Genomic DNA, 56,468 nt, shown 5'->3' on the forward strand with positions numbered 1-56,468 from the left:
CGCTTCGCTGAGCATCACTTTCGAAATGGAAAAGGCCGCGCCCTTGCAGACGCGGCCTCGCTGTAGGGTGCGTGCTGTGCACGCACCGTCGCGTATCGGTCTTAACCGAAGGCGTCGGGTTCGCTCGCCTTGCGCTGATCGACGAAGGCCTGCAGCGCCTCGACGATGGCCGGATCGATGGCCGGGGCCTGATAATCGCGCAGAAGTTTCTTCACGCGCACATCGGCCAGCTGTGCCGAATCGCGGGCGCCCTCTTCTTCCCACGTCTCGTAGGGTTTGTAATCCAGCACATCGGTGCGCCAGAACGCCGTCTTGAAGTTGTTCTGCGTGTGCTGGCAGCCAAGGAAGTGACCGCCCGGCCCCACTTCGCGCAGAGCGTCCATCGCCTGCCCGTTATCGTCCATGTAGATGCCCTTGGCGAGGTGGTGCAGCGTCCCCAGCTGGTCGGCATCCAGCACGAATTTCTCGTAAGACGATACCAGCCCGCCTTCCAGCCAGCCGCAGGAATGGAGCATGAAGTTCACGCCCGCCAGCAGTGCCATGTTGAGCGAGTTCGCGGTCTCGTAGGCGGCCTGCGCATCGGGCAGCTTCGAGCCACAGAACGACCCGCCCGAACGGTAGGGCAGCCCCAGACGCCGGGCCAGCTGCCCCGCGCCATAGGTGATATGCGCGGCTTCGGGCGTCCCGAAGGTCGGCGCGCCCGAGTTCATGTCGATCGAGGTCACGAAGGCGCCCATGATCACCGGCGCGCCCTTGCGGATGAGCTGGCTATAGGCCACGCCCGCCAGCACCTCGGCCAGCACCTGCGTCAGGGTGCCCGCGACCGTCACCGGCGCCATCGCGCCGCCGACGATGAAGGGCGAGATGATCGCGGCCTGGTTATGCTTGGCGTAGACTTCCAGCGCTCCCATCATCACCGAATCGAAGGTCAGCGGCGAGTTGATGTTGATGAGCGAGGTCATCACCGTGTTCTGTTCGACGAAATCGTCGCCGAACAGGATCTTCGACATCTTGACCGAATCCTCGGCCCGGACGGGTTCGGTGACCGAGCCCATATAGGGTTTGTCCGACAGCGTCATATGCGCCAGCAGCATGTCGAGATGGCGCTTGTTCACCGCGATATCGGTCGGTTCGCAAACCGTGCCGCCCGAATGGTGCAGCCATTTCGACATATAGCCGAGCTTCACGAAGTTGCGGAAATCCGCGATCGTGGCATAGCGGCGGCCGCCTTCGTTGTCGCGCACGAAGGGCGGGCCATAGACCGGCGCCAGAACCAGGTTCTTGCCACCGATCTCGACATTGCGCTCGGGATTGCGGGCGTGCTGCGTGAACGCGGACGGCGCGGTCGCGCAAAGCTGGCGGGCCAGACCGCGGGGGATGCGCACGCGCTCGCCCTGCACATCGGCACCGGCATCGCGCCAGCGCTGCAGCGCCTCGGGGTTCTCGACGAAATTGACGCCGATCTCTTCAAGCACGGTCTCGGCGTTGTATTCGATGATCTCGAGCGCTTCCTCGTTGAGGATCTCGAAATTCGGGATATTGCGCTGGATGAACTTGGCCGTCTCGACCGAAACGGCGGTGCGCTCCGCCCGGCGGGCGGCTCCGCCGCCTCCCCGTGTCCGACGCTCGGCCCTGACTTCGCTCATCACTCATTCTCCCGCGTTGAGGGTCATGAAGCAGAGCAATATTGCCTTGAACCGGACCGGGATGGCCGGGAAGCGTCCTTTGGCAACCAAAGGCGACATCCGGGCGTTATCGGCGCCCTTCCAGGCGCTCTGCCCGTTGTCCCTTGCCGGATCTCAGCGCGGGCGGCGCGCGCCGAGGATCCGCTGCCAGAGCGTCCCGCCCAGATAGCGCCCCAGCACAACGAAATAGGCGACGATCAGCACGAAAAGCGCGATGGCAGGCGCGCCCGAAAGCTGGAAGCCGGTTTCGGTCAGATTGCCGGTCAGCCGCGCGATCACGTAACCGCCCACCGCGAAGATCGTCAGGAAATCGAGGATCGCTGCCAGCACGATGCGCCAGGTCGAAGGATAGGAAGGTTGGGTATCGCTCATGTCGGGCTCCGGGTCGCGGCCGTTACCGGCATGGGTCGGGCGCGCAGGGGTTGCGGTGTGGTCGATCGCGGTCGGAAGGGCCGGATGGGGCGCTTATAATCCCGCGATGCGGCGGATGCCACCATGCCCGCAATCGCCCTCGATCACCGCCCGCCCCGCGCGATCCCTCTTGTGATTTTTTCCAACGCGCGCTACGCGACGGCATGACCGAGCACACCTCTCATAGCGGGCACGACCGCCTTCTCATCATTGATTTCGGGTCTCAGGTGACGCAGCTCATCGCGCGTCGCCTGCGCGAGCTGAACGTCTATTGCGAGATCCACCCCTATCAGAACGTCACCGACGCGTTCCTGAAAGATTTCGCCCCCAAGGCGATCATCTTTTCGGGCGGCCCGGACAGCGTGACGCGCGAAGGATCGCCGCGTCCGCCGCAATCGGCCTATACGCTGGGCGTGCCGATCCTTGGCATCTGCTACGGTCAGCAGGTGATGACGCAGGATCTGGGCGGGATCATCGAAGCGGGGCAAAGCCACACCGCCGAATTCGGCCGCGCCTGGGTGAAGCCGACCGAGCTGAAGACCGATCTGTTCAACGGCTGGTTCATGGACCCGTCGGGGCGTGAACAGGTCTGGATGAGCCACGGCGACCACGTTGCCAAACTGGCCCCGGGTTTCGAAGTCTACGGCACCTCCACCGGCGCGCCCTTTGCCATGACTGCCGATCTTGAGCGCCGCTTCTACGCCGTGCAATTCCACCCCGAGGTGCACCACACCCCGAACGGCGCCACGCTTTACGAGAATTTCGTGAAGCTCGCGGGCTTCAAGGGCGACTGGACGATGGGCGCCTACCGCGAAGAAATGATCGCCAAGATCCGCGAGCAGGTGGGCGACAAGAAAGTCATCTGCGCGCTCTCGGGCGGCGTCGACAGCTCGGTCACCGGCATTCTGTTGCACGAGGCCATCGGCGACCAGCTAACCTGCGTCTTTGTCGATCACGGCCTTCTGCGGCTGGGTGAGGCCGAGCAGGTCGTGCAGATGTTCCGCGAGAACTACAACCTGAACCTGATCCACGCCGATGAGAGCGAGCTGTTCCTCGGCGCGCTCGAAGGCGTCACCGACCCCGAGGTCAAGCGCAAGACGATCGGCAAGCTGTTCATCGACGTGTTCCAGAAATACGCCGATCAGATCGACGGCGCCGAATTCCTCGCGCAAGGCACGCTCTACCCCGATGTCATTGAGTCGGTGTCGTTTTCAGGCGGCCCCTCGGTCACGATCAAGTCGCATCACAATGTCGGCGGCCTGCCCGAAAAGATGGGCCTGAAGCTGGTCGAGCCTCTGCGCGAGCTCTTCAAGGACGAGGTCCGCGCGCTGGGCACCGAGCTGGGCCTGCCCGCGTCCTTCATCGGGCGCCACCCCTTCCCCGGGCCGGGTCTGGCGATCCGCTGCCCCGGCGAGATCACGCGCGAAAAGCTCGAGATCCTGCGCAAGGCCGATGCGATCTATATCGACCAGATCCGCAAGCACGGCCTCTACGATGAGATCTGGCAGGCCTTCGCCGCGATCCTTCCCGTGCGCACCGTGGGCGTGATGGGCGACGGCCGGACCTATGACTACGCGCTCGCGCTGCGCGCCGTGACCTCGGTCGACGGGATGACGGCGGATTACTACCCGTTCACGCATGACTTTCTGGGCGAAACCTCGACCCGGATCATCAACGAGGTGCAGGGCATCAACCGCGTGTTCTACGACATCACCTCGAAACCGCCGGGCACGATCGAGATGGAATGACACCACGGGGCCGTTAACCCTTTGGCAACAGATCGGGGCCATCCTGTCCGCACGGAGAGGATGGCCCTATGCATCTGGACTACCCCGACTGGCTGCGCGAAGCGGTGCCCACGGACAGCACTTTTCGCACGAAACTGTCCGAATTGCGGCGGGTCGAAGCGGCTTATGGCGATCTCGACGCGCTTTATGACGACGATGAACTCACGTCTCTGATCGACGAGCTGAGCTATTCCAGCGAGGATGCGCGCAGCGAACGGCCCAATCCCTCGCGGCTGGAAATCACCGGCGATCTGCGCAACAACCTTGCCTCTTACAAAAGCGCGGTCGCGAAATATCAACGATTCCGGCAGGATATAGAAAGCGAAGCGGCGCACATCACCCTGCGTCGCGCCCTGCCCGACGCTGCCGACGAACCGGTCGCCCCGCCCGGACGGGTGCTCTCGATGGAATCCGATCTGCAACGCGCACTCCGCGACGCGCTGAGCGACCTGGAACCGGGGCTGGAAGCGGTGGATGGAGGGGGCGAAAAGGCGGTGCCTTCGGGCCGGATCGATATCCTTGCCCGTGACCGACAGGGCGGGTTGGTGGTGATCGAACTGAAAGCCGCCTGCGCGCGGCGAGAGGTGCTGGGGCAGATCGCGGGCTACATGGCCGATATTGAGCGCGAAACCGGCGCCCGCCCGCGCGGCCTGATCATCGCGCCCGACTTTCACCCAAGCACGGTTTCGGGCGCTCGGATGATCGACGGGCTGGGCCTGAAACGCTACAAGATCCACTTCGGCTTCAGCGACATGACCGAAGAAACCGGCCAGCCGGGCGGCAGCGGGACTGCCCCCCTTGCCCAAGCGTCGCCCGAAACGCCAGAAGCCCCCGCCGGGGCGGAGGCTTCACAGTCGCAAAGCGCGCGAAGGGCAGCGCTTACATCGGCGGCAGGCTGAAGAACATCGTCTCGCCCGAATGGTCATCGACGCCGTCATTGTCGGTGGCGATCCACATCGTGCCATCGGCGGTGATGGCAAGGCTTTCGACCTTGTCGAGCACATAGCCCCCCGTCGCGGCCAGATGCGGCAGCAGATCGACGACCCGCTCGGGCGTCACCACCGGCAGCTCGCCACCCAGTGGCGCGGGCTGCAGATCGGCCAGCGCCACGCGGGTGACCTGTTTCACCGCCGCCAGATCGCCCAGCTGGTTATCGCGCTCGAGCAGATACAGATAGCCGTCATGCGCGACGATTTCCGACAGACCGACCCAGCCCCGCTCATGCGTGGCCAGCGGATAATGCACCGCCCCCCATTCGCCACTTGCCGGCGTATAGGCGACCAGCTTTACCATCCCCTCGGGATCGTCGGCCCATTCGCGCTGCACGGCCATCCACAACGTGCCGTCAACCATCGTCACGCCCTCGAACCCGAAGCGGCGTTCTTGCGCCAGCAGTGCCTCGGGCAACGTCACTTCCTGGGTGATCGCGCCTGACACATCAACATGATAGAGCGCATGCGGCACGTCGCGGTCGGTGCGGCCCTCATTGGCGATCCAGAAACCGCCCTGCCCGTCCAGCGTGATGCCTTCCATATCCATATGCGCGGCGGGCGCCCCGTCGCGGGTGACACGGATCGCGCGGGTGATGTGGGCGGGCTGTTGGGACGGGTCGATCACGAAGATCGTCGGCTGCGCGCCATAGGCGGAATCATTGACCGCGTAGAGCATCCCATCCGCGTCCGCGACCATGCCCGAGATCGCGCCCCAGCCGGTAAGGTCCTCCATCCCCGCCGAGGTAAGCTGCGGGTAGGCGGCGGGCGCCTCCTGCCATTCATAGATCATGACATGCGAACGCGCGGCCCCGTCCTGACCCAGATCGGTCTCGTTCGCGGTGACGAACAGGCCGCGCGACGGGATCGGCAACAGCCCTTCGGGCCCGATGCCCGACGGCAGAAGCTGGCGCAGCACCGGGTTCGCCGGATCGGTCGCATCATAGACAGCGATCACCGAGCCGCGTTCGGACGCGACAAAAAGCATCGGCGTGCCGTCAAAGGTCGCGGCGACGATGGCTTCCGGTTCGGCACCCTTCTTGCCCGAGCGGCCTTCAGGATAATGACCGATCTCGACGATGGCGTGCTCGAGCGACGCGCCGCTGTCATGCACCAGCGTCCCGTCCTGCGCAAAGATCGACCAGGTACGGCTGCCGCCCTGCCAGTCGCCTTCATTGGCGATGGCGATGTGGTCGGCATCGAGCCACGTAATCGCATCGGGCTCGCGCAGCCGTGTGATGGTCTGATCGAACACCAGCTGCCCGTCGCGCGCGATGTCGACATCCTCGGCCGTCGCCTCGCCCGCCGGGAAATGGCTGAGCACCGTCCCGGTGCGGTCGAGAATGACGATATGGTTGTTTTCCTGCAGCGTCAGCGCGATTTCGCCCGCGTCGTTGATCGCAACGAATTCGGGTTCAGGATCTTCCGGCGCGATCTCGGCCAGCCCGGTCACATCGGCGCGGATCAACCCCGCACAATCGACCGCACCATCGGTCATCGGCAGGATGGCGACAAAGCCTGCGGGCATCTGCGGCAGCGCACCGTCGTTGAGATCCTCGTCACGCTCGTTCTCGATGGCGACGGCAAGAAAGCTGTGATCGGGAGCGATGGCGATGGAATCCGGCTGGCCGCCCAGATCGCAGGTCGCGGTGACACTCTGGCCAGCCACGTCCACGCTCAGCAGCGCGCCACCCGTCCGGACATAGTCCTCAGAGGTGTTGAGCGCGACGAAGGCGGTCGCCCCGGCGATGGCGACCGAGGTCGGCTCGCCATCGAGCAACAGCGCGCCAAGGGGCGCGGGCGCCGCGGGATCGGTGAGATCGATGAAGCCGACCGCGCCCGCCGGGCTGTCAGTATAGACCAGCGTCAGGCCGTCTCCGGTGGCGGCGATGATCTCGGACGAGGTTTCCTCGGCCTCGGGCAGGTTCGAGGCGACTGGGAACGAGGCGATCCGGTTGAAATGCGCCTGTTGCGCAAGGCCGGGGGTCGCAAGGACCAGCGAGGGGACCAGCGAAAGCGCGGTCGTGGCCAGAAGGCGGGCGGACATGGGCTTCTCCGATTGACGGCTTGAGACTTGTACCCGGCGGGATTACGTCGCTTGGGTCACGGGCGCGTCACGGTTCGATGACGAAACGATGACGGGAGAGAGCGTGATGACCATTCGTCTGACGGGAAAACTGATCTGCGCGACCGAGGCGCAGGCGGCCATCGTGCGCGAATACTTGCCCGAACATGTGCGGCTGACGCTGGCCGAGCCCGGCTGCCTTGAATTCGAGGTGAGCCATGCGGGCGCGATGACATGGGACGTGCTCGAGCGTTTCACCGACCGCGCGGCGTTCGAGGCGCATCAGGCGCGGACGGGGGCGAGCGCTTGGGGGCAGGCCACTGCCGGGATCGCACGCGAATACGAGGTCCGCGAGGGCTGACGCTAACGGCTTCTGAACGTCCCGATGATCTGCGGGATGCCGCAAAGACCGTGACGCTTCGCAAGGGCGGGGGTTTCACAAATGCCAAGGGGTTTCGCCCTCACCCGGCATGCCGCTGGCATGCAGGTCTCGCGCGACCGGGCGCGCCGCCGTCGGCGGCGCGCGGGGCCCTGTGGCGCCCCTACGGCTCGTGCAAACACGGTAAACCGCTCAGCAGATCCGCGGCAATTGCTCGCCCACCAGCATATCGACGATCCGGCTACCGCCGAACGCCGTGCGCAAGGTGACGGGCACCGGGCCGGGTTCGGTCGCGCCACCGATGATGCAGGCGCCATGCCCCGCTTCCGTCCTGTGCATCGCGGCCAGCGCGGCCTCGGCCTGATCGGGGGGAACGAAGGTGACGAGCGTGCCCTCATTGGCCAGATAAAGCGGGTCGAGACCCAGGATCTCGCACATCCCCTTGACCTCGGCGCGCAGCGGCAGCGCCGCTTCGTCCAGTTCGACCGACACGCCCGCCGCATCGGCCAGTTCGTTCAGGGTCGAGGCCAGACCGCCGCGCGTCGCGTCCCGCGCGCAACGCGTATCGGGCGCGGCCTGCAGCACGGCCTCCATCAGTGCACCCAGCGACTGACAATCCGAGCGCAGATCGGCCGACAGCGCCATGTCGCCCCGCGCCGCAAGGATCGTCGCGCCGTGATCGCCCAGCACACCATTCACGATAGCCACATCGCCGGGCCGGATCCGCCGCGCATCGAGGTTGCGTCCGGGAGCGATCACGCCGATGCCGGCGGTGGTGATATAGACCTGATCGCAGGCGCCGCGATTCACCACCTTTGTATCCCCTGTAACGATCCGCACGCCCGCCGCCGCCGCTTCGGCCGCCATCGAGGCGACAAGCCTGCGCAACAGCGCGATCTCGCAGCCCTCTTCGATGATGAAGCTCGCGGATAGCCAGAGCGGCGTCGCGCCGCCGACGGCGAGGTCGTTTACCGTTCCGCACACGGCGAGCTTGCCGATATCGCCGCCGGGAAACTCGACCGGAGTAACGACGAAACTGTCGGTGGTGAAGGCAAGCCGCGCGCCCGGTTCCTGAAGCGCGGCATCGGTCAGACGCGCCTGATCCTCCATCCCGGGCGGGGCGAAAACGCTGAGGAAAACGCTCTCGATCAACTCGCGCATCGCCTTGCCGCCCCCGCCGTGGGCGAGCGTGACGCGCTCTTCGCGCAGGGTCATGAATGTATCCTTCATTGCGCCGCGACCTCGGGATTCACCCGCGGCAGTGCCCGCGCGCCGCCATAGGTCCAATAAGCCGCGCAGGCGCCCTCGGACGACACCATCAGCGCGCCGAGCGGGGTTTCCGGTTTGCAGCCCCGTCCGAATTGCGGACAGGCGGTGGGTTTGATGCGCCCTGTCATCACCGACGAACAGGCGCAGCCCTCGGGCTCGTCGTCGGGCGAGGCGGCATAACCGATGCCGAATTTCTCCTCGGCGTCGAACGCAAGGTAGGTATCGCGGATCCGCAGCCCCGAGGCGTCGATTTCGCCCAGGCCCCGCCAGGCGAAACGCGGGCGGCGCTCATAAACATCGGCGATGGCCGCAAGGCTGACGGGATTGCCATGCTCAGGCACGACGCGGGCATATTGGTTTTCGACCTCGGCCCGGCCATCGCGGATCTGTTCGAGCACCATCAGAACCGATTGCAACAGATCGATCGGCTCGAACCCCGCGACGACGATCGGCTTGCCGTAATCGCGCGCGATGAAATCGTAAGCATGGACACCAATCACCATCGACACATGACCCGGACCGACAAACCCGTCGAGAACCATATGCGGATCGTCGAGCAGCGTCTTGATCGGTTCAGGCACGGTGATGTGGTTGCAGAAGACGCTGAAATTCGTCAGCCCCTCGCGTGCGGCCTGCTGGATCGACAGGGCCGTCGAGGGCGTCGTCGTTTCGAACCCGAGGCCGAAGAATACCACCTCGCGCTCGGGGTTGCGGCGAGCGAGTTCCAGCGCGTCGAGCGGCGAATAGACCATGCGGATATCGGCGCCATCGGCCTTGGCCTGAAGCAGCGACTTGCGCGTGCCGGGCACCCGCATCGCATCGCCGAACGTGGTAAAGATCACGCCTTCGCGCTCGGCAATGGTCACACAATCATCGACCCGCGACATCGGCAGCACGCAGACAGGACAGCCGGGGCCGTGAATGAACTCGATCCCCTCATGCACCAGTTTGTCGAGCCCGTAGCGGAAGATCGCATGCGTGTGGCCGCCGCAAACCTCCATGATATGGACGGGCTTCTCGCGCGTCGCGCCGATCGCGTCGGCGACCCGGGCAATCGCGGACAGCAGAGCCTTGGCCGCTTTCGGGTCGCGGAACTCTTCGACGTATCTCATTGCTCTTCCAACGCTTTCGCGCCCTCCGCCATCGCGTCGAGGGTCTCTTGTGCCTCGCCCAGCCCTCGCAGCGCTTCAAGCGTATCGGCGGCTTCCTGTGCGTCGATCACCGCCATTGCGAAGCCCACATGGATAAGCACCCATTTGCCCACCAGCGCGTCGAGCGGCCGGTCGGCCACCGGAGCGAGCGAGACTTCGCGCCGCACGCCCGACACATCGGCCATCGCCATCTGGCGTGCCGCGTCGGTGATGGCCACGATCTGACCGGGAATACCCAGGCACATGGTTAATCCTCCTCGCTCATTGCATGCGGCTCAATGCCGTAGCGATCCAGTTTCGAACGAAGGCCGACGCGGCTGAGACCCAGCTCGGCGGCGGCGCGGCTCTTGTTCCATTTGAGCCGCGTAAGCGTCTCGCGCAGGATGCGCATCTCCATGAATTCAACGCGCTCCTTGAGCGTCCCCTCCAGATTGCCCACCAGCGTCGCGGTGCGGTCCGCACCATCTTCGCCGGGCGCGGCCATCAGGATATGACGCGAAATGATCTCGGGACCTATGGTCACGTTCTGGGCGAGGATCAGCATGCGCGTGACCTCGTTTCGCAGTTCCGGCAGATTGCCCGGCCAATCGTAATTCTCAAGGAAATCAAGGGCGGCCTGCGTGAAACCCCGCGCCGCCTTGCCATGCTCGGCGGCCAGATCGTGCAGATAGCGCTCGGCCATCAGCGCAATGTCGCCCTGCCGCGCGCGTAGTGGCGGTACCTGCAACGCGGTCACTGCCAGCGCATAATAGAGATCCGCGCGGAACAGCCCGTCGGCGACCAGATCCATCAGCTCGCGATGCGCGCCGACGATGATCCGCGCGCCCGACGACAGCGTTTCGCGCGCGCCGACGGGCTGGAACGCCCCCTCGGTGACGACGCGCAACAGAGCGATCTGCATGGCCGGGCTCAGGCTGTCGACGCCGTTCAGGAAAATCGTTCCGCGATCGGCTTTCTGCAGCAGGCCGATCTTGGTTTGCGTCACGCCCTGCGCCGCGCCACGCTTGAGGCCGAAGAGCTCGGTCGCGAGAACGTCGTCCGGCAAGCCCGTGCAATTCAACTCGAAAAACGGGCGGTCGGCGCGCAGCGAGCCGTAGTGCATCGCCCGCGCAAGGTCGGTTTTGCCGGTCCCCGCCTCGCCCGTGATCAGGGCGGGAACGTCGAAACTGGCGAAATGGCGCGCCAGCGCGATGGTGGCGTTCAGGCTGGAATTGGGGCCGCGCAATAGTTTGTCGAAGCCCAGCCCGGCCTGCAGCACACGCCGCCGCTCATCAAGCCGCGCCGACGCGGTCGAGCCGAGATAGCGCATCTCAAGCGTCATGCGTTCGTGTTCGCGGTTCAGATCGAAGAGCCGCGCCGCGTTGCGCACCGCCATAACAAGCTGATCAGGATGCCAGGGTTTCGTTATGAACTGGTAAATGCCCGCATTGTTGATTGCTTCGATCATGTCATTGGTTTCGGTGTAGCCAGTGACGATCAGGCGAACGGTCTCGGGCCAGCGGTCGCGGATCGCGGTCAGCAGCTCGATCCCGGTGCGCCCCGGCATCCGTTGATCGCTGACCACGACCTGAACCCAGTTATCCTCCATCAGCGACCAGGCCTGATCGGCATCCTGCGCTTCGAGGACGGTGAAATCGTCCTCGAGCGCCATGCGCATGGCGGCTACCGAATGCGGCTCGTCATCGACGACGAGCACGGTCGGAAGCGACTTGGCCATCAGCCTGTCCTCTTGGCGTCGCGCCGGGCGGTGAGCCACTCGATCCAGCGGTCCATGCCCTCGCCGGTCCGGGCGCTGAGCGCGATGATCTCGATATCGGGGTTCACCCGCTTCAGGTTCGCCGCGTAGAGGTCGAGATCGACATCGCAATGCGGTGCCAGATCGGTCTTATTGAGGATGGCCAGCGTCGATGCGGTAAACATATCCGGGTATTTCAGGGGCTTGTCTTCGCCTTCGGTGACCGAAAGGATCGCCACCTTGCAATCTTCGCCCAGATCGAAAGCCGCGGGGCAGACGAGATTGCCGACATTCTCGATGAACAGGAAAGCCCCCTGCCGCAGCCGAAGCTGATCGAGCGCGTGGCCGACCATGTGCCCGTCAAGATGGCAGCCCTTGCCGGTATTGATCTGGACCGCGCGCGCGCCGGTGGCGCGGATGCGTTCGGCATCGTTGGCGGTCTGCTGGTCGCCCTCGATCACGGCGAGCGGCACGTCGCCGAGCCGTTTGATCGTCTCGCACAGAAGCGTCGTCTTGCCCGAGCCGGGCGACGAGACGAGATTCACCGCGAAGACTTCGAGCGCGTCGAGCACCCGGCGGTTTCCGGCGGCAAAGGTATCGTTCTTCGACAGGATCGCCGTTTCGACTTCGATCAACCGCGACTGGCTCATGCCGGGAACGGAGACGCCCGCCGCGCCCGTGCCATAGTGATGGTCGCCCCGCGCGTCAGGCTGCGGGTGATGATGTCCATGCTCATCATGTCCATGCTTATATTCTCCATGGACATGATCGTGAGAATGGGCGTGATCGTGGGCGTGGTGATGCCCGTGATCGTGTCCATGGTCATGAGGATGGTCGTGATCGTGGCTGTGGGCGTGGCCCACGGATTTGCCGTCCGCCGTTACGATGTCGCTGCACCCGCAAACGCTGCACATCAGATCACCTCCATATCCTTGATCCGCATTTCGTCGCCCTGTTCGGGCATAACCTTGCCGCTGCCACAGACCGGACACGGGTCCAGCCGGGACTCGATCTGCGCGGTCGCGCCACAGTCGTAACACAGCGCGGTACCGGGCAAATCGATGATTTCCAGCGCCGCGCCCTCGGCCTTCGATCCGTGCATGACCACGTCCCAGGCGAAGCTGAGCGCCGCTTTCTCGACCCCCGCGAAGCGGCCGATCTCGACGCGGACACGCGTGACCCGCACGATCCCGGGGTCCGCCGCGACGCGGTCTATGATCGTGCGCATGCCTTCGACCAAGGACATTTCATGCATCATCAGCCTCCGTCACCGCCGGAACTGATCGTGAAATCCGTTGTCCTTCAATGTGTTGGCTGGGGGCCACCAAACGAGACGAATGAGCGAGCTCACCCGGTACAGCGGATCGCGGCGTGGGTTCGGGCAAATTCCCCGGCAACCCACTGCCCGGCAGGCTCGCCAAGGCCGTCTGTGTCGCAGCGCTGTTGTCGTCGTCGGACACCGCAGCGCCACGCGGCGCAGAGGCAAAGGGCGCCCCTTCGGTCCGCAGCAGCACAAGTCCACGCGTGGCCGCCGCCCCGTCTTCCGGGCTTTGACCCGGTGCCTGCGCGCCCTGCCCCGTCGGTTCCAGCGTGACCGGCGCGCAGGGATCGAGGATGTCGAGCAACAACGGACCGAGACCCGCATGCGCCGCGTCGAGACTGCCGAGCGATTGTTCGAGCACGCCGCCCGGCGCGAGCAGGCTGTCGGTCGGCGTCACCCGTTCGCACTCTGCCACGATCCCATCGCGCACGATGAGCCGCAGGCCATAGGCGCCCCGGCTTGCGGGCACCATGGCAAGACCGGGCTCGGGGCTGAACGGCGCAGGCAACGCTGCGTCCAGTACCGCGGCCAGATCGAGAAGCCGCGCCACCGCGCGCCAGAACGGACCGCGCCCGCGCCGTGCCTCGATCCCCGCAAGGATCGGCGAGGTGGCATGGCGCGTGGCGATCGAATTCTCGACCGGGATCCGGCGCCACAGCGTTTGGGGCGTGACGAAGGGCAACGGGCCGCTCACCGCTTCGAATGGCGCGAAGTGGTTTTCGATGGCCTGAAGAACCGGCGCCACGCCACGGCCCGAGGACAGGAAGCCCGCGAAATCGTCGAGCGTCGCAGGTTCGCCCGACGCGCCGAGCAGCGCCCGGCGGACGCTGCCCTTGTCCGTCGTCCAATCCTTGGGTAGCGCGCGTGACCCGAGGCCCAGATGCTCGGGCCATGTGACGAAGAACTTGAGCAGGTGATCGCGCAGGATCTCCGCGCCCAGATCCGGCACCGCCTTTGCCCCCAATGCGACCGCCACCGCCTGCGCCTGCGCCGCCTGACACAAGTTGAAGAGCCGCGGCAAAAGCATCGCCGCGCGCGCCACCGGCTGCCCCACGAGCAGCGAGGCCACCGGAAGCTGCGGGGCGATCCAGGCGCGCAGGGGCGCCGGGGGGATGGCGGCGGCGGTCATCGTGTCACGCGTCCGGCTGAAGGTCTGAGCCAAGGCCCGCCGTGATCAGCGCCCGGCGCGTGGGCGCGGCGGGTTCGGTGTCGCCCCCGGTGTCGTCCTTGTCCGGATCGTCCCCGTCTGTCTGCGCGGCAAGCTGGGCCTCGCGCTGAGCGCGGATATCGGCGCGGCGGTCGGTCTCGGCCCGGTTGGCGGGGTCGAAGATCGCCTGCATGACGGCATTCGCCACGTCGACCGCATCCTGCTGGCGGGTGAAATCGCCCATCGGCGAGAACAGCGAACAGGCCTTGTAGCCGCCTGTCATCTCGCGCGTGTTGTGGATGAATTCATAGGCGCCCGACGGGAAATCCACGACCTCTTTCTCGCCCGTGACCAGCGCCGACCAGTCCTGTGTGTCAGGCAGCAGGATGAGGTTCATGAACCATGGCGAGATCAGCACGCCCATGATCTGCCCCTCATGCGCGCGAAACCCCACCGCCTGCACCTTGAGCGCCTTGTTGACCAGCGGCACGTCGCGCATCTTGGCATGCCAGACCTCGGTGAAATCGGCCTCGAGCCGCTCGGTCGCGGCCTTGATACGCTGGGCCCGAAGATGCGCTTCGGCGCCGGGATCGCGCAGCACCATGAAATTCTGCGGCTCGGCCGAGCAGGTCGGGCAGGACCAGTCCTCGGGCAGGGCGGTGAAGGGCGTGCCGGGGTCGATCTGCCGGGTGGGATCGCCGATCGCGGGGTCATAGACCGACCAGCAGATCTTGCATTCCATCACCGCCTGATCCGAGATCCGCGCGGCATGGCCGCCATAAGAGCCCTCGAAACCGCTCATCGCACCGCTCCCAGCACGTCGCGCAACCGTTTCGCGCTGTCGGACAGGTCCTCGGGCGCGGCGAGCACGACTTCGGGCATGTCGGTCACTTCGAAAGTGTCGAGGATCAGCTGATCTTGCGAATTGTAGAACTGCACGCGCCAGACATGCGCAAGCGCGGTGGCCCGGATGCGGCAATTGCCGTAACCGCGCGAAAGGATGTCGGCCGACCCTTCGCCCATCTTGGCATCGAGCCATGCAAGGTCGGATTCGGTATGCGGCAGCAGGGTCAGGTTGACGACATGCAGCGTTCCGTCGAAGCCCGCGCTTTTATCGGCCAGTTCGGACCAGATCGGCGGCGCGTTGACCACGCCCTGCCCCGGCTCGGGATCGAGACGCGGGCGCAGCGGTTCAAAGGCGCGGCGGATGGCAATGGCGGGCACGGGGCCGACCTCGATCCGGTCCTCGCCCGTGCCCCTGATACGCCAGATTCCCGCAAAGACGCCCTCTTGCACGCGAAGGGCGGGCAGGCCCCGGATCTTCATCGACACTTCGCCCTCGCGCAGGACCTCGGCCACCAGATGCAGGTTGGCGGGATCAAGGCCGGTCAGATCGAAGCTTTCGGGCACACCCGAGCGCGACACCCGTTCGGCCGCATCGGCGACATGGTCAAGGATCGCCAGCGCCGGGGCCAGCGTCGCCGGATCGTCGATATCGGGGATGCTGGGCGAATAGGTGTTCATGCCGGTGGGCATGTCCATATAGGTCAGGTCCTCGCCATCGGCGGGATCGGGCTGCGAGCCGGGGCCGAAGCCTGCGGGCGGCAGGTGAAAATTCGAGACCATCGCGAGGCTCCTCAGGCGGTTTCGGTCGTATCGGACGAAGCGAGGTAATGCGAGATGCGCGCGACGTAATCGGACCAGTCGCGCACCTTGGGAATGCCGCCAAGCAGCCGCCCGTCGCGGTACAGGATCAGCGAGGGGGTCTTGAAGACCTTGGTTTCCTCGCGGATCGCCTTCTCCATCGCGTCATCGACCACGGCGCAGTCGAACGCGTGCTGAAAGGCCGCTTTCAGCTCGGGCAGGATCACCGCCACATCGGGGGTTTCAAGGTTGCGCGTGGCATCGCCCGGCACGAACAGCGCATGGGCGCCGGGGGCCGAGACAAAGGCGCGAAACGCGTCGTCGGTGGCGATACGCGGCCATTTGAACTCGGTCGTCAGGCGGTCGATCAGGGGATGTCCCATGGTTTTCTCCTCAGCCGGTGATGCGGCCCGCGTCGAGCGCGGCCTGCAGATGGGGGGGCAATTGCGGACCACGCGCGTCGATATCGGCAAAGGCGTCGCCCCCGTCGCCGCCCGCCATGACGTCGCGCAGACCGTCGAGCGCCTTGGCGATGAGGGTCGCTTCCTCGGCATCGATCACCGAACGCGCGGTGCCCAGAAAGCCCAACACCCATGTCCCCACGGGCTGGATACCGACAAGCGACAGGTCCACATGGCTGCCGTCATGCGCCAGCGCGTTGGTGCCGGTGACCTTGGTCAATTGCAGCGGGATGCCCACGCACATCGTTCAGTCCGCCCGTTGCAGATCGCCGGGCAGGAAGCGCGCATCGCCGATGCGGCACGCCTCGTCCGCCGAGGGGCGACCGTCTTCATAGGCGCGCTGGCGGATGGCGCTGTCGGCCAGATCGTTGGTGACCGTGCGGCCGGGGCGCGAGCGGACGCCGCGCGCGGCCAGCCAGTCGGCGGCAAGCGCCACGGCTTCGGGGATACGCGCGGCCACCGGGGCGCGCAGCCCGCCGCCGTAATCTTCCAGCTCTTCGGGCTGGCAGCCGATCAGAACGATCTGGGCAGGATGGCAATCCATCAGCCGGGCCGTGGCAAGGACATCCTGAAAGCCGGTCTGGTGCAGCGACATCTTCTTCGCGCCCATGAAAGTGGGGACCTCGTCGCCCTCGACCACCTTCATCGTGCCGGGTTCCAGCCCGTAATCGACGGCGTCGAAGACCACCATCAGGTCATGATCCTCAAGAAAGGGCAGCAGGTACAGGCCTTGCGTGCCGCCATCGAGAATGGTGACCGGGGCGTCAAATTCCAGCGTGTCGGCCAGATGCTCGACGCAGCGAACGCCGAAGCCTTCGTCGGCCCACAGCACATTGCCGATGCCCAGAACGAGCGCGCGGTGTTGCATGCATTCCTCCCTCGCTTGCGCAGCGGTTTCACGGTTTCCGCTGGCTGGCCCGACTGACAATAGAGCTTTCGCTCTTAGCGGTCAGCGTTTTTTAAGCGTGAGGGATATGGAATTTATATGTCTGATTTAACGATATTTTCTTGGACGACACAGAAACGCCGACGCAGATCATAGGAATGTATGGTTCCACTATTTTCCTTTAGTGGACACTTGCTAACCATATCAGTCTTGCGCAGTTTTCCCGTCCCTTCTCGCCCATGGTTCGCTGCTTTGCAGCGCCCATGCCCACAGTGTTGAGACCCCGAAAGCGAGGACGGTCGGCGCCTTTCCACTGAGCCGGCCCGTCAAGCGCGACGGCCACGGAACCCGGCGGGCTGCGCACGCGTTTGGCGTGTGTATGCTCAAAAGGAGTTTCGCCATGCGCGACGGATTCGAGATCGAGACGGTTCGCGCCGGTGCGGTGTCGGTCGCCGCCCGGGCGACAGTCCCGCTTCCCCCTGAACCGGATTTCGAGCTGACGGACGAGGCGTTCGGCGCCGAGCTGGGCTTTCGCACGGGCCTGCAGGTGATCGTGGATTCGGGCCATATGGTGCCCGTGCGCCTGCAGGTGACCGAAATTTTTCGCCGCGACGACGCAGGCGAATGGGCGCTGATCCACCGGCATTCCAGCGTCGCCACCCAATAGAAGCGCGCGGCAGGCCGCGATAGGCAAGGCTCCGCCGAAAGGGCGCAACCGGGATGGTGACGCCCGGTCAGCGTCGGAACCGAGCGAGTCGCACCCGCGTTTTGTTGTCAAAGGGACCCCACAGGAGACCCACGATGACACTTGCGATGCTGGAAAGCACCCCTCTGGAAGAACCGCTGATCGCGGCCAATTTCACCCATCCCGTGCCGCGCACGAAGAAACCCGTGCGCCGACCACGCAACAATGCCGGGCTGGCAGCGTGGTTCGCCGGGCGGATGGGATGCTGAAATGCGAAACGGGCCCGCTTTAACGCGGGCCCGTTTCCGTTTCAGGTGAGCCGTTGGCCTTAATCGGCCCGATCATCCTTGAAGGTGCGATGGCCCGAGATCATCGTCGACACCATGGATTGGCGCGACATGATATCCTCGCGGATCGCCGCGTAGATATGCACCAGCATGAACACCACGATCGCCCACATGCCCAGACGGTGCATCTGATGCAGGATCTGGCTGTTGCCGATCGCCTCCCGCAGCGGACCGAAGATCGCGTCCAGAATACCGCCCTGCCCCACGCCCTCGGCATACAGCGCGAAGCCCGTGATGATCATGAAGCTCAGACCCAGCGTCATGAAGAAGAACATCGCGATCTGCGCCAACGGGTTGTGGCCCACGTATTTCTTCGGCGTCTTCTCAAGGAAGCCGTACCAGCGGATCTCGTGCCAGACCTCGCGCCACCACGCCTTGCGATGGACGGGCAGGTAAAACATCTGCCGCGCATGGTGATTGCCCACGAAGGCCCAGTAGATCCGCCCGAAGAATCCCACGGTCAGGATCATCGCCGCCGCGAAATGCGCAAAGCGGATATAGCCGAAGACGAATTGATGCGTGGCTTCGGCGATCTGCATCGACGGCAGCGGCCTGCCGATCAGGAAACCCGTCACGATCAGCACGAGGATGCACAGGGCGTTGGTCCAGTGCCAGAGCCGAACGGGCGCTTCGTAGACATAGACCGAAGTCCGGCGGCGGACCGAGGCGAGATCGCTTTCGGTCGCGTCGCCCGTCAGGCGCGCCGCTTCCAGCCCGGCGGCGGGATCGCGGCTGCCATAGGGGGTCGCATCACTCATGGCCTCACCCCGCGACCAGAAGCGCGCCGGCGGCCACGACCGCGCCGCCCGCAAGGATCTGCGCCAGCCGCCCGGTAACCAGCGCGCGCGCGCCAAGAATGCCCACGGCATGCAGCACTGCGCTGGCCATCAGAAAGCCCGCGACGTAGGCGGCGGCGCTGCCCGTGGCCTCGACCGCGTGGGCATAGCCATGCGCGGTCCCGAAGGCCGCGATGGTGGCAAGCGAGGCTGCGGTCAGCAGACGCGGCTGGCCGCGACGCGCCACCGCCACCAGCACGCCAAACAGGATGACAGACAGCGCGATCATGCCCTCGGCCATCGGCAGTTCGGCCCCGGCAAAGCCCAAGAGCGCCCCGATCAGCATCGCGCTGAGAAAGGCGGCAGCGCCGGCCCAGACGCGGCGCGGCAGGACAAGACCCGACCACAGCCCGACCGCGACCATCGCAAGCAGGTGATCGGCCCCGAAGAACGGGTGGGCCAGACCATGGAGCAGACCCTCGGCCCCGTGGCCGGTATGCGCCATAGCGGGCGCGGCGAGAAGCGCGAGAGCGCCGGAAAGTGCGAGACGTTTCATGGGTTTCCCTTTCTCAGCGGACCTTGACATTGGTCAGTTCCTGACCGTCGGGCGACATGACATGGGTCGAACAGGCAAGGCACGGATCGAAGCTGTGCAGCGTGCGCAGGATCTCGACCGGCTCGTCGGGACGCTCCATCGGGGTGTTCATCAGGCTGGCCTCGAACGCGCCGATATTGCCCTGCGCATCGCGCGGCGAGCCGTTCCACGTGGTCGGCACGACGCATTGATAATTCTCGATCTTTGCGTCCTTGATGTTGATCCAATGGCCCAGCGCCCCGCGCGGGGCCTCGGTCATGCCGACGCCGCGCGCTTCCGAGGGCCAAGTGGACGGGTCCCATTTCGCCACATTCGCCGTGCTTTCGTCGCCGTTGCGGATATTAGCGACCAGCTTGTCGAAGAAGTACCGCTGCAGACGCGCGCAATACTCGGATTCCAGCGCCCGCGCAGCGGTGCGGCCCAGCGTCGAGAACAGCGCCTCAACCGGCAGGTCCATCTGCCGCAAAAGCCCGTTCACCTGGTTCGAGATATCCTCGTGTCCCTGCGCGTACCCGACGATGTAGCGGGCAAGCGGCCCGACCTCCATCGCGTGACCGCGCCAGCGCGGCGCCTTGATCCACGAGTATTTCGCGGCTTCGTCCAGCGCCTCGATATTGGTGCGGGTGCCGACGGCATTCGGGCCCAATTCGTAACGCGGGCTGGTTTCGCCGTCCCACGGGTGCAGGCCCTGCCCCGGCTGGCCGTATTCGTACCACGAATGGTCGACGAATTCCTGGATCTGCTCGGGATCGCGGGGATCGACATCGTGCACGCGGGTCAGATCGCCGTCGATGATCGCGCCGCGCGGCAGGTAGAGCTGGCTGGCATCGAAATTGTTCGGATGCTCGGGGATGTCGCCATAGGCAAGACAGGCCTGCGACGACAGACCGCCGCCATAGAGCCAGTCCTTGTAGAAGCCACCAATTGCCACGACGTCGGGAATATAGACGTTGTTCACGAAGTCCTGGCACTTCTGGATGATCGATGAGACGAGGTTCAGCCGCTCCATGTTGATCGCGCCGACCGCGCCCGTGGAATGGACGTTGATCGGGCAAGGCACGCCCCCCACCAGCCAGTTGGGATGCGGGTTCTTGCCGCCGAAGATCGTGTGAACCTTGACGATTTCCTTTTGCAGCTCAAGCGCTTCAAGGTAATGGACCGTCGCCATCAGGTCGGCTTCGGGCGGCAGTTTATAGGCCGGGTTGTCCCAATAGCCGTTCTTGAACAGGCCAAGCTGCCCCGATTCCACGAAACCGCGCAGGCGCGACTGCACGTCGCGGAAATAGCCCGGCGAGGACATCGGATGCGAGGGCGAGACCATCTGCTGCAGTTCCGACGTGGCGCGCGGATCGGCATTGAGCGCGTTGATCGGATTGACCCAGTCGAGCGCGTGCAGGTGGTAGAAATGCACGACGTGATCGTGGATCTGCAGGTTCAGCTGCATGATATTGCGGATCGAGTTGGCGTTGTCGGGGATGGTGATGCCCAGCGCATCCTCGACCGCGCGCACCGAGGTCAGCGCGTGGGTGCCGGTGCAGACCCCGCAGATCCGCTCGGTAAAGGCCCAGGCATCACGCGGATCGCGGCCGCGCAGAATGACCTCGAGCCCGCGCCACATCGTGCCGGTCGAGACCGCGTTGCGAATGACGCCGTTCTCGTCGACATTCACCTCGCAGCGCATATGGCCTTCGATCCGGGTCACCGGGTCGACGACGATGCGGCGGCCGGAATTGTCCAGCTCGAAGCCGTTGGGGGTCTGTATGACCATGGATTACGCCTCCTCTTTCGACGTCTCGGCCGCGCTGGGGCGATCCTGAACCTTCTTCTGCGCAGTACGCAGCGCGCTGATGGCGGTGTGAACGGCGATGCCGCCCGCAACCGCGCCCGCCGCGATGCCGCCGATCTGGTCGGCATTGGCCTCGACCCCGAACTGCGTCAGGTCGGTTACGCGGTCATAGAAGCTGCCCTGATCCCAGAAGCCGTCTTCCGAGCAGCCGATGCAGCCATGGCCCGACTGGATGGGGAACGAGACACCCTCGTTCCAGCGCACGGTCGAGCAGGCGTTGTAGGTGGTCGGCCCCTTGCAGCCCATCTTGTACAGGCAATAGCCCCGGCGCGCGTTTTCGTCGTCCCAGGTTTCGACGAACTGGCCTGCGTCGAAATGCGGACGGCGGTAGCATTTGTCGTGGATGCGCTGGCCGTAGAACATCGCCGGGCGGCCCTGCCGGTCGAGCTCGGGCAGGCGGTCGAAGGTCAGCATGTAGGTGATGACGCCGGTCATGACCTCGGCGATGGGCGGGCAGCCCGGCACGCGGATGATCGGCTTGTCGGTGATGACCTGATGCACCGGCGTGGCGCGGGTCGGGTTGGGATGCGCGGCCTGCACGCAGCCATAGGACGCGCACGCCCCCCACGAGATGATCGCCTTGGCGTGTTCGGCCGCCTCGCGCAGCTGATCGACGAAGGGCTTGCCGCCGACGATGCAATACATGCCGTCCTCGTTGAGCGGCGGGTTGCCCTCGACCGCGAGGATGTAGTTTCCCCGGTAGCGCTCGATCGTGTCGCGCATCGCCGCTTCGGCCTGATGACCGGCCGCAGCCATCAGCGTATCGTCGTAATCGAGCGAGATCATCGACAGCACGACGTCCCCGGCCAGCGGATGCGCCGAGCGGATGAAGCTTTCCGAGCAGCAGGTGCATTCCAGCCCGTGCACCCAGATGACGGGTGTGCGCGGCATTTCCTCCATCGCCTTGGCGATGCGCGGCACGAAAGCGGGGCCAAGCCCCAAAGCCGCCGCCGTCAGCGAGCAGTACTTCATGAAGCTGCGCCGGGTGATCCCCTGTTTGCGCATGACCTCATAAAAGGTTTCAATCTGGCTCAAGGTCCGTCCCTCCCGTCGCTACTGAAAACCAAGGCGGGGTCGGGCCCCGTCCGGACAACGTCCTGTCACAGGGCCAAGATGACGGTATGCGGCAGTATTCGCCCGAAAAAGCGACATAGCGCTGCAGCATTGGGATTGGCGTTTGCGATCAACGCCCTAAGCGCGTTTTGGACGTCCGTTCTGCGGTTGCAAACGGAAGCTTTCCACCCAGCCCGGACGCGCGCTGATCAGTCGCTTTCCAGCGCGGCCAGCGCGACCATCGCCTGTCCCAGCGCCAGCCCGCCATCATTGGCGGGCGTCAAACGGTGACTGAGAACGGTGATCTCTGGCGGGATCGCGGCCTGCGTTTCGGCCAGCAACAGCGCATTCTGATAGCACCCGCCCGACAACGCGATGGCGTGGGCCTGCCCGGCCTCGACCAGCGCCACGGCGGTGGCGGCAAAGGCGCGCGCAAGGCCCCGGTGGAAGCGCAGCGCGATCTGCGGGGCCGGTGTCGCGGTGTCGAGATCGGCGCAGAGTGCGTCGATAGCGGCGGCGGGGTTCAGGTCGGGGGCGAAGGGATAGCCCGGATGCCCGTCATCCGGCGCCGTCGCGGCAAGCGCTTCAAGCCGCATCGCCGCTTCGCCCTCGTAGCTTTGCGCCTGCGGGCAGAGACCAAGGATCGCCGCCGCCGCGTCGAACAACCGCCCGGCGCTGGACGAAAGCGGCGCGTTGAGGCCCCGCTCGGCGGCCATCCGGGCCATGGCCAGAGGCGCGTCGGGAAAGAGCCGTTCGGCGCGCGCGCCCTGCCCCGCCGCATCGAGCCGGACCAGCGCGTTGCGCCATGGCTCTCGCGCGGCCCGGTCGCCGCCGATCAACGGCGCTGGTGTCAGGTGGGTCTGCCGCCGGAAACCGTCGTAATCGCCCAGCAGGATTTCCCCGCCCCAAAGGGTCCCGTCGCTGCCCAGCCCGGTCCCGTCGAGGATGATCCCCGCCACCGGCCCCCCGTCGCGCGGCCAGAGGTTCTCGGCCAGACAAGCGGCGAGATGGGCGTGGTGATGCTGCACCTCGACCCCGCGCAGCCCGTCGCGGTGGGCGCGATCGCGCCCGTGGCGCGTGGCACGGTATTCGGGGTGCAGGTCGGTGGCGACGGCTTCGGGCGCATGGTCGAAAAGCGCCGCGTAATCCGCATCCGCCTGCAGAAAGGCCTGCCATGTCAGGGCCTCGTCCAGCTCGCCCAGATGGTGGCCCAGCAGCGCCTGCCGGTTCTTGATCAGACAGATCGCCGCTTTCATCTGCCCGCCATAGGCCACGACCTGTCGGTCGGGGAAGCCGTCTGGCAAGGGCAACGTGCCGGGCACCCGCCCGCGTGCGCGGCGCAGGATCATCGGCGGATCGGCGCGCTCGACGCTGTCGTCGAGACGCCGGGCGATGGCGCGGTCATGCATCACGAAAGCGTCGGCGAAGGGGCCGAGTTTCGCGCGCGCCTCGTCATTGTCGACGACCTGCGGCTCACCCGACAGGTTGCCCGAGGTCATCACCAAGGGGCGCTGCACGGCGTCGAGCAGCAAGTGGTGGAGCGGCGTGTAGGGCAGCATCCAACCGAGCGTCGACTGCCCGGGGGCGAGGCTGTCGGGCAGCGTTCCGCGCGCGGGCAACAGCACGATGGGCGCCGCGGGATCGGTGAGCAGGGCCTCCGCCCCGGGGCTGAGCGCCGCGTGGCGGCGGATCAGGGAGAGCGGGGCGATCAGGGCGAAAGGCTTGGCCGGGCGGTGCTTGCGCTGGCGCAGGGTGTCGATGGCGCGAGGATTGGTTGCGTCGCAGGCCAGATGGAAACCGCCGAGCCCTTTGACGGCAAGAATGTCGCCCGCAAGCAGGCGGCGCGCGGCTTCGGCGATCGGATCGGGCGCTTCGGGTTCGATCCATAGCCGGGGGCCGCAGGCCGGACAGGCGACCGGCTGGGCGTGGAAGCGGCGGTCGGCGGGGTTCTCGTATTCCGCGCGACATTGGGCACACAGTGTGAAGGGCGCCATTGTCGTCTGCGCGCGGTCATAGGGCAGACCGGTCAGGATGGTGAAGCGCGGGCCGCAATGCGTGCAATTGGTGAAGGCGTAGCCCTGCCGCCGCCCGGGCGCGCGGATTTCATCGGCGCAGGCCGCACAGGTGGCTGCATCGGGAGTGACGCGGGTCTCGGCGCCCCTCGCCCCCGAGGCGGCGATGATGAAGGCGGTGGCGTCGAGCGTCGTGGCCTCGCTTTCCAGCGCGTCGATGCGAGAGAGCGGCGGGGCCTCGGCCAGTAGCGCCGCCTCGAACGCGTCGAGATCGGGCCCGGCGGCGAGGATCAGCACCCCTTCGGCATCGTTGCGCACCTCGCCCGTCAGGCTGAAACGCTGCGCCAATTGCCAGACAAAGGGCCGGAAGCCGACGCCCTGCACCTGCCCCCTTATGCGGATACGCCGCGCCGTCATCGGCTAGGAGTGGTGCGTGAGATCACGCACCCTACAGCGTCGCGCGTGGTCTTCGCCCGCGCCATCAATGGACCGTGCAGACCATGCAGGGATCGAAGCTGCGCACGATATGCTGGACGGAAAGCGGTGTCTCTTCGCCTTCGGCCACCGGGGCGCCGACCAGCGCGGCTTCCAGCGCGCCGGGCAGGCCCTGCGCGTCGCGGGGCGAGAAGTTCCATGTGGTCGGCGCAACGATCTGGTACGAGGCGATGCGCCCCTTCTCGATCCTGAGCCAATGGCCCAGCGTGCCGCGCGCGGCCTCGACAAGCCCTACGCCCTGCCCGCTTTTCGGCAACGTGAAGGGTTCGAGGAAGATGGCCGAGGGGTCGAGCGCTTGCGCCGCCTCTTCCAGCCAGATCTGCGTGCGGGCGATTTCCAGAAGCCGGGCGGCGACGCGGGCACGCACGCCCCCCTCATCGGCCAAGGCCAGCGCCAAGGGGTGGCCATCGACCGCCTGCCGCGCCAGCGCGCCGCATTCCACAACCTGCCCGCCCAGACGCGGTGCCTTGCACCAGGAATAGGCGTCCGCGCGCATGTCCTCGTCGGGGACGGTCTGGCCCTGCGCGGGATGCGCGGTCTCGCCCAACATCCAGGCGTGGCTGAGATCCTCGGTGATCTGGGTGGGATCGAAGGGTTTGAGCGTGCCGTGATCGAGCAGCCCCGCGCGGGTCAGGCGCTGCGCGCCCTGTGGATAGGCCCCGGCCGACAGGTAGCGGCGCGGGCCCTGCCCGCTGGCGGCGAGACCCAGATCGGCGGCGATGCGCAGGAATAGTGCCGCGTCGCCGGTCGTCCACCCGTAGAGATCTGACAACGTGGTCAGCGCCGCGTAATCTTCGAGTTTCGCGCCGAAGATCGTGGCCTCCAGCGTGCGGCGGAAGCTGCGCAGGGTGGACAGGATCCGCACCCGGTCGCGGGCATCGGGCGCCTTGGTGACGCCGCCGGGCTGGATAGCCAGCGTATGCGGCCATTTCCCCGCGAGCATCCCGGTGATGTGCAAAAGCTGCGCGCGCCCTTCGGTGAGCTGCCGCGCGGCCGAACCTTGCATGGCGGTGAACCGCTCGACCGCCGGCCCGTGCCAGTCGCGCCCGGCATAGGCGGGGCGGGCGAAATCGGGCATGAAGAACAGCGCGAAATGGGTGACGTGATCGGCGAGATTCTCGACCGCGTGCAGGATCGCGGTGGCGCGCGCGCCCTGCGGCGTGGGCGTCACACCCGCCGCCTGACCCAGCGCCAGCGCGGCGGCGGCGGACTGGCTGATCGAGCAGATCCCGCAGATGCGCGGCACGATGGTCAGCGCGTCACGCGGATCCTTGCCCGCCAGCATCATCTCGAAGCCGCGAAACAGCGGCGAGTTCACCTGCGCCGAGGCAACGGCGTCGTCCCGGATATCGAGCCTGATTTCCAGATCGCCCTCGACCCGGTTGAAGGGTCCAACCAGCAGCTTGCGCGTCACTTCGAGTTCCTTTTGGCGCCGGGCGGCACGCGGATGCGGTCCGACACGGCATTGACACCGATGCGCCGGGGCGTGGCCGCCTTGGATAGCGAGGCCAGCGCCATGAACCACGCTTTTGGCATGTCCGAGGGCAGGCCGATGGGGATGCCGGCGATGGTGGGCGTTTCGGTGAAAGGGTGGTTGGGCTCTTCGAATTCGGGCGCGGTGCAGGCGATGCAGGGATAGCCCGCGCGGGTGCACGAGCCCTCGCCGTTCCAGCCCCGGATATTGCAATCGCCCACCGCCTGCGTGCCGACGCAACCCAGATGTTCCATCATGCAGCCCATCTCGGACAGCTTGGTGGCCGAGGCCTTGTATTCATAGAACTCGTTCTTGGTGCAGGCATGATGGACAAGGTGGTCGGTATAAAGCCTCGGGCGGCCGAAATCGTCGAGATCGGCCTCGCTCAGCCGGTCTTCGGCCATCAACAGCAGGGTCTCGGCCACCCAGCCGGGATGCGTGGGGCAGCCGGCGATGTTGATCACCGGACGGCCCGAACGCGCGCGGAAGCTGGGCGGCAAGGCGCCGCCGGCGAGCTGGCCTTCATATTGCAGCCCGGTGGCACCTGCAGGGTTGCCGCCCGCCGAGGTCACGCCGCCATAAGCCGCGCAGGTGCCGACCGCGACCACGTCGCGCGCAAGCGGGGCAAGGGCGCGCACCCAGTCGAGCATCGAACGCCCGGTGCCTGCGAGCATGTGATAGCGCCCGGTGCCCTTGGGTCCGGTGACGATCGAGCCCTCGACGGCGAGCACGTCGAGCGTCTGTTCCCCCGCCTCGATCGCCGCCAGAAGGCGCGTGACCTCAGCGCCGGTGGCCTCGGAAAAGGACGGGTGCCACAGGAACTCGATTCCGCCATCCGCCATCAGGTCGAAGACATTGGGATCCTCGGCGCACAGAAGCGACATCGTGCAGCCGCCGCAGCCGGCGGATTGCAGCCAGAGAAGGTTCATTGCGGGTCGTCCATCGGCAGTTCGAGGCGGAAGCACGCGCCGGTTTCGGTGGGGGGACACAGGGACAACCGCCCGCCATGTTCCTCGGCGATCTTGTGGCTGATCGACAGGCCCAGCCCGGTGCCCTGTCCCACCGGCTTGGTGGTATAGAACGGATCGAAGATCGAGGCCGCCTGATCCTCGGGCACGCCGGGCCCGGTATCGGTGACGGCAAGCACGGCGCGGTCGCCCTCGCGCTCGATACGCAGGACAAGCTGCGGGTTCGCCTGCCCCTGCATCGCGTCCATCGCGTTCTGCACGAGGTTCATGACGATCTGCTGGATATGCCCCGGCACGCCGCGCACCGAGAGGTTGGGCAGCCCGGTGAATTGTACCTCGATCCCGCTTTTCGAACCGCGCTCGACCCAGCGGGCGGCGACGCGGGCGGTATCGACCAGATCGAACACCACACGCTCGCCCGTCCCCGACGCGGAAAGGCGCCGCAGGTCGGCCACGATATCGCGCACCCGCTCGGCCCCGTCGCGCGCGCCGACGATGGCCTCGCGCAGGTTCTTGAGGTCGCGTTCGAGCTTCAGCTCGGCACGCAAGGCCACCAGCTCGTCGCGCGTGGCCCCGGCCTGCACGCGTTCGAAATAGGTCTCGAACCGGCCGACATACCGCTCAAGCGCGTGGGTCGATGCATAGACGAAGCTGATCGGGTTGTTGAGCTCATGCGCGACCCCGGCCAGAAGGCGGCCCAGCGAGGCGAGCTTTTCGTTGCGCACAAGCTGGGTCTGCGCCTCTTTGAGCTGCTTGTGGCTGGCTTCGAGATCGGAATAGGCCGCGCGTAATTCACCCAGCGGACGCCCGATCAGCACCGCGCCGATCATCCGCCCCCGGTCGTTGACGCGCGGCGAAACGGCGATGTCGAAGGGCGCGGGCCCTTCGGGTGTCATCACATTGGCCTCAAAGCGCGAGGCGTTGCCCTGCAGCCGCAGATCCGCCAGCGCGGTATCAAGCAGCGCCGCGCCATCGGCATCGAACAGCGCCGTCACCCCGGTGCCGGTCAGGGCCGCGACCGGCTGGCGCACGCAGGCCGCAAAGGACGCGCTGGCCTCTTCGATCCGGGCGTCGCGGCCCAGCACGACCATGATGTCGTTGACCGCGCCCAGAATGGACGCGATGAAATGGCGAAGCTGGTGCAGTTCGCGGTTCTGGCGCTCAAGCTGTTCGTGATGGCTGGCGAGTTCGGCATAAGTGCGGTCATAGGCGGCCAACACGTTGAGCCACGCGGCGTCCGAGAAGTCGCCGTCCTGTGGGCCGTCCTTGGGCAGATCTGCGGTGCTGGTCATGTCGCTCTTGCCTCCGGGGGCACGATACCGCAGCCGGGCGAAGGGCGAAAGCCGCCGTGTCAAAAGCCGTGTTAAGAACGCAGTGAAGCCCGCCTGCCCCCGGCCCGCCCGAAGATCGCGCATTCCCCCATCGACAATCCGGAAAAGCCCGTTACCTTCTGGCGCACCTGACTGGCGAAGAGGAGGCCATATGCGCTACCACGCCCCGGCAACATTCGATGAAGCCGTATCCATTGCCGCGAAAGCGAGCGGCGTGACCCGTTTTCTGGCAGGCGGCACCGACGTCTTGGTGCAGCTGCGCGCGGGCGCGGTGACGCCCGATGACCTGATCGACCTCAAGAAGATCCCCGGCACGCATGACATCACCGCCCAGCCCGATGGCGGCTGGCGGATCGGCATCGCGGTTTCGGGGGCCAGTCTGGGTGCACATGCGAAACTGGTCGCCGACTGGCCCGGCGTGGTCGAGGGGATGGAGCTGGTCGGGTCGACGCAGGTGCAGGGGCGCGCCACGCTGACAGGGAACCTGTGCAATGGTTCCCCGGCCGCCGACTCCGTGCCGGGCCTTGTGGCGGCGGGCGCGACGGTGACGATCCTCGGTCCCGACGGTTCGCGCGAATTGCCGGTGGAACAGGTGCCGGTCAAACCCGGCAAGACCGCGCTGGAGCCGGGCGAGATCATCACCGCGATCAACCTGCCGCCGCGTGGGAAGAATGGCGGCGACGCCTATCTGCGCTTCATCCCGCGTACCGAGATGGACATCGCCGTCGTGGGCTGCGCCGTCAGCCTGACGCGCGAGAATGACAAGATCACCGCCGCACGGGTGGCACTGGGCGCCGTGGCGCCGACCGTGCTGCTCGATGAGGCCTGCGCGCAGGCCATCGTCGGCACGACGCTGGACGATGCCGCGCTGGCCGCACTGGCCGAGGCCGCGTCGGGCGCCGCCAAGCCGATCAGCGACAAGCGCGGCAGCAAGGAATTCCGTGTGGATGTGGTCGGCGTGCTGGCCCGCCGCGCGGCGAAGATCGCCTATGAGAGGGCTGCGAAATGAGCAAGATGCATGTGACCGCCACTGTGAATGGCGACGAGGTCGAGTTCCTCGCCGATCCGCGCGAGACGCTGCTCGACTGCCTGCGCGACCATCTGGACCTGACCGGTTCGAAAGAGGGCTGCGGCACCGGCGATTGCGGGGCCTGTTCGGTGATGCTGAACGGGCGGCTGGTTCCGTCCTGTCTGGTGCTGGGGGTCGAGACCGACGGCGCCACGATCGAGACGATCGAAGGCATGGCGCCCGAGGGTGCGCTGCATCCGCTGCAGCGCAAGTTCATCGAACATGCCGCGCTGCAATGCGGCTTCTGCACGCCCGGTTTTCTGGTGGCCGCGAAGGCGCTTCTGGAAAAGAACCCGGACCCGTCCGAAAGCGAGATCCGCTATTGGCTGGCGGGCAATCTGTGCCGGTGCACCGGCTATGACAAGATCGTTCGCGCCGTTCAGGACGCGGCGGCTGAAATGCGGGGGGCTGCGTGATGGCGAAAGACGAGATCACCAAGGAATTCAAATGGATAGGCACCACCCCTGACCGCCCCGACGGGCTGGACAAGGTGACCGGCCGCGCCCGCTATGGCGCCGATTTCAACCTGCCCAACATGCTCTACGCGGCCGTCGTCCGCTCGCCCCATGCCCATGCGAAGATCCTGAAGATCGACGCGTCCAAAGCGCTGGCGATGAAGGGCGTCAAGGCGGTGGTGACACGCGCCGATCTGCCCGAGGGGCTGACGGGCGAGGATCTGTATCTGCAGGAAAACACGCTGGCGGGTGAAAAGGCGCTTTATGATGGCCACGCCGTCGCCGCCGTCGCCGCGACCTCGCAGCTGCTGGCCAATGATGCCGCCAAGCTGATCGAGGTGGAATACGAAGTCCTGCCGCATGTCACCGACGTGGACAAGGCCATGGCCAAGGACGCGCCCGTGATCCTGCCCGATTGCGCCGACCACACCGTGCCCGAGGGGATGGGCCCCAACGTGGCGCGGATGATCGAGTTCGGACGCGGCGATCTGGACGCAGGCTATGCCGAGGCAGATCTGGTCCACGAGCAGAGCTACACCACCGAAGCCACGCATCAGGGCTATATCGAACCGCATGCCGCCGTGGGCCAGATGGGCTCGGACGGCAAGGGCGAGATGTGGGTCTGTACGCAGGGCCAGTGGTTCATTCGCAAGATGTGCTCGGCCGTTCTGGGTACCGATCCCGCGCAGCTTCGCGTCACGCCGTCCGAAATCGGCGGCGGCTTCGGCGGCAAGACGACGATCTTCATGGAGCCACTGCCGCTGGCGCTGTCCAAGAAAGCGGGCGGGCGTCCCGTCAAGCTGGTGATGAGCCGCTCGGACGTCTTGCGCGCGACGGGGCCGACCGCGTCCGCGTCGATGGACGTGAAGATGGGGATGAAAAAGGACGGCACAATCACCGCCGCGCAGGTGACGTTCCGCATGCAGGGCGGGCCCTTCCCCGGCGCCTCGCCCGTGGGTGAAGCACTGTCTTGCGCCTTTGCCTGTTATGACATCCCCAACCTGATGCATGTAGGCTACGAGGTTCTGGCCAACCGCCCGAAATGCGCGGCCTACCGCGCCCCGGGCTCGCCGATGGCTGCTTATGCCGTCGAAAGCATGGTGGACGAACTGTGCCGCGAATTGTCGCTCGACCCGATTGATGTGCGGCTGAAGAACGGCGTGAAAGAAGGCTCGCGCGCCTCTTACGGGCCGAAATTCAAGACGATCGGTCTGGCCGAGACGCTGGAAGCCGCGAAGTCGCATCCGAATTACGCGGTCGCGCTGGGGCCCAATCAGGGCCGCGGCGTCGCCTCGGGCTTCTGGTTCAACCATGGTGGCGAAACCTCGGTTTCGCTGGCGATTTCCGAGGACGGCACGGCGCAGGTCTCGGTCGGCACGCCCGATATCGGCGGCTCGCGCGCCTCGATCGCGCTGATGACCGCCGAGACGCTGGGCATCCCTTATGAAAACGTCCGGGTGAACATCGTCGAGACGGGTGCTCTGGGCGTGAACGAGCCCACGCATGGCTCGCGCGCGACCTTCGCCAGTGGCAAGGCTATGTGGGAAGCCGCCAATCAGGCCATCAAGGAGATGTGCAAGCGCGCCGCCCAGAAATGGGACATCGACCCCGAGGCCGTCACCTGGAAGGACGGCGCCGCGCATCCGGCGGGCGACAATGCCGGCCAGTTCGAGCCGATGAGCATCAAGGAAATCGCAGCCGAGATGGGCAAGACCGGCGGGCCGATCTCGGGGCACCACGAATCGACGCCATCCGGCGCCGGGCCGTCCTTCGGCACGCATGTGGTGGATGTCGAGGTCGATCCCGAAACCGGGCGCGTCACCGTGCTGCGCTATCTGGTCACGCAGGATGCGGGCCGGGCGATCCATCCGCAATATGTCGAAGGTCAGTATCAGGGCGGCGCCGCACAAGGCATCGGCTGGGCGCTGAACGAAGGCTATATCTACGGCGAGGACGGCAGGCTGCAAAACAGCGTGTTCCTCGATTACCGGGTGCCAGTGGCTTCGGACCTCCCGATGATCGACACGGTGATCGTCGAAGTGCCCAATCCCGGCCACCCCTTCGGCGTGCGCGGCGTGGGCGAGACCGGCATCACGCCGCCCCTGCCCGCCATCGCCAACGCGATCCACGCGGCCACCGGCGCGCGCCTGCGGGCGCTGCCGATGAACCCGCCGGCGGTGCTGGCGGCGATCAAGGCCATGGCCTGATGGTCGAGGTCAATCTCTGGTCGGGGCTTCGCAAATTCACCGACGGCGCCGAGGTGGTCGAGGTGGACGGCAAGACCGTCGGGCAATTGCTCGACGGTCTGGTGGCGATCCATCCGGGGCTTGAGCCGGTGATCGAGTCGGGGATCTCGGTCGCGGTGGATGGCGAGGTGATCACTGGCGGGCGTAACACCCCGGTGGAACCCGACAGCGAAGTGTTCCTGATGCAACAGATCAAGGGCGGCTAACCGCTTCGGCCGGACGCAAACTCGACTTCTGGCTGTATCTTTCTACCATCGATCGCGTTTTGTTGCGTTATCGGTACGGATGGATTTGTCAAAAGCGATCATGGCCATCTATGACATGGCCTATTCCGGCCGCGATTGGAGCGGCGCCCTGGGTTGCCTTCTCAAATCGCTTCAGGCGCGCAACCTCGTGCTCTATGACACCGGCGACCGGCGCGCGATCCGGTATGAGCGACACAGTGCCGATCCGGACCTGTCACGCCGCCCCAAGCTGTTCGCGGAATACAACGCCCTGATCCGGCCGATGGGCGCGCAGAGTTTCGACGCCGAAGGCGCGGTGGCCATTCATCAGCGTCCCGCTTTCAGCACGATTCTCGACAGCGAGATGTGGACGCTCGACGCCGCCCACCGCTCGCGGCCCGAGATCCGCTTCACGCGCGAGCGGCTGGGCCTGTACCGGCGCTGTTTCGTCAACCTGTCGGAAGACCCTTTGAGCTTTGTGGGGCTGGTCGCGCTTTACGCTGCCGACAGGCCGGGCGCGCCACCCGCCTCGGACCTGCGCGCACTGGAATCGGTGACGCTGCATCTGGGCAAGGCCATGGAAATTCACCGCACACTTCATGCGCTGCGCGCGCGCTACCGTGCCGTGCTGTCGGTGCTGGACATGATGGACCTGCCGCTCTGCCTTGTGGCCGAGGACGGACAGGTGCTGATTGCCAATCGCCGCGCGCGCGCCCTGTTTGAGGCGCGCGACGGCGTCTGGATGGACCGGCAGGGACGCATCGCGTGCCGCGAGGACACCAGCCACGACGCGCTCCGCGCGGCGATCCGGGACACGGCCCTGACGGCGTGGGGAGAAGGCGCGCACCGCTCGCGCGAGCTGATCATCGCTCGGCGGGGCACCCCCCTGCCCGTCTACGCCATCGCCTCGCCCCTGCGCGACGCGGATCTGGAGCTGGAACCGGGGCTGACCGGTACGCTGCTGACGCTGATCGACGGCGCGCAACCGATTGCCGCGAATGTCGGGCTGGTTGCCGCCGCCTATGGTTTGACCGGCGCCGAAACGGCGGTCGCGCACCTGCTGATCCCCGGCCATTCGAACGCCGAGATCGCTGCGCGGCTGGGCGTCGGCCCGGAAACGGTGAAATCGCAGGTCTCGGCGCTGCTGATGAAGACCCAATGCCGAAACCGGCTGGCCTTTGTCTGGCGCGTTTTTCAGTTCTCTCCGCCGGTTCTTTGAAACCGGGTGATTTGGGGCGAATTGTCCAGATCCGGCGGCGGATGTCCCCCGGTCGGGGGATGCGCCACGACCGCGCCTGTCGGATCGTCATTCACACATTTTTTTAGGAGAGTTTGCTATGTTTCTGAGCCATGTCAAAACCGCTCTGGCTGCCTGCGCCATGGCCGCCCTCGCCCCGACCGGGGCCGAGGCACAAGTCGGTCGCTTCATGGGCGGCGGCACGATCTCTAATTTCACCTACGCCTGCGTCAATGCCGGCTGGGACCGCAACTCGGAAGCCTACATGGTCCGCTTCCAGCCCGCGAATATTGGTTCGAATGCCAATCGCGACCTGTTGACCTTCCTCGGCTCGGCCCATTCCTTCTCGATGCAGCGTGATGGCGGCTTCACTACATGGTGGAGCGCGGTCGATCATGCCTTCCTCGGTTCGGGGATCGGCTATTCCGACGCCACCTGGGACGACCATGCCGATGTGCGCATCATGTCGATGTGGCCCTCGGACCCGGATGCCAACACGATGGTCCCGGTCCGCATCCGCGGGCAGATCCGGCATTTCGGCCATGTGCCGTGGTGCCGCGTCGATTTCGACGTGATCGTCCAGCAACGCTGAACCTCAGGCCCGGCCCAGGGCGGCCTGCCCCTTCCCGGGCGGACCGCTCTCTTTTGCGTGCAATGGCCTCGCGCCACGGAAAAAGCGGCCGGTTGTCACCCGGATGCAGCACTCGGACAAAAAAACCACGCCCAAAGCGGCAATCGAGGCCATTCGGCGCTTTTGTCTTGGGCACGGGGCGGGGATCGCCGCTAGAGTGGCGACAGCCGAACGGTCGCGCCAGTCGATCGACGCCATGACAACGAGTGAGACACGACACCATGATCTACGCGCAGGATGACTGCCGAGCCGCCCGGGGCACCACCACCGGACATCGCCCCCTCATCCTGACCCGATCCGCGCCCCGCAGCCGCGCGATGGCCAGTGCCGCGCTGCTCTGCGCGTCTAGCCTGATCGGTGCCACCGGACAGGCACAGGCACAGGCACAGGAGGCGATGTTCCCGGCCTCGCCCGCGACGCATACCGTCACCGGCTTCACCATGCTGGACTATTCCGCGCTCACGCTGACCGATGGGACCGATTTCGACCTGTTCGGCATCCACTACATGCAGCGCGTCAACGACTGGCTCTATGTCGGCGCGGGCGCCTTCGCGCCCATGGTCGAGGGCAATTACTCGGGCTTCTACGGCGCCGATGTCACCCTGCACGCGCAGCGCACCATCTTCGGCAACTGGTTCGCCAATGCGGGCCTGTCGCTGGGCGCCGCGGCGGGCGGTCAGAGCAACACCAATATCTCGCGGCTCTCGGGCGACGGGATCTATGGGCGGGCTTATGTCGGCGTGGGCTACGCTTTTGAGAATTTCAGCCTCGGCCTGAATTACAGCCATGTCGAGATGCCCGGCGGTCAGGTGAACAGCGATGCCGTCAACCTGTTCGTGCAGATGCCGTTTTCCTATGCGCGCGGCGATTTCCGCGATGCGGGCCGACAGCTGGGTCTGCAGGATTTCGACGCGCCGCGCACCGACAACATCCTGTCCTTCAACTACACCCATGTGTCGCAGATCGACCCGACTGCGCGCTATTCGGGCGATATCGGCTTCGCCTCTCTGCAGTTTTCGCATTTCCTCAACGACAACGTCTACGCGTTCTTCGGCATCGATATCGGCGTCTCGGGGCTGATGTTCTTCAATCAGGCGCAGGGCGGTCTGGGCTATCGCTGGGCGCTGTCGGACAACGTCAATCTCTACGGTCAGGTCGGCATCGGCAGCGGCGGCTATGTCACCAATACCTATGACGCCGGCCCGGGCCTTGCCATCTATCCCCGCGCGACGCTGGAATATCTGTGGGGCAACGGTTTTGGCGCGACCGCATCGCTGGGCTATCTCGCCGCTCCGCTGGGCACGGCGCGCAGCTGGACCGTGGGTCTGGGCCTGAACTACCACATGTCGGGCCCCCGTTCGGGCCGCACGGACCGCTCGGGCGCCGACTACACGCTGCGCGGCGTGCGCCTCAACGTGATGGGACGCGCGACCTCGGATATCGATTTTAATGGCCGTGTGACCGATGGGCTGGGCCTCGTCGCGCTGCAGGCCGATTACATGCTCGACGAGAACTGGTATCTCGCAGCGCAGGTCGCCGCCGGGACCGAGGCGTTCCGCGGCATTGCCGGCTATGCCGAGGGCTATATCGGCGCGGGCTGGCAGACGAACCTGACCGCCTCGGGCCGGCTGCAGGCCTATGCGCAGCTGCTCTACGGTCTCAACGATGTCGGCGTGAGCCCCGCGCATGAGGTCGGCGGTATGGTCTATCCGGCAATCGGCTTCAGCTACGGCCTGAACGATCGCGTTGCGCTCTACGGGCAGATCGGCGCGACGATCTCGACGGGTCAGTATTTCGGCACCCATACCAATGCGTTCGAAACCTATACCGTCGGTCTTGGCCTTTCCTATCGCTTCTCGCTGCCGACACGCTGAGACCAACAGCCGCGTGCGTTGCACGATCTAAAGGCCCCGCCCGGCGCGATCCGGGCGGGGCCTTGCCTTTCGCGCGCGCCGGTTGCCTTTGACCCGGCCAGATGGTCAGATGCGCGCCCAGAGGTTGGATCCCGGAGGAACCCCGCAAATGACCATCGAAACCACCCATGTCGGAAGCCTTCCGCGCGGCGATGCGCTCTCGGCGCTGCTGATCGCCAAGGACAAGGGCGAAGGCTACGACCCGGAAACGTTCGAAACCGCCGTTGCCGCCGCCATCGCCGACGCGATCGCGCATCAGCGCGAAGCGGGCGTGTCGATCGTCTCGGACGGCGAATTGGGCAAGGTGGGATACTCGACCTACATGCAGGAACGGCTGTCGGGCTTCGGCGGCCATATCGACCGCAAACCCGCCAAGGACCTCGCCGCGCATCCCGGCCTTGCCAAAAAGCTCAGCGCGATCATGGGCAGTCAGGAATTCACCCGTGCCTCGTGCATCGGCGAGGTGAAGCTGGTCAACCTGCAACCGGCACTCGACGATATCCGCCGCTTCAAGGCCGCCCTGTCGGCGCGCGGCGATACCGGGCGGGCCTTCATGAACGCGGCCTCGCCGGGCCTGATCACCGCCTTTCAGGTGAACAAGTATTATCCCAGCCACGAAGCCTATCTCGCCGATCTCGCCGCCGCGATGCGCCCCGAATACGAGGCCATTCTCGATGCGGGCTTCGATATCCAGTTCGACTGCCCCGATCTGGCGATGTCGGCGCATACCGGCTATCAGGATCTCAGTCAGGACGAGTTCGTCAAGGTCGCTGCCGCCAATGTCGAAGCACTCAACGCCGCGACCGAGGGGCTGCCCAAGGACCGGATGCGGATGCATCTGTGCTGGGGCAATTACGAGGGGCCGCATGACCATGACATCCCGCTCGAGAAGGTGATCGACGTGGTGCTCTCGGCCAATCCCTCGACCATCCTGTTCGAAAGCGCCAATCCCTGCCACGAACACGAATGGGTGGTCTGGCGCGATGCGAAAATCCCCGGAGACAAGATCCTCGCGCCCGGCGTGATCGACACCTGCTCGAACTATGTCGAACATCCGCAGCTCGTGGCCCAGCGCCTGCAGCGCTTCATCGACATTGTCGGCAAGGACCGCGTCGTCGCCTCGACCGATTGCGGCTTCGGCACCTTCGCGGGCTACGGCAAGATCGACCCCGACGTGACGTGGAAAAAGCTCCGCAACCTGCGCGCGGGCGCCGATATCGCCGCTGCGGCCTGATCCGGCCGCGGGCCCCGCATCTTTAATCCCGAAATATCCTCGGGGGTGAATTGGCCGAAAGGCCAAGAGGGGGCAGACAGCCCCCTCTCTTTTTTTCTCATCCTCCTGCGCGCCTTCGCCCCGGGCGACGCCCCCGGCCTCGGCGGGCTGCGGCGTCAGGCCGCGAGCGTGGCGCGCCGCCCGTGCCAGAACAGCAGCAAGGCCGTGACCCCCAGCGCCGGCAGCGCGATCATCGGCGAGGCCGACAGGATCAGCACCGCCAGCGCCAGCCGCAGGACCATCTCGGGCACGCCCAGCGGACGGCGGTCGAATTGCGCCAGCACGCTGCCAAGCAGGTAGAGCCCCAGCGCGATGCGCGCCAGCAGCCAGCACAGCGACACCCAATGCACCTGCCCGTCATACCCCGCGAGATAGGCGTCACCGGCGGCGTTCGGGTCAATCTGCGCGGGTTCGATCAGCAGAAGCTCGGGATAGAAGGCGAAAACGAACGGGATGACGAACATGACGATCCCCGATTTCACCGCCGAGAAGGCGGTCACCATCGGGTCGGCCTTGGTGATCGAGGCCGCCGCGAACGCCGCGATTGCCACGGGGGGCGTGATCGCCGAGGCGACCGCGAAATAGAAGATGAACATATGCGCGGTGAAATTGGCGATACCGAGTCCTGACAGCAGCGGCCCCATCAGCAGCGCCACGTTCAGATAGGCTGGCACGGTGGGCATCCCCATGCCCAGCAGAATCGCCAACACCATCGTCACCAGCAGCGCCATGAACAGGAACAGCCCGCTCTGACCCACCGAGCCGCCGAAATCGTTCAGCAGATAGCTCGCATCGCGGGCGATATAGCTCGAAAGGCCGGTCAGGTTGAGGCAGAAATCGATCACCGACACGGCGAGGAACATCAGGTACAGCGTCGAGACCAGCACCCCCGCCTCGGCCAGTGCATTGACCAGCTTGCCGGGCTTGCGGCGGATCTCGGGATCGATGAAGAACATCACCATCAACAGCGCCGCCGCCCACCAGCCAGCCGATCCCGCATCGCTGGCAGCGTTGCGCACGGTCTCGAAGAACCACGGCAGGCTGACGACCCGGCAGGCATCGCCGCTGATCGTTGTCACCGCGCCGAAGAAATCGGTGATCGGGCCGCAGCCGATCGCATCCTTGGGCGTGACCAGCAGGAACAGGATCAGCAGCACCGGCCCAAAGATCATCGTCAGGTTGATGTAATCGCTGCGGGTCATGCGCATCTCGGGCGGCAGCGTGGCGCCTTGAGCCTCGATCCCCTGCTTTCGGGCCTGAAAGATCACCGACACGAAGAGCGCGCCGAAATAGGCTGCGGCGGGCAATGAGGCGGCTATGATCACCTGCGAATAGGGCACCGTCGTCATGGTCGCCAGCACGAAGGCCGCAACGCCCATCACCGGCGGCATGATCTGCCCGCCCGACGACGCGGCGGCCTCGACCCCGCCGGCAAAGACCCGCGAAAAGCCGCGCTTGACCATCATCGGGATGGTCAGCACCCCGGTCGACAGCACGTTGACCACCGGCCCGCCCGAGATCGTGCCGAACAGCGCCGACGAGACGATAGCGGCATGGGCCGGGCCGCCCCGCAGGCGGCGGGTCAGGATGAAGGCCACCTTGATCAGCGACTGCCCGCCCGCCGAGACACCGAAAAGGTTGCCCAGCACGATATAGGGAAAGACGGTATAGAGCAGGATGCTCATGAACTGCCCCAGAAGCCCTTGGGCGTTGTTCGTGAGCACGTCCTCCATATTCGGGCGTCCATCCAGCAGCGAACGCGGCTCGCCGCCCAGGATCGTGACCAGATAGCGGTTCTGATCGGGACCGAAGAAATACCAGACCGCAATCGTCGCCATGGTGTAGCCCGCGATCAGGATCGCCACGGCGACCAGCGGCAGGCCCCAGACGCGGATATTGTAGCCAAGGAAGGTGGTGACGCCGAGCCCCACGACGGCAAAGATCCAGACGCCCAGCGTCCTGATACAGGCCGGGTCCTCGACCGAGGTGGGCTCCGGCAGGCCCATCATCTGCGCGAATTCGATCTCGCGGCGCAGCGCGCCCTCGATAAGGGCCGCGCGTTCACCGGTGACCTGATCAATCAGGCAGACCGAGTCGATCTCGATCAGGTACGAGACCGAGATCACCACCGCCATCGCGACCAGCGCGATGTCCATGAACAGCCCGAAGGCGGCCAGACGCCGGCTTCGGTCGCGGTAATGGCGGTATTGCGAATGGCGCAGCGCGACGATGACCATCATCAGTACGAAGGTCATCGGGAACAGGTATTCGTAGCTGAAGCGGCGGACGGGAATGTTTTCCCACCCGGTGATCGAGGCCACGAGATCCTGAAAGCCCGGGATGACCGGCATCGCGTTGACCATGCCGAGGCAAACCAGCAGGAAGCCCAGCACGAGCGAGATCGTGATGCCTCGGTCGCGCGCGCCCTCGGCTTCGGCGGCGGTATCGGTCATGGGATCGGCCATCGGGCTATCCTGCATTTGAGTTCGGGAACGAACCCCGTCTCCGCCACGGGCGGCGGGGACAAGGCGATCAGGGGACCAACCGGCAAAGCGGCCGCCCCGTTGTCATGCGATGCGGGCGGGCAGCATCCCGGCTCAGCGGGTGCCGCCCTGCCCCGTGGGCTTACTGGCCTTCGGCGCAGTCGGGAATGTCGTAGCCGTGGTCTTCCCACGCCGCGACGGCACCGGGATGGTAGAGCAGTTGGTTGTTGCCACAAAAGCCCGACAGGCGCTGATCGACGACACCGAAACCGCCGGTCCGCGCGAAAGGCGCCGAGGCGATCAGATCATCGAGGGTTTCGATATGCGCCGTGGTCAGGTCATAGGCCAACTGATAATCCATGTCGGCATTCACCACATCGGCAAAGGCCGTGCCCATGCCGCGCAGGATCCCGTCTTCGGATTGCGACAGCCGGACATTGTCGCCGTAACCGATCGAATCCCATTCGATCTCGATCGGGATATTGCCGGGCATCTGGAAAATGCGCTGGAAAGCCTCGCTTTCATAGGTTTCCTGCGGGACCGAAATGACCACCACATTGCCCGCCGAAGCCAATAGGTTCACGCGGTCCGACGGGTGCGTGGTGGGGACCACGAAAGCATCCATCGAGCCATCGACCAGAAGCGAGGCCAGCTGACCCCAATTGGCCTGATGGCCTTCGTAATCGGTGCCGTCCTGCATGCCGGTGGTCAGCGTGATGGCCTGACGCGCATTGGTCAGCGCGGCGCCGCGCGGCGGGCCGTTGAACACGGTGCGCCCGCGCAGATCTTCCCAGGTCTCGATGCCCGAAGTCTCGAGCGTCAGGACGTTGAAACTGCCCGCGTTGTAAGGATAGAGCGCGCGCAGATTGGCGGCGATTGCCGCGCCCTCTTCGCCCTGCGCCGAGAACGGCCCCATGCCACGCGACAGCAGGAACGGCAGCAGCATCGGCGCCGCCGAGATGTCAGTGCGGCCCTGCGCCACGTCGAGGATCGAGTTGGTCAGCGTCTGCCCCTCGGCCACCTGCAGCGAGGCGATGCCGCGCTGGCCCGCGACGGTGGCCAGATGGGTGATCGCCAGATGCGGCGTCGAGCCGGGGCTGCTGGTGGCCGCAGTCAGGTTCACCTGCGCGCCGGCAGCGCCGGCGAGGGTAACGGTGGCCAAGGTCAGGGCCGTGCTGTGCAACAAGGTTTTCATGTCTTTCCTCCCGATAAAGACGAAGCCCGCGGCGACACCCTCCTCGCGCCGCCGCGCGCGTTTTATTCAGCCGCGCCGTTCTGGGCTGCGACGATCTCTTGCCAGGGGCGCGCTTTGCCCCCGACATATTTCGACACCAGTTCCGGGTTCACCTCGTCCGCGGCATAGACGCCGATGGCGACGCCGCTGCGCTGAACCCCGACCCCCATCTTGGTCAGGGCCTCGCGCGATTTGGTCAGCCGCTGATCGCAGCGCCGGAACCAGGCGTGCAGATGCTCGTACATCTCGGCGAGGACAGCCGCATGTTCGGGGCTTTCGCCCAGATCGACCAGCTCCTGCGGATCGGTCTCGAGATCGAACAACATGGGCCGGTAGCCGCCTTCGAAGTGAATGAGCTTCCAGCGTTTGGTCGTCGCCATGAAGGCGCGCGCATCGGCAACGTCGACATCCAGAGCGGTACGCAGCGGCGTGGCCGAGTAATCGTATTCGCAGATCGCCACGGCGCGCGGCTGTTCGGTCGCCTGCCCGTGCAGGATCGGCAGCAGCGAATGCCCCTCGGCCTGATGGGCGATGTCTTCGGCATTGCCGCCCGCGACCTCGTAGAAGGTTTTCACAAGGTCAATTTGCTCGACCAGCGCGTCCGAAACGGTGCCGCGGGTCGCGTCGGCCTCGGGCGAGGGATCGTAGATGATCAGCGGCACCCGGGTCGAGGAATTGTAGAAGAATTGCTTCTCGCCCAGCCAGTGATCCCCAAGGAAATCGCCATGATCCGAGGTCAGCACGATCATCGTGTCCTGCATGCGCCCGGTTTCCTCGAGCCAGTCGAACAGCACGCCCATCTGGTCGTCGATCTGCTTGATCAGGCCCATATAGGCCCCGAGCATCGCATCGCGCGCCTCCATCCGGCTGAAGGTCTTCGACACGGGGCCGTTCATCATGCCGCGCAGCACCGGATGCGCGTTGTCGCGCTCGTCCTCGGTCCGCACGACGGGCAGGAAATGCTGCGGTCCGTACATCGAGGCATAGGGTTCGGGCACGATATAGGGCCAGTGTGGCTTGATCAGCGACAGATGGCAGCACCACGGGCCCTTGGCATTCTTTATGAATTCCATCCCGCGCCGGGTCATATAGGGCGTTTCGCTGTCTTCCTCGCGGATATTGGCGGGCAGATTGTTGTTCTTCAAGAACCAGCCCGACAGCACGTTGCCGTCCGCATCGAGGGCCGAATTCGCGTAATCATGCCACGGATTCTCGCTCTCATAGCCTTTCGAGCGCAGATATTCGTTATAGGTCAGCGCGCCGCCCGGATCATACGGGCCGTCCGGGCCTTCGGGGCGCAGCCCGTCATCGCGTTCGTAGACGTCGAAGCCGCATTGCGCGACGCGCTCGCCGATCCGGGTGCCGCGTTCGATCCCCAGCCGCTCCATTCCCTCGGTATCGGGGGACATATGGGTCTTGCCGACCAGCCAGCAATCCATCCCCTGCTTGCGCAGATGGTCGCCCAGTGTCGGCTCGCCCACGCGCAGGGGGATGTTGTTCCACCCGGCGCCGTGGCTGTTCACGTAGCGCCCAGTATAGGTCGACATGCGCGAGGCGCCGCAGATCGGCGCCTGAATGTACGCCCGGTCGAACCGCACGCCCTTCTCGGCCAGCTTGTCGATATTCGGCGTGTCCAGATGCGGATGGCCGTAGCAAGACAGGTAATCCCACCGGAGCTGGTCGAACATGATGAACAGGATGTTCTTGGCCTGCGCCATGATGCGTCTCCTCCATTGGCCGCGCCGCTCGGGCACCCGTTCGGCGCCCCGGCTGACCGCAACCTTCCCCAGCGGCACAATGAGACGGGACCGGCAGCAAGGGAAATAGAAATTGCCGCCGCCTCATATCAAATCCGTTATGTGTAGATTTCGGCGGCCTTCGAAAAGAACAGGGTCAACAATGCCCGCGCCGGGGCGCTCATCCGGGCGCCCGTGCGGTAGGTCACGCCCACCGCCCCCATCATGTCATGCACCGGCGTATCGATGGCCACGAATTCCCCGCTTTCCAGTTCGGGGCGCACGATGCTGCGCGACAGGCAGGCGATCGAGTCGCTGTGGCGCAGGAAGGTGCGCGCGAATTCGTAGGACGAGGATTCGATCACCCGGTCGAAGCCGCGCCGCCCGTTCATAACCAGGAACTTATTGATCTCGTTCCAGATAATCGCGTGCTGTTCGGGCCCGATGATGCGGTACTGATTGACCTCGTCGAGCGTGACATCGCGTCGGTCTGCCAGCGGATGATCCTTGTTCGCGGCGAAGACGATCGGCTCGGAGAAGAGCTGCTGAAACGACAGACCGTTGAGCATGCTGGGGTCCAGCAAGCGCCCAACCGCGAAATCGACCCCGCCGTCGCGCAGGCGGTTCACCGCGTCGAAATACATGCGCGCTTCGATGACGACATGGGTATCGGGAAACAGCGTGTAGAAATCCTTGAGCGCGGCCACGGCAAGAAGCCGGGTGATCGCCGGGGCCAGCGCAATGCGCACCACCGGGCGATCGGGCGCGCCGCGCAGCCGTGCTATGCCGTCACCAATCTGCGCGAGCGGGCCTTCGATCGTGTGCAGGAACTCTTTCCCCTCGGCGGTCAGCACCATGCCCTGCGGCGAGCGCAGGAACAGGGTCGCGCCCAGCTCGGCTTCAAGCTCGGCAAGGCTGCGCGACAACGAAGGCTGAACGGTATTCAACGCTTCGGCGGCGCGGGTCAGCGATTTGTGGCGCGCGATCTCTTGAAAATGCCGCAGGTGCCGCATGCGCACGCGATGTTCCATCGGTGCTCCTCCTTGCTTGAAACCCGGCCGCAGGGCGCAGGCCTATGCGGTTTCGTTATACGAACCTCAGGAATGGGCATTTTACAACCCGTCGCGTGCAAGGCAGGCTGCGCTATGAGAGGGTCGGCGGGGAGGGTCCGCGCCGCTGCTGCATCGCGGCGCGCGCCGGGAGGAGGAACGATGGACAGACCGAATTTTCTCTACATCATGACCGATCAGCACCGCGCCGACTGGCTGGGCTGCGCCGGGCACCCGGTGGTGAAGACCCCGAATATCGATGCGCTGGCCGCGCGCGGCACGCGGTTCACCGATTTCCACGTCGCAAGCCCGGTCTGCATGCCCAACCGCGCCAGCTTCATGACGGGCCGCTACCCGTCGCAACATGGCTTGCGCTATAATGGCTGTCTGCTGCCCCGCAATGCGCGGACCTTCGTCGACCTGCTTCGTGAGGCAGGCTACCGCACCGCCAGCATCGGCAAGAGCCACCTGCAACCCTTCACCGATTCCCCGCCCCCCCATACGGGCAGCGGCCCCGAAGCGTGGCGACCGGATGGCGAGGATTACGGCTGCGAGGCGCCCGAGCGATACGAGGGCGCGCGCTATGACTTCCCCACGCCTTATTACGGCTTCGATCATGTCGAGATGGTCACCGGCCACGGCCCCGAGGCGGGCGGGCATTACCGGCAATGGTTTCGCAAAACCTATCCCGACGGGGCGGCATGGCAGGGGCCGGAAAACCAGTTGCCGCATGACTATTCCGTCCGTCAGGGCGTGCGCACGGCGGTGCCGGAAGAGGCCTATCCCACTGCCTATATCCGCGACCGGGCGATCGAGTACCTGCGCGCGAATGCGGGTAGCGAGGCGCCGCTTTTCACCTATGTTTCGTTCCCCGATCCTCATCACCCGTTCAACCCGCCGGGCAAATATTGGGACATGTACGATCCCGACGATTTCACCGTCTTCCCCGCCTACGAAGACCACAAGAACCCGCCGCCACCCCTGCAGGCCGTGCGCGCCGATTTTGAGGCCGGGCGCGTCCCGCCCCGCGCGACCGGGGTCTTCATGGCCAATGACCGCGAGGTGCGCGAAGCGATGGCGCTGACGGCGGGCATGATCACCATGATCGACGACGCGGTCGGCGCGCTGGTGGCGGCGCTGAAGGAAAGCGGTCAATACGACAACACGATCATCGTCTTCAACTCGGACCACGGGGATTATCTGGGCGATTTCAACGTGATGCTGAAAGGTGGCTGGTCGCTTGACGCGATCAACCGGGTGCCGATGATTTGGGCCGATCCCTCGGCGCCCACCGGGGTGACAAGCGCAGCGCTGGCCTCGACGCTGGACATGTCGGCCACGATCCTTGATCGCGCCGGGATTGAGGGCTTGTTCGGCATGATGGGCCGCAGCCTGCTGCCCTGCATGGCAGGTAGCGATGCGCTGCGGGACGCCCTGCTCATCGAATACAATGACGGCTTCGTGCGGATGGGCTTCAAAACGCAGGCGCGGGTGCGCACGCTGGTCACGCCCGACTGGCATCTGGCGATGTACAAGGGCGAGGTCTGGGGCGAGCTTTACGACCGCCGCGCCGATCCGCACCAGACGCATAACCTGTGGGACATGCCCGAGCATGCGGCAACCAAGGCCGCGCTGATGGAGCGACTGGTTCAGGAGATGATGGGCCTGATGGACGAAAGCCCCCGTCACACGCGCGTGGCCTAGCCCGGGTTGTCGGCCGCAGGCGATGCGCGTAACGCTGTCCGAAAGGAGACGGCGATGGGTTTTTCCGAAAGCTACCTCGGACAATTGCGTGAGCTGGTGGGCGACCGGGTGCTGATCGTCGTCGGCGTGCGCGTGCTGATCGAGGATGAGGCGGGCCGCATCCTGATCCTCAAGCGCACCGATACCGGCGACTGGGGCCTGCCCGCAGGTGCGCTGGAACTCGACGAATCGCTCAACAACGCGATCCATCGCGAGGCTTGGGAAGAAGCCAATGCGCGGCTGGGCGAGGTGCAGGTCTTCGGCATTTCTTCGAACCCCGAAACCGAGCGCTTCACCTACCCGAACGGCCATCGGATCCAGAATGTCTCGGTGCTGGCACGGGCGCGTTTCATCGACGGGGCGCTTGCCACCAATGACGGAGAAGCCAGCGATTTCCGTTGGGTACATGCCGACGAGGTCGTCGAAGAGCATTTCACCCGCCCCGAATGGCCCAGCCTGCTGGCCTTTGGCCGCTGGCGCGATACCGGCGAGTTCCAGTTCTTCTGACCCAAGCCGGACCGGCCGCCCGCACCAATCTTGATTTCTCCAACGACCCGGCGTATTGAGCGCGCAGGTGCCGGGCACCTGCCGCCTGCGGACGAAAGTCACGGTGAAGCCCGGATATATGACGACATCTCACCCTTGATGCATTTCGAAGGTGGGCAATGCAGGCTCCCTCCCGTCCTGAAATGCCTCGTTTGAGGAGTGATCGATGTCTCATCGTTCCGTCACGGACAATTCCGTAAACACGTTCCTGACCCTTCCGGTCGGGCGCTTATTCCTACGCACCGCCTTGCCGATGGCGGTGGTGATGTCGACCGGCGGCCTTTTGTCGGTGGTCGACGGTATCTTCGTGGGCCGCTTCGTTGGCCCCGATGCGCTGGCCGCCGTCAGCCTGTCTTTCCCCATGGTGATGCTGCTCACCGCGCTGTCGACGCTGGTCGGCGGCGGCATGGCCAGCCTGGCCGCGCGCCATCTCGGCGCCCGGGACAAGGGGCTGGCGGGCCGGGCCTTTGCCAGCGCACACGGGCTGGCGCTGGCGCTCAGCGCGGGGATCTGGCTGCTGGCCTGGCTTCTGGGCCCGGTGCTGCTGCCGCTTCTGGCGGGCGGGAACACGACGCTTGTGGCGCCTGCCCGCGCCTATCTGGCGATCCTGATCCTCGGCGCGCCGCTGCAACTGGCGCTGTCGATCCATGCCGACCTTCTGCGCAGCGAAGGACGGGCGGGCGTGATCGCCCTGCTCTCGGTTCTGGTCAACCTGCTCAATATCGGCGCCAATGCGCTGTTCATCGTCCAGCTCGATATGGGCGTCGCGGGCTCGGCGCTGGGAACCGTGCTGGCGCAGGGGCTGGGCGTGGCTCTGCTTCTGGGCGTCAGGGCGCGCGACCCTGCGCTGGTGCCGCTGGGCGCGCTGACGCGGGAAAGCTGGCGCGCGGGCTGGGGGCGGATGCTGGCGCTGGGATTGCCGCTGTGCCTCAGCTTCATCGGCATGGCGCTGGTCTCGGGCGTGGTGCTGCTGCGGCTCGCGGGCAGCGACCCGGCGCTGATCGCGGCCTATGGCGTGGCGACGCGGCTTCTGGGCTTTGCCTTCCTGCCGCTGATGGCCATCGCGCTGACCGTGCAGTCGATCAGCGGCAACAATGCGGGCGCGGGCCAGATGGCGCGCGCGCGGGCCGGGCTGCGGCTGGGCGCGGTGGCGGCGGGCCTGTGGTGCCTGCTGGTCATGGCGCTGGGGGCCTTCGGGGGCGAGGCCTTGGGCGCGCTCTTCTCGGACGCGCCGGGCGTGGCGCAATCGCTGGCCGCGATCCTTCGGGTGATGACGGCGCTCTATGTCGTCAGCGGGCCGGTTCTGGTGCTGGCGATGCATTATCAGGCGCTGGGGCAACCCGGACGCACGGCGATGCTGACGCTGGTGAAACCGTGGTTGTTGACGCCCGCGCTGATCCTGACCCTGAGCGCGGCATTCGGCACGCAGGCCCTGTGGCTGGCCTTCCCGCTGGCGGATGCGCTGGTCGCTTTGATGGCGCTCGTCATTGTGACGCGCCCGAACCGCATAGGAGAACTGGCATGACTCTGACAATCGAGAGCGCCAAGGCACAGGCCAAGGCCCTGCGGCAGGCGCTGGCCACGGCGGGCACGCCGGTCAGCCACGCGCAGGCACTGGAACTGGTGGCCAAACAACACGGCGCGCGGGACTGGAACACGCTGCATGCGCGTCTGGCCCAGCGCAACATGCCGCCCGAACTGGCCTTCGGCGACCGGGTCACCGGGCGCTATCTGGGGCAGGCTTTCAGTGGCGAGGTGATCGGGCTGCAGGGCCCGTCGGGGCACCGGCAGGTCGAGATCAAGCTCGACCGCCCGGTCGACGTGGTGCAGTTCGAGAGCTTCTCGAACCTGCGCAGCCGGATCCGCTCGGTGATCGACGAGACCGGCCGGAGCCTGCGCAAGACCTCGAACGGGGAGCCTCAGCTGGTGGTCGAAAAGGCGCTGCGATAGGCGAGGCCGGCTTGTCCCCCGCCGTCTGCCCGGCCACACCCCCGGCCTTGTCCCACGCATGGGACAGGGCCGGGGGTCTTTTCTTTTCAGGAGGTTCGTGGGTGCCTTTAAGTATCTTACAAGCTTTCGCGGGGTTTCTGGCGCTTTCTCGCAAGGTTTTCCGATACCCGGAGCGGGGGCGTCCTGTCGCGCAGGATTCCGATGAGACAGCAGGCGCTTGCCGGGATCTATGGGGAGCTGGCGCCCTGCCCGGATATTCCGCACGGCGTCCCGCCCGACCTCCCCGGAGGGCGCGTAGGCGATGTCGGGAAGACCGGTGATGCCCTTCAGGCTTTGGAGCGCGGCGTTTGATCCTTAGATGCAGCGCCCTCTAGGTCGGGCGAGGCTCGGCTCGCATAGTTTAATCCAAGGCGACTACGGAGCGGTCAACAAGTTAAGATCAAGAAACAAATCTTCTTTCTTGACTTCAAGGATTCTCCCTCTGCAGGTCACCTCAAACAAAAACCTGTACTCTTTCTCGTTACAGTAAGTCGGCGGCTTTGAAAAAGGGACAAATAAGTACCTCCCCATCAAAGAATCGAAGTCTTGCGGTGTCCGACTCGTGAAAGAGAACCTTCTATCCAAATACTGAACTCTGCCATGCTTCAAGTTGACTGTAACATCCTGCAGTTCCTTAAGAGTGAGTGAGTTAATGTGCGCAACAAAACTGCTCACCTTAATCTGCTTCAGAATCGCTTCCGCAATTCGAATTCCAATCTTTTGGGTTTCTTCTTCCGTTCTCGCCACCACCCAAAAATCATCGTAATCCGCGAAAGGATTTGATGCACTTGGGTCGCCTTCAACTTCCGAAGCACAAAATATTAATGCATTCAGCGCTTGATAAGAAACCTCCGCTCTTGCGTGCTTTAGCCTCGTAAAACTCTCACCAACTCGATCAATAAAAACATCTTTAACAGTCGAAGAAAATCGCCCGGGAAAATGGAACCTTTCACGGGACGAACCAAAGCTCAAAGCGCCGGAGAAAAGAGTGTTAGCCCATTTATTTGGAATCTCTATTGGCTCCGGAAAATCCACAACAAAAGAATATGTGCCTTCTCCGGAATCCACCAACCCGTCATCTTCAATATCTTGATACTTCTGAATGCTTCCAATCAGAAGCTTCGAACCGCGCAATATATTGTGCTCGGACTTACAATACTTTACAATCAAGACTAAACGCTCCGCATGAGTTACAGACTGAATCGCCTGACTACACTATTTTGTGCGCTTCATTGTCTGCCCTTACCCCAAACCTCCTGAAACTCCCGCCACTCCCCCGCACTCATGCCGGTGCTTTCGCGGGTCACGTCCTCACCTTTGAGCATCCGTTTCAAGGCGTCAATCGCCTTTGAGGAGAGCGTGACGCCGCCCATGCGGTAATCCTCGAACGCGCCGAAGGCCAGGGGGACCCAGTCGGCGACCATGGCGGCGATGGCCTCGGCATAGACGCGGATCTCGTATTGGGCATGGGCATCGGCGCGCAGGCGCAGGAAGTGGAAGAGGTTGTGCAGGTCGGTCTTCCAGTACCATTGCGTGTAGATGTTCATCGGCAGGTTCATCCGCGCCAGTTCCCGCGCGAGGCCCTGCTGGTCATCCTGCGACAGCATCTCTTCATAATGGTCGTACATCTGCGAGGCGTCGGATTTCAGCAGCGCCAGCACTCGGGCGGCCTCGGCCCCTTCCAGCACCGCGCCCCGGCCCTGATTATTGACCGTCGATTGCGCGGCCAGCTGCGCGGGTTCGGGGATGTAGAACTCGCGGTCGAGGATCGAATAACGCGCCGAGTATTCGTTGACGTTGGCGGTGCGGTGGCGGATCCACTGGCGGGCGACGAAGACTGGGAGTTTGACGTGCAGCTTGATCTCGCACATTTCGAACGGGGTCGAGTGCCAGTGGCGCATCAGGTAGCGGATCAGCCCCTCGTCATTGGAGACATGCTTGGTGCCCGCGCCGTAGCTCACCCGCGCGGCCTGCACGATGGCCGCGTCGTCGCCCATATAGTCGATGGCGCGCACGAAGCCGTGGTCCAGAACCGGCTGGGCGGTATAGAGATGCTTTTCCATCCCCGGCGCGACGGCGCGCAACGTGGGTTGCGCATTGGCGCGCGCGGCGTCGATCTCGGCTTGTTGCTCAGCGCTCAAGGTCATGGATAAGGCCCTCTGTCCCGGGATTCGTTTCGTCCATCTATAGCACCCCGCCCCGCCCCCGCCGCAAGCTATTGGGGGTAGCGAAACGGGGGGAGACAAACGGGCCCGGCGGATTATGTTGGGGTCAGCAAGGAAAGGGAGAGGGCATGAGCCTGACATATCTGCACACCATGGTCCGGGTGAAGGATCTCGAAGCTTCGATGGCGTTTTACCGGCTGCTGGGGCTGGAAGAGACCCGCCGCCACGAGAGCGAACAGGGCCGCTTCACGCTGGTCTTCATGGCCCCGCCCGAGCAGCCGGAATGCCCGGTCGAGCTGACCTATAACTGGGACGGGGATGACGGCCTGCCCTCGGACAGCCGCCATTTCGGGCATCTGGCCTATAGCACGGACGATATCTATGCGCTGTGCCAGCATCTGGCCGATAACGGCGTGACCATCAACCGCCCGCCGCGCGACGGGCGCATGGCCTTCGTGCGCAGCCCCGACAACGTTTCGGTCGAGTTGCTGCAGGCGGGCAATGCGCTGGAACCGGCCGAGCCCTGGGCGTCGATGCCCAATACCGGGCATTGGTAAGGTGGCCGCCCCGGGTGCCGTGAGTATTTGGGGCAGAATGAAGGGGCGCGCGCGGGCTGGAAGGCTTCGCGCGCGCCTTTTTGCTGCGGGCGCCGCACTTGTGCTGGGGGCGGGCGCCGCGGGGGCGCAGGATTGCCGGCTGGCGCTGGTTCTGGGCTTTGACGTTTCGGCCTCGGTCGATGCGCGGGAATACGAGCTGATGATGCGCGGTACGGCGACGGCCCTGCGCGACCCCGAGGTCCGCGCGGCGCTGTTCGCGGGGCCGCCGGTGGCGCTGGCCGCCTATGTCTGGGGCGGGCGGCGCGAGCAGGCGGTGGCGGCAGGCTGGGCGCTGATCGAACGCGAAACGCAGCTTGCGGAATTCGCCGACCGGCTGGAGGGGTTTCCACGTCCCACCGGCGATCCGTTGGGCCGATGGGGCGGGCGCACCGGTGTGGGTGCGGCGCTGGCGGCGGGCGCCCGGCTTCTGATGCGTGCGCCGGTCTGCGACCGGCAGGTGATCGATCTGGCCGGGGATGGCGAGAACAATGACGGGCCCGACACCACGCGCCTCGACGGGATCACGGTGAACGCGCTGGCGGTCGCCGGCAACATGCCGCTGGGCGAGTTCGGCGCGATCGACGGCTTGCGTCTGTGGTATGCCGAGCGGGTTCTTCAGGGCCCCGGCGCCTTCGTCATCGAGGCGCAGGGTTTCGAAGATTTCGCCCGGGCGATCCGGCTGAAATTGCTGCGCGAGGTCTCGCCGCCGCTTCTGGGCGCGCTCTAAGGCGCGTGCCGGGGCCGCTCAGCGCGGCGGGCGCGACATGTATTGCGCCATCACCGCGATCGAGGCCCCAGAGACGAGGATCATCGCCATGCCGATCATGGTTACTCCGTCGGGCACATGGCCGAAGATCGCCCAGCCCATCAGCGAGGCCCAGACGAAATGCAGGTAATTGACCGGCGCGATCAGCGAGGCCGGGGCCTCGCGATAGGCGCTGGCGAACAGGAAATGCCCGATGGTGAAGCTCACGCCCAGAAACACCATCAGCCCGATATCGAACAGCGAGGGCAATGGCTCGCCCGCCGTTGGGATCGCGGCCAGTGTGAACAGAACCGCCCCCACGAGGTTGGCATTGAACAACAGCGCAATCGGCGTCTCGGTCCGTGTCAGCACGCGGGTAATCAGGTGAAAGCCCGTGGTCGCCGCCGCAAGGCACAGGGCCAGCCCCACGCCCGCCGGATTGAGAGCCGCTCCTGGCCGCACGATCAGCAGCACGCCCGCGAAGCCCAGCGCGGCCAGAAGCCAACCCATCCGGGTGACCTTTTCACCCAGCAGCACAACCGCCAGCGCCATCACCGCGAAGGGTGCGAGATACATGATCGCCACCGTCTCGCCCACCGGCATCAGGCGCAGCGTATAGCCCATGACCAACGTGGCGAAAGCCAGCGTCAGGCTGCGCACCAGCACCATCCAGGGCCGGCTGACATGCCAGAGCCGCCCGCGCATCCGGGGCGCCAGAACGGCCAGCATCATCAGCGTGCCAATGCTGTAGCGCAGCGCGGCGATACGCTCGATCGGCTGGCGCTCGACGAGGTATTTGGTCAGCGCGTCCCCCAGACCGAACAGGGCGACCGCGCAGGTGGCCATCCCGATCCCGAGAAGCAAGCGCCGGGAATCAGCAACTTGAAGGCTCATTCTTTCTCCACGCCGGGGGTCTTCGCACCGGGGTCTTCGGTCGTCGTCCGGGCGGTGTCAAGCATCTCGCCTTCGCTCTCACCCCCGTCCTCGGCCCCCTCTACCGACGCATCGGTCGCGCTTCGCGCGCCTTCCGGGGCGGGCGGACCCTTGGGCAGCCGGGCGATATCGTCGTCAAGCCGCAGCGCCGCCTCGGCATGCGCCCGCACGCGCGGACCCAGCGCACAGGCGGCTTTTGCAAGCGCCGGGTCAGGCGATTGCGACAAGGCGTCGAGTGCATCGAGCAACTGGCCCGCGACCTCGATCATCGCGGCACCGTCGCGGGCGATCGAGGCAAAGGCCGCCTCGACCATCTCGGACGCGGTCCAAGGCTGCACGAAGACCCGCGGATGGTCGACCTTGATCCGGCGCTGGCGGTAGATCGGCACCGCATCGTGGCCGCGTTGCGTGCCCGCGTCGATATCGAGATCCGTTTCCGGCAGCGACCAATCCCACAGCAAACGCTCGAGGCGCGAGACCACCTCGATCGCGGTGCCCGGATCGTTCACCGCCGGCGACAGAGCGCGCGCGGCGATCTCCGACAGCACCGTCAGGCCGAAAACCGGATCCTGTTCGAACGTGCGCGCATCGCCGATCACGAAACAGCGCCGGAGCGCTTCGGGGTCGGCCTCGCCCGCGATCTGCAGAAGCGGCGCGCCGCGCAGCACCTGCTGGCCCGGCCGCCGCAACACCCAGATCGGTCCCGTCGCGCATTCGGCCAGGGCCTTGACGTCGATCACCTGCAAAAAGCCCGAGGTCTTGGCGGTCACGGTACGGACGCGGTCGGCGATCCGCGTCTCATCGGTCATCGGCGCCGCGCCCAGAGCCGGGCGGCGGCGATGCAGCCGCAGCGCGTGATGGGCCCGCGCCTCGGCCCGGTCGAGCGCATCGCGCATCGTGCCCAGCGTGGTCAGATGGGCGATCCAGCGCACCAGCGCCAGAACCACCGCGCCGGTCACCACCAGCGTGACCGCAAGCACCATCGGCGCGCCGCCATCGAACCCCGCCTGAAACAGGATCAGCGCCGTCAGCGAATAGACAAAGGCACCGATAAAGATGCCCAGCACGTTCTGCGTCAGCCCGTCCTGGATCATCAGGTTCAGCACCCGCGGCGTCGCGGTCTGCGCCGCCGCGCGGTGCGACTGCACCATGATCCCCAGCGAAAAGGTCGAGACCGCCAGCATCGACGAGGCAAGGATCTCGAGCACCGGCAGCACCGATTGTGCCTCGATCAGCTTCGCCGCCCAGTCGGGCACCAGAAAGGAAAACAGATGCGCGAGCAACACGCCGACGATGGCCAGCGCGGCAAATAACGAGACCCGGAACCACAGCGCATGAACCAGGCGGCGAAGCCAGACGATGAAACGGCTCACAGGCCGTCAGACCGATTCAGCGGGAAAACCGATGTAATCGAGCGCGGCCTTCACCTGCGGCTCGGGCGCGTCACCGGTGACGGTGACGCGCCGGGCGTCCATGTCAAAAACCGGGGTGCCGCCCAGCGGGGTGATCGCCGCCTCGATCGAGGCGCGGCAATGGCCGCAGCTCATGTCGGGAACGGACAGCGTGTATCTGTGGGACATATCGATCTCCTGTCTCTGACCGACGAAACGCCCCGGCCCGGGGCAAGTCAAGCCTTCCAACCGGAGGAACGCGGCAGCGCGTCGCAGGGTTCCGCCACCGGCCAAGGCAAAGGCGCCCCTTACTACAGAGCCCCTGCCATCTTCATCGGCCATCTTTGATCCGGAAATATCCTGGGGGGTGAATTCGGCTTTGCCGAAGAGGGGGGGCAAAGCCCCCCTGCCCGGTCGCCCGAGGGCTCGGCGCCGGAGGCGTCGCGGGCGAGGGCGAAACCGCTCACCCGTGCTCTGCGCCCTGCCCGGCTTGCCACAACCTCACCCGCCGAAGGCGCGGGTCAGGCAATCCTGAACAGGCTCGACCATGCCCGCGCGGGCGGGATATGCCAGAGCGGGCAGAAGCGTCGTGCCCTCGGGCAGCGGTTCGGATCCGTCGGCCCAGCTCTGCAGCCGGGCGGCGGCCTCGACGGCGTCCGAGGCGGGTGTTTCGCCCGTACGGGCCGCGCGCAGCGCCGGCGCGGCGGCGGTAAGGTCATCGGTGAAGCGCGCCCAGTCGGCGGGATTGGCATGCAGCAGCGTCACCGGGCAGAGCGTCCGCGCCATATCGAGCTCCATTGCCACCGCGTAATCGTAAAACACAGCGGGGAAGTCCGGCTCGACCGCCACGAAGATGCGCAGCAACGGGACCGAGGCCCCCCGGATCTCGGCCTCGCGCGAGATCATCATCTGGCTGTCGGCGCGAAACATCGTCCACGCCCCACCGCTCAGCGCCAGCAGCGGTTCGGCGGGCGCGCCGGGGAAAGCCCCGGCTGCGGGCGCCTCATCGTCGGGCACGAAACGCACGGTCAGGTTTTCGAGCGCCGCCGCGCCGGAAAAAACCGGCACCGGCAGCGCGCAGCCCGCCTCGTCAGCCTCCACCGCGTCGGAAGCGTCGGCGCAGCCCTCTCCCGGCGCGCGCCAGACCACCGATTGCGCCGCGCCGTCGGCCCCGATCGTCAGCGCCTCGATATGGCCCGGCAACAGGCCCAGCATGTCGCCGATCCCCATCCAGCTTCCCGCCATCTCCTCGGGCGTGGGCGCGCGCTGCGCCTCAGCGACGGGGGCGATCAGACACAGGGCTCCAAGCCAGAGGCTGGCGCTCAGGGACAGGGCGGGGACGATTCGGGGCATGGAGATCTCCTTCGCCCGCGTGGTAGCAGCCCCCGGCGTTGTCAGCGATGGCGTTTGGGGCTAGGACGCGCGCAAATACCCTGCCCGTTTCCGTCCGCGCCCCGCTTTTGCGCATCCCGTCCCTGCCCTGCCCACAGCCTGACCACGGAGTGTCCCGATGATCCCCTCGTCGCATATCGACCCGGCCCGCATGGCCCGCCTCTCGGCCCAGATGCTTCTGGATATCGGCGCGGTGCATTTCAACGCGCGCGAGCCCTTCACCCATGCCTCGGGCAACAAGGCCCCGACCTATGTCGATTGCCGCAAACTGATCTCGTTCCCGCGCATCCGCTCGGCGCTGATGGATTTCCTTGTCGCCAAGGTGATGGCCGATGCGGGGTTCGAAGCCTTCGACAATATCGCCGGCGGCGAAACCGCGGGCATCCCCTTCGCCGCGCTGGTGGCCGAGCGCATGGCCCTGCCGATGACCTATGTGCGCAAGAAGCCCAAAGGCTACGGACGTAATGCCCGTATCGAGGGCCTGATGTCCGAAGGCCAGCGCGTGCTGCTGGTCGAGGACATGACCACCGATGGCGGCTCGAAGCTGAGCTTCGTCGACGCGATCCGCGAAACCGGCGCCAGCTGCGCGCATACCGCGGTGATTTTCTATTACGACATCTTCCCCGAGACCGTGCCCCGTCTGGCCGAGCATGGCGTCAGCCTGCATTATCTCTGCACCTGGTGGGACGTGCTGGCCGTGGCCCGCGAGCGCGGCGATTTCGACGCCGAAACCCTCGATTCGGTCGAAGCCTTCCTGCGCGCCCCCAAGGAATGGACGCCGCCGTCCTGACCCGATCTGCGTGCAGATAAGCCACGGGTGAGCGGTTTCACCCTCGCCCGCGACGCCTCCGGCGCCGAGCCCTCGGGCGACCGGAAAGGGGGGCTTTGCCCCCCTCTTCGGCAAAG

Annotated in this window: 53 protein-coding genes; 20 read left to right on the top strand and 33 right to left on the bottom strand. The window is 65.6% G+C overall.

The genetic code is table 11. The features are described 5' to 3' along the window. Positions 1-101: 101 nt before the first annotated feature. Together JI664_RS17315 and JI664_RS17320 are read right to left on the bottom strand one after the other, a co-directional pair. Complete coding sequence (locus JI664_RS17315) at positions 102-1,646, bottom strand: trimethylamine methyltransferase family protein (RefSeq protein WP_207015023.1); 1,545 nt, start codon at positions 1,644-1,646, stop codon at positions 102-104. 153 nt (positions 1,647-1,799) lie between these two features. Beyond that, positions 1,800-2,057: a hypothetical protein gene (locus JI664_RS17320; RefSeq protein ID WP_207015024.1), complete on the bottom strand. Its 258-nt coding sequence runs from the start codon at positions 2,055-2,057 to the stop codon at positions 1,800-1,802. A 203-nt stretch (positions 2,058-2,260) separates the two neighbouring features. On the opposite strand from JI664_RS17320, the gene guaA reads away from it, so the two are divergent. Next, a complete protein-coding gene (gene guaA, locus JI664_RS17325; protein ID WP_207015025.1) occupies positions 2,261-3,844 on the top strand; it encodes a glutamine-hydrolyzing GMP synthase in 1,584 nt (527 codons plus the stop codon). A gap of 68 nt (positions 3,845-3,912) precedes the next feature. Further along, positions 3,913-4,782, top strand: a complete 870-nt coding sequence (locus tag JI664_RS17330; RefSeq protein WP_207015026.1) for an endonuclease NucS domain-containing protein — start codon at positions 3,913-3,915, stop codon at positions 4,780-4,782. Here the strand turns inward: JI664_RS17330 and JI664_RS17335 are convergent. Continuing rightward, positions 4,763-6,919 carry an esterase-like activity of phytase family protein gene (locus JI664_RS17335; protein ID WP_207015027.1) on the bottom strand — a complete coding sequence of 719 codons (2,157 nt, stop codon included), beginning with the start codon at positions 6,917-6,919 and terminating at the stop codon, positions 4,763-4,765. The two genes, JI664_RS17330 and JI664_RS17335, sit on opposite strands and share 20 nt — an antisense overlap. Before the next feature lie 106 nt (positions 6,920-7,025). Between JI664_RS17335 and JI664_RS17340 the strand changes: the two genes are divergently transcribed. After that, positions 7,026-7,298 (top strand): putative quinol monooxygenase, encoded by a 273-nt coding sequence (locus JI664_RS17340; protein ID WP_207015028.1) that lies wholly within the window; start codon positions 7,026-7,028, stop codon positions 7,296-7,298. A 210-nt stretch (positions 7,299-7,508) separates the two neighbouring features. Here the strand turns inward: JI664_RS17340 and hypE are convergent, their stop codons facing one another. From hypE to JI664_RS17400, 12 genes are read right to left on the bottom strand one after another with little or no spacing between them, the layout of a single operon-like run. Then, the gene (gene hypE, locus JI664_RS17345; protein WP_207015029.1) at positions 7,509-8,531 is read right to left on the bottom strand and encodes a hydrogenase expression/formation protein HypE; all 1,023 of its coding nucleotides are present in this window, start codon (positions 8,529-8,531) and stop codon (positions 7,509-7,511) included. An 11-nt stretch (positions 8,532-8,542) separates the two neighbouring features. Further along, positions 8,543-9,697, bottom strand: coding sequence for a hydrogenase formation protein HypD (hypD, locus tag JI664_RS17350; RefSeq protein ID WP_207015030.1), 1,155 nt, complete (start codon positions 9,695-9,697; stop codon positions 8,543-8,545). After that, positions 9,694-9,981: a HypC/HybG/HupF family hydrogenase formation chaperone gene (locus JI664_RS17355; protein WP_207015031.1), complete on the bottom strand. Its 288-nt coding sequence runs from the start codon at positions 9,979-9,981 to the stop codon at positions 9,694-9,696. Before JI664_RS17355 ends, hypD begins: the two co-directional genes overlap by 4 nt. Positions 9,982-9,983: 2 nt before the next feature. Further along, positions 9,984-11,453: a sigma-54-dependent transcriptional regulator gene (locus JI664_RS17360; RefSeq protein WP_207015032.1), complete on the bottom strand. Its 1,470-nt coding sequence runs from the start codon at positions 11,451-11,453 to the stop codon at positions 9,984-9,986. After that, positions 11,453-12,385 (bottom strand): hydrogenase nickel incorporation protein HypB, encoded by a 933-nt coding sequence (gene hypB, locus JI664_RS17365; protein WP_207015033.1) that lies wholly within the window; start codon positions 12,383-12,385, stop codon positions 11,453-11,455. The genes JI664_RS17360 and hypB overlap by 1 nt, the downstream gene beginning before the upstream one ends. After that, on the bottom strand, positions 12,385-12,726 hold the full coding sequence (hypA, locus tag JI664_RS17370) for a hydrogenase maturation nickel metallochaperone HypA (protein ID WP_207015034.1): 342 nt from the start codon (positions 12,724-12,726) through the stop codon (positions 12,385-12,387). Before hypA ends, hypB begins: the two co-directional genes overlap by 1 nt. Further along, entirely contained in the window at positions 12,719-13,921 is a 1,203-nt protein-coding gene (locus tag JI664_RS17375) for a hydrogenase expression/formation protein HupK (protein WP_207015035.1), read from the bottom strand. Before JI664_RS17375 ends, hypA begins: the two co-directional genes overlap by 8 nt. Before the next feature lie 4 nt (positions 13,922-13,925). Then, complete coding sequence (hybE, locus tag JI664_RS17380) at positions 13,926-14,741, bottom strand: [NiFe]-hydrogenase assembly chaperone HybE (RefSeq protein WP_207015036.1); 816 nt, start codon at positions 14,739-14,741, stop codon at positions 13,926-13,928. Beyond that, positions 14,738-15,565, bottom strand: coding sequence for a hydrogenase expression/formation protein (locus tag JI664_RS17385; RefSeq protein ID WP_207015037.1), 828 nt, complete (start codon positions 15,563-15,565; stop codon positions 14,738-14,740). Before JI664_RS17385 ends, hybE begins: the two co-directional genes overlap by 4 nt. Positions 15,566-15,576: 11 nt before the next feature. Beyond that, on the bottom strand, positions 15,577-15,966 hold the full coding sequence (locus tag JI664_RS17390) for a hydrogenase accessory protein (protein ID WP_207015038.1): 390 nt from the start codon (positions 15,964-15,966) through the stop codon (positions 15,577-15,579). Positions 15,967-15,976: 10 nt separating this feature from the next. Next, positions 15,977-16,288, bottom strand: a complete 312-nt coding sequence (locus JI664_RS17395; protein WP_207015039.1) for a HypC/HybG/HupF family hydrogenase formation chaperone — start codon at positions 16,286-16,288, stop codon at positions 15,977-15,979. A 3-nt stretch (positions 16,289-16,291) separates the two neighbouring features. After that, the gene (locus tag JI664_RS17400; protein WP_207015040.1) at positions 16,292-16,912 is read right to left on the bottom strand and encodes a HyaD/HybD family hydrogenase maturation endopeptidase; all 621 of its coding nucleotides are present in this window, start codon (positions 16,910-16,912) and stop codon (positions 16,292-16,294) included. A 418-nt stretch (positions 16,913-17,330) separates the two neighbouring features. Between JI664_RS17400 and JI664_RS17405 the strand changes: the two genes are divergently transcribed. Both JI664_RS17405 and JI664_RS17410 read left to right on the top strand, forming a co-directional pair. Next, complete coding sequence (locus JI664_RS17405) at positions 17,331-17,597, top strand: hypothetical protein (protein WP_207015041.1); 267 nt, start codon at positions 17,331-17,333, stop codon at positions 17,595-17,597. Positions 17,598-17,731: 134 nt separating this feature from the next. After that, positions 17,732-17,884, top strand: coding sequence for a hypothetical protein (locus JI664_RS17410; RefSeq protein WP_207015042.1), 153 nt, complete (start codon positions 17,732-17,734; stop codon positions 17,882-17,884). Between the two features lie 59 nt (positions 17,885-17,943). Here the strand turns inward: JI664_RS17410 and cybH are convergent, their stop codons facing one another. The 8 genes from cybH to JI664_RS17450 all read right to left on the bottom strand — a co-directional run bounded on the left by cybH (position 17,944) and on the right by JI664_RS17450 (position 28,473). Further along, on the bottom strand, positions 17,944-18,720 hold the full coding sequence (gene cybH, locus JI664_RS17415; RefSeq protein ID WP_207015043.1) for a Ni/Fe-hydrogenase, b-type cytochrome subunit: 777 nt from the start codon (positions 18,718-18,720) through the stop codon (positions 17,944-17,946). A gap of 4 nt (positions 18,721-18,724) precedes the next feature. Beyond that, complete coding sequence (locus JI664_RS17420) at positions 18,725-19,294, bottom strand: HupE/UreJ family protein (protein WP_207015044.1); 570 nt, start codon at positions 19,292-19,294, stop codon at positions 18,725-18,727. A gap of 13 nt (positions 19,295-19,307) precedes the next feature. After that, positions 19,308-21,101: a nickel-dependent hydrogenase large subunit gene (locus tag JI664_RS17425; RefSeq protein WP_207015045.1), complete on the bottom strand. Its 1,794-nt coding sequence runs from the start codon at positions 21,099-21,101 to the stop codon at positions 19,308-19,310. A gap of 3 nt (positions 21,102-21,104) precedes the next feature. Next, positions 21,105-22,214: a hydrogenase small subunit gene (locus JI664_RS17430; RefSeq protein ID WP_207015046.1), complete on the bottom strand. Its 1,110-nt coding sequence runs from the start codon at positions 22,212-22,214 to the stop codon at positions 21,105-21,107. 227 nt (positions 22,215-22,441) lie between these two features. Continuing rightward, positions 22,442-24,661 (bottom strand): carbamoyltransferase HypF, encoded by a 2,220-nt coding sequence (hypF, locus tag JI664_RS17435; protein ID WP_207015047.1) that lies wholly within the window; start codon positions 24,659-24,661, stop codon positions 22,442-22,444. A gap of 64 nt (positions 24,662-24,725) precedes the next feature. After that, positions 24,726-26,153 (bottom strand): nickel-dependent hydrogenase large subunit, encoded by a 1,428-nt coding sequence (locus JI664_RS17440; protein ID WP_207015048.1) that lies wholly within the window; start codon positions 26,151-26,153, stop codon positions 24,726-24,728. Then, entirely contained in the window at positions 26,150-27,142 is a 993-nt protein-coding gene (locus JI664_RS17445) for a HupU protein (RefSeq protein WP_207015049.1), read from the bottom strand. The genes JI664_RS17440 and JI664_RS17445 overlap by 4 nt, the downstream gene beginning before the upstream one ends. After that, complete coding sequence (locus JI664_RS17450; RefSeq protein WP_207015050.1) at positions 27,139-28,473, bottom strand: sensor histidine kinase; 1,335 nt, start codon at positions 28,471-28,473, stop codon at positions 27,139-27,141. Before JI664_RS17450 ends, JI664_RS17445 begins: the two co-directional genes overlap by 4 nt. 190 nt (positions 28,474-28,663) lie before the next feature. On the opposite strand from JI664_RS17450, the gene JI664_RS17455 reads away from it, so the two are divergent. The 8 genes from JI664_RS17455 (at position 28,664) to JI664_RS17490 (ending at position 37,521) form a co-directional block, all read left to right on the top strand. Further along, positions 28,664-29,521: an FAD binding domain-containing protein gene (locus JI664_RS17455; protein ID WP_207015051.1), complete on the top strand. Its 858-nt coding sequence runs from the start codon at positions 28,664-28,666 to the stop codon at positions 29,519-29,521. Next, positions 29,518-29,997: a (2Fe-2S)-binding protein gene (locus JI664_RS17460; RefSeq protein ID WP_109532526.1), complete on the top strand. Its 480-nt coding sequence runs from the start codon at positions 29,518-29,520 to the stop codon at positions 29,995-29,997. The genes JI664_RS17455 and JI664_RS17460 overlap by 4 nt, the downstream gene beginning before the upstream one ends. After that, entirely contained in the window at positions 29,997-32,243 is a 2,247-nt protein-coding gene (locus JI664_RS17465; protein WP_207015052.1) for a xanthine dehydrogenase family protein molybdopterin-binding subunit, read from the top strand. Before JI664_RS17460 ends, JI664_RS17465 begins: the two co-directional genes overlap by 1 nt. Next, positions 32,243-32,488, top strand: a complete 246-nt coding sequence (locus JI664_RS17470; protein ID WP_207015053.1) for a MoaD/ThiS family protein — start codon at positions 32,243-32,245, stop codon at positions 32,486-32,488. The genes JI664_RS17465 and JI664_RS17470 overlap by 1 nt, the downstream gene beginning before the upstream one ends. Positions 32,489-32,588: 100 nt before the next feature. Beyond that, positions 32,589-33,725, top strand: a complete 1,137-nt coding sequence (locus JI664_RS17475; protein WP_207015054.1) for a helix-turn-helix transcriptional regulator — start codon at positions 32,589-32,591, stop codon at positions 33,723-33,725. Between the two features lie 118 nt (positions 33,726-33,843). Next, entirely contained in the window at positions 33,844-34,335 is a 492-nt protein-coding gene (locus JI664_RS17480; protein WP_207015055.1) for a hypothetical protein, read from the top strand. 245 nt (positions 34,336-34,580) lie between these two features. Beyond that, entirely contained in the window at positions 34,581-36,248 is a 1,668-nt protein-coding gene (locus JI664_RS17485) for a hypothetical protein (RefSeq protein ID WP_207015056.1), read from the top strand. Between the two features lie 148 nt (positions 36,249-36,396). After that, entirely contained in the window at positions 36,397-37,521 is a 1,125-nt protein-coding gene (locus JI664_RS17490) for a cobalamin-independent methionine synthase II family protein (RefSeq protein WP_207015057.1), read from the top strand. A 155-nt stretch (positions 37,522-37,676) separates the two neighbouring features. Here the strand turns inward: JI664_RS17490 and JI664_RS17495 are convergent, their stop codons facing one another. The 4 genes from JI664_RS17495 to JI664_RS17510 all read right to left on the bottom strand — a co-directional run bounded on the left by JI664_RS17495 (position 37,677) and on the right by JI664_RS17510 (position 44,044). Then, positions 37,677-40,025 carry a TRAP transporter permease gene (locus JI664_RS17495; protein WP_349768737.1) on the bottom strand — a complete coding sequence of 783 codons (2,349 nt, stop codon included), beginning with the start codon at positions 40,023-40,025 and terminating at the stop codon, positions 37,677-37,679. A gap of 160 nt (positions 40,026-40,185) precedes the next feature. Further along, the gene (locus JI664_RS17500) at positions 40,186-41,238 is read right to left on the bottom strand and encodes a TAXI family TRAP transporter solute-binding subunit (RefSeq protein ID WP_207015058.1); all 1,053 of its coding nucleotides are present in this window, start codon (positions 41,236-41,238) and stop codon (positions 40,186-40,188) included. Between the two features lie 62 nt (positions 41,239-41,300). Beyond that, positions 41,301-42,995: a sulfatase-like hydrolase/transferase gene (locus JI664_RS17505; RefSeq protein WP_207015059.1), complete on the bottom strand. Its 1,695-nt coding sequence runs from the start codon at positions 42,993-42,995 to the stop codon at positions 41,301-41,303. 137 nt (positions 42,996-43,132) lie between these two features. Next, complete coding sequence (locus JI664_RS17510; RefSeq protein WP_207015060.1) at positions 43,133-44,044, bottom strand: LysR substrate-binding domain-containing protein; 912 nt, start codon at positions 44,042-44,044, stop codon at positions 43,133-43,135. A gap of 180 nt (positions 44,045-44,224) precedes the next feature. Here JI664_RS17510 and JI664_RS17515 point away from each other — a divergent pair, with 180 nt between their 5' ends. From JI664_RS17515 to JI664_RS17530, 4 genes are all read left to right on the top strand, one after another. Beyond that, on the top strand, positions 44,225-45,766 hold the full coding sequence (locus tag JI664_RS17515; RefSeq protein WP_207015061.1) for a sulfatase family protein: 1,542 nt from the start codon (positions 44,225-44,227) through the stop codon (positions 45,764-45,766). A gap of 54 nt (positions 45,767-45,820) precedes the next feature. Beyond that, positions 45,821-46,312 (top strand): NUDIX domain-containing protein, encoded by a 492-nt coding sequence (locus JI664_RS17520; RefSeq protein WP_207015062.1) that lies wholly within the window; start codon positions 45,821-45,823, stop codon positions 46,310-46,312. A gap of 205 nt (positions 46,313-46,517) precedes the next feature. Beyond that, on the top strand, positions 46,518-47,876 hold the full coding sequence (locus tag JI664_RS17525) for an MATE family efflux transporter (RefSeq protein ID WP_286174156.1): 1,359 nt from the start codon (positions 46,518-46,520) through the stop codon (positions 47,874-47,876). Then, entirely contained in the window at positions 47,873-48,301 is a 429-nt protein-coding gene (locus tag JI664_RS17530) for a glyoxalase superfamily protein (protein WP_207015063.1), read from the top strand. The genes JI664_RS17525 and JI664_RS17530 overlap by 4 nt, the downstream gene beginning before the upstream one ends. Before the next feature lie 414 nt (positions 48,302-48,715). On the opposite strand, the gene JI664_RS17535 is transcribed toward JI664_RS17530, so the two are convergent. Both JI664_RS17535 and thyX read right to left on the bottom strand, forming a co-directional pair. Beyond that, a complete protein-coding gene (locus JI664_RS17535; protein ID WP_207015064.1) occupies positions 48,716-49,474 on the bottom strand; it encodes a hypothetical protein in 759 nt (252 codons plus the stop codon). Between the two features lie 95 nt (positions 49,475-49,569). Beyond that, a complete protein-coding gene (gene thyX, locus JI664_RS17540) occupies positions 49,570-50,487 on the bottom strand; it encodes an FAD-dependent thymidylate synthase (protein ID WP_207015065.1) in 918 nt (305 codons plus the stop codon). A gap of 146 nt (positions 50,488-50,633) precedes the next feature. Here thyX and JI664_RS17545 point away from each other — a divergent pair, with 146 nt between their 5' ends. Both JI664_RS17545 and JI664_RS17550 read left to right on the top strand, forming a co-directional pair. Then, positions 50,634-51,062 (top strand): VOC family protein, encoded by a 429-nt coding sequence (locus JI664_RS17545; protein ID WP_207015066.1) that lies wholly within the window; start codon positions 50,634-50,636, stop codon positions 51,060-51,062. Between the two features lie 100 nt (positions 51,063-51,162). Then, the gene (locus JI664_RS17550) at positions 51,163-51,828 is read left to right on the top strand and encodes a DUF1194 domain-containing protein (protein ID WP_349768738.1); all 666 of its coding nucleotides are present in this window, start codon (positions 51,163-51,165) and stop codon (positions 51,826-51,828) included. An 18-nt stretch (positions 51,829-51,846) separates the two neighbouring features. On the opposite strand, the gene JI664_RS17555 is transcribed toward JI664_RS17550, so the two are convergent. From JI664_RS17555 to JI664_RS17570, 4 genes are all read right to left on the bottom strand, one after another. After that, complete coding sequence (locus JI664_RS17555) at positions 51,847-52,740, bottom strand: DMT family transporter (RefSeq protein ID WP_207015068.1); 894 nt, start codon at positions 52,738-52,740, stop codon at positions 51,847-51,849. Then, complete coding sequence (locus JI664_RS17560; protein ID WP_207015069.1) at positions 52,737-54,152, bottom strand: DUF2254 domain-containing protein; 1,416 nt, start codon at positions 54,150-54,152, stop codon at positions 52,737-52,739. Before JI664_RS17560 ends, JI664_RS17555 begins: the two co-directional genes overlap by 4 nt. Before the next feature lie 6 nt (positions 54,153-54,158). Next, a complete protein-coding gene (locus JI664_RS17565) occupies positions 54,159-54,359 on the bottom strand; it encodes a heavy-metal-associated domain-containing protein (protein WP_207015070.1) in 201 nt (66 codons plus the stop codon). Between the two features lie 312 nt (positions 54,360-54,671). Beyond that, positions 54,672-55,523 carry a hypothetical protein gene (locus tag JI664_RS17570; RefSeq protein ID WP_207015071.1) on the bottom strand — a complete coding sequence of 284 codons (852 nt, stop codon included), beginning with the start codon at positions 55,521-55,523 and terminating at the stop codon, positions 54,672-54,674. A gap of 157 nt (positions 55,524-55,680) precedes the next feature. On the opposite strand from JI664_RS17570, the gene JI664_RS17575 reads away from it, so the two are divergent. Next, the gene (locus tag JI664_RS17575) at positions 55,681-56,352 is read left to right on the top strand and encodes an orotate phosphoribosyltransferase (RefSeq protein ID WP_207015072.1); all 672 of its coding nucleotides are present in this window, start codon (positions 55,681-55,683) and stop codon (positions 56,350-56,352) included. The last annotated feature ends 116 nt before the right edge of the window (positions 56,353-56,468 follow it).

Origin of the sequence: Rhodobacter sp. NTK016B (assembly GCF_017303295.1) — a bacterium.
GTDB lineage: Bacteria > Pseudomonadota > Alphaproteobacteria > Rhodobacterales > Rhodobacteraceae > Pararhodobacter.

Bases quoted from the DNA above. Each gene is read 5' to 3' on its own strand.
- JI664_RS17490 (WP_207015057.1), top strand. From the start codon at position 36,397: ATGACCATCGAAACCACCCATGTCGGAAGCCTTCCGCGCGGCGATGCG.
- JI664_RS17420 (WP_207015044.1), bottom strand. From the start codon at position 19,294: ATGAAACGTCTCGCACTTTCCGGCGCTCTCGCGCTTCTCGCCGCGCCC.
- JI664_RS17565 (WP_207015070.1), bottom strand. From the start codon at position 54,359: ATGTCCCACAGATACACGCTGTCCGTTCCCGACATGAGCTGCGGCCAT.
- JI664_RS17400 (WP_207015040.1), bottom strand. From the start codon at position 16,912: ATGCAACACCGCGCGCTCGTTCTGGGCATCGGCAATGTGCTGTGGGCC.
- JI664_RS17445 (WP_207015049.1), bottom strand. From the start codon at position 27,142: ATGAACCTTCTCTGGCTGCAATCCGCCGGCTGCGGCGGCTGCACGATG.
- JI664_RS17425 (WP_207015045.1), bottom strand. From the start codon at position 21,101: ATGGTCATACAGACCCCCAACGGCTTCGAGCTGGACAATTCCGGCCGC.
- JI664_RS17515 (WP_207015061.1), top strand. From the start codon at position 44,225: ATGGACAGACCGAATTTTCTCTACATCATGACCGATCAGCACCGCGCC.
- JI664_RS17500 (WP_207015058.1), bottom strand. From the start codon at position 41,238: ATGAAAACCTTGTTGCACAGCACGGCCCTGACCTTGGCCACCGTTACC.
- JI664_RS17390 (WP_207015038.1), bottom strand. From the start codon at position 15,966: ATGGGACATCCCCTGATCGACCGCCTGACGACCGAGTTCAAATGGCCG.
- JI664_RS17570 (WP_207015071.1), bottom strand. From the start codon at position 55,523: ATGCCCCGAATCGTCCCCGCCCTGTCCCTGAGCGCCAGCCTCTGGCTT.
- JI664_RS17335 (WP_207015027.1), bottom strand. From the start codon at position 6,919: ATGTCCGCCCGCCTTCTGGCCACGACCGCGCTTTCGCTGGTCCCCTCG.
- guaA (WP_207015025.1), top strand. From the start codon at position 2,261: ATGACCGAGCACACCTCTCATAGCGGGCACGACCGCCTTCTCATCATT.
- thyX (WP_207015065.1), bottom strand. From the start codon at position 50,487: ATGACCTTGAGCGCTGAGCAACAAGCCGAGATCGACGCCGCGCGCGCC.
- hypB (WP_207015033.1), bottom strand. From the start codon at position 12,385: ATGTGCAGCGTTTGCGGGTGCAGCGACATCGTAACGGCGGACGGCAAA.
- hypF (WP_207015047.1), bottom strand. From the start codon at position 24,661: ATGACGGCGCGGCGTATCCGCATAAGGGGGCAGGTGCAGGGCGTCGGC.
- JI664_RS17480 (WP_207015055.1), top strand. From the start codon at position 33,844: ATGTTTCTGAGCCATGTCAAAACCGCTCTGGCTGCCTGCGCCATGGCC.
- hybE (WP_207015036.1), bottom strand. From the start codon at position 14,741: ATGAGCGGTTTCGAGGGCTCTTATGGCGGCCATGCCGCGCGGATCTCG.
- hypA (WP_207015034.1), bottom strand. From the start codon at position 12,726: ATGCATGAAATGTCCTTGGTCGAAGGCATGCGCACGATCATAGACCGC.
- JI664_RS17530 (WP_207015063.1), top strand. From the start codon at position 47,873: ATGACTCTGACAATCGAGAGCGCCAAGGCACAGGCCAAGGCCCTGCGG.
- JI664_RS17330 (WP_207015026.1), top strand. From the start codon at position 3,913: ATGCATCTGGACTACCCCGACTGGCTGCGCGAAGCGGTGCCCACGGAC.
- JI664_RS17375 (WP_207015035.1), bottom strand. From the start codon at position 13,921: ATGACCGCCGCCGCCATCCCCCCGGCGCCCCTGCGCGCCTGGATCGCC.
- JI664_RS17525 (WP_286174156.1), top strand. From the start codon at position 46,518: ATGTCTCATCGTTCCGTCACGGACAATTCCGTAAACACGTTCCTGACC.
- JI664_RS17510 (WP_207015060.1), bottom strand. From the start codon at position 44,044: ATGGAACATCGCGTGCGCATGCGGCACCTGCGGCATTTTCAAGAGATC.
- JI664_RS17505 (WP_207015059.1), bottom strand. From the start codon at position 42,995: ATGGCGCAGGCCAAGAACATCCTGTTCATCATGTTCGACCAGCTCCGG.
- hypD (WP_207015030.1), bottom strand. From the start codon at position 9,697: ATGAGATACGTCGAAGAGTTCCGCGACCCGAAAGCGGCCAAGGCTCTG.
- cybH (WP_207015043.1), bottom strand. From the start codon at position 18,720: ATGAGTGATGCGACCCCCTATGGCAGCCGCGATCCCGCCGCCGGGCTG.
- JI664_RS17470 (WP_207015053.1), top strand. From the start codon at position 32,243: ATGGTCGAGGTCAATCTCTGGTCGGGGCTTCGCAAATTCACCGACGGC.
- JI664_RS17495 (WP_349768737.1), bottom strand. From the start codon at position 40,025: ATGGCCGATCCCATGACCGATACCGCCGCCGAAGCCGAGGGCGCGCGC.
- JI664_RS17360 (WP_207015032.1), bottom strand. From the start codon at position 11,453: ATGGCCAAGTCGCTTCCGACCGTGCTCGTCGTCGATGACGAGCCGCAT.
- JI664_RS17385 (WP_207015037.1), bottom strand. From the start codon at position 15,565: ATGGTCTCGAATTTTCACCTGCCGCCCGCAGGCTTCGGCCCCGGCTCG.
- hypE (WP_207015029.1), bottom strand. From the start codon at position 8,531: ATGACCCTGCGCGAAGAGCGCGTCACGCTCGCCCACGGCGGGGGCGGC.
- JI664_RS17460 (WP_109532526.1), top strand. From the start codon at position 29,518: ATGAGCAAGATGCATGTGACCGCCACTGTGAATGGCGACGAGGTCGAG.
- JI664_RS17410 (WP_207015042.1), top strand. From the start codon at position 17,732: ATGACACTTGCGATGCTGGAAAGCACCCCTCTGGAAGAACCGCTGATC.
- JI664_RS17465 (WP_207015052.1), top strand. From the start codon at position 29,997: ATGGCGAAAGACGAGATCACCAAGGAATTCAAATGGATAGGCACCACC.
- JI664_RS17450 (WP_207015050.1), bottom strand. From the start codon at position 28,473: ATGACCAGCACCGCAGATCTGCCCAAGGACGGCCCACAGGACGGCGAC.
- JI664_RS17575 (WP_207015072.1), top strand. From the start codon at position 55,681: ATGATCCCCTCGTCGCATATCGACCCGGCCCGCATGGCCCGCCTCTCG.
- JI664_RS17555 (WP_207015068.1), bottom strand. From the start codon at position 52,740: ATGAGCCTTCAAGTTGCTGATTCCCGGCGCTTGCTTCTCGGGATCGGG.
- JI664_RS17355 (WP_207015031.1), bottom strand. From the start codon at position 9,981: ATGTGCCTGGGTATTCCCGGTCAGATCGTGGCCATCACCGACGCGGCA.
- JI664_RS17455 (WP_207015051.1), top strand. From the start codon at position 28,664: ATGCGCTACCACGCCCCGGCAACATTCGATGAAGCCGTATCCATTGCC.
- JI664_RS17395 (WP_207015039.1), bottom strand. From the start codon at position 16,288: ATGTGCGTGGGCATCCCGCTGCAATTGACCAAGGTCACCGGCACCAAC.
- JI664_RS17315 (WP_207015023.1), bottom strand. From the start codon at position 1,646: ATGAGCGAAGTCAGGGCCGAGCGTCGGACACGGGGAGGCGGCGGAGCC.
- JI664_RS17340 (WP_207015028.1), top strand. From the start codon at position 7,026: ATGACCATTCGTCTGACGGGAAAACTGATCTGCGCGACCGAGGCGCAG.
- JI664_RS17405 (WP_207015041.1), top strand. From the start codon at position 17,331: ATGCGCGACGGATTCGAGATCGAGACGGTTCGCGCCGGTGCGGTGTCG.
- JI664_RS17520 (WP_207015062.1), top strand. From the start codon at position 45,821: ATGGGTTTTTCCGAAAGCTACCTCGGACAATTGCGTGAGCTGGTGGGC.
- JI664_RS17545 (WP_207015066.1), top strand. From the start codon at position 50,634: ATGAGCCTGACATATCTGCACACCATGGTCCGGGTGAAGGATCTCGAA.
- JI664_RS17320 (WP_207015024.1), bottom strand. From the start codon at position 2,057: ATGAGCGATACCCAACCTTCCTATCCTTCGACCTGGCGCATCGTGCTG.
- JI664_RS17475 (WP_207015054.1), top strand. From the start codon at position 32,589: ATGGCCATCTATGACATGGCCTATTCCGGCCGCGATTGGAGCGGCGCC.